Source organism: Parafrankia discariae, from assembly GCF_000373365.1.
Classification (GTDB): domain Bacteria; phylum Actinomycetota; class Actinomycetes; order Frankiales; family Frankiaceae; genus Parafrankia; species Parafrankia discariae.
The window spans coordinates 170,868-212,092 of record NZ_KB891263.1; the positions used below are offsets into that span (position 1 = coordinate 170,868).

33 protein-coding genes are annotated in these 41,225 nt (G+C 74.3%); 13 read left to right on the forward strand and 20 right to left on the reverse strand.

Annotation, left to right across the window (positions count from 1 at the left end; all coding sequences use genetic code 11):
* Positions 1-186: 186 nt before the first annotated feature.
* The 3 genes from B056_RS45020 to B056_RS0130790 all read right to left on the reverse strand — a co-directional run bounded on the left by B056_RS45020 (position 187) and on the right by B056_RS0130790 (position 2,308).
* A complete protein-coding gene (locus B056_RS45020) occupies positions 187-462 on the reverse strand; it encodes a TolB family protein (protein ID WP_018505694.1) in 276 nt (91 codons plus the stop codon).
* 195 nt (positions 463-657) lie between these two features.
* The gene (locus B056_RS0130785; RefSeq protein ID WP_230203275.1) at positions 658-1,551 is read right to left on the reverse strand and encodes a type 1 glutamine amidotransferase; all 894 of its coding nucleotides are present in this window, start codon (positions 1,549-1,551) and stop codon (positions 658-660) included.
* Positions 1,552-1,579: 28 nt separating this feature from the next.
* A complete protein-coding gene (locus B056_RS0130790) occupies positions 1,580-2,308 on the reverse strand; it encodes a DUF429 domain-containing protein (RefSeq protein WP_154677321.1) in 729 nt (242 codons plus the stop codon).
* Positions 2,309-2,518: 210 nt separating this feature from the next.
* On the opposite strand from B056_RS0130790, the gene B056_RS0130795 reads away from it, so the two are divergent.
* The gene (locus B056_RS0130795; RefSeq protein WP_018505698.1) at positions 2,519-3,007 is read left to right on the forward strand and encodes a flavin reductase family protein; all 489 of its coding nucleotides are present in this window, start codon (positions 2,519-2,521) and stop codon (positions 3,005-3,007) included.
* A gap of 108 nt (positions 3,008-3,115) precedes the next feature.
* Here the strand turns inward: B056_RS0130795 and B056_RS0130800 are convergent, their stop codons facing one another.
* Positions 3,116-3,991: a PAS domain-containing protein gene (locus B056_RS0130800; RefSeq protein ID WP_035753322.1), complete on the reverse strand. Its 876-nt coding sequence runs from the start codon at positions 3,989-3,991 to the stop codon at positions 3,116-3,118.
* 380 nt (positions 3,992-4,371) lie between these two features.
* Here B056_RS0130800 and B056_RS43770 point away from each other — a divergent pair, with 380 nt between their 5' ends.
* Complete coding sequence (locus B056_RS43770; RefSeq protein ID WP_018505700.1) at positions 4,372-4,536, forward strand: hypothetical protein; 165 nt, start codon at positions 4,372-4,374, stop codon at positions 4,534-4,536.
* Positions 4,537-4,706: 170 nt separating this feature from the next.
* Here B056_RS43770 and B056_RS0130810 read toward each other — a convergent pair whose 3' ends face one another.
* Together B056_RS0130810 and B056_RS0130815 are read right to left on the reverse strand one after the other, a co-directional pair.
* Complete coding sequence (locus B056_RS0130810; RefSeq protein ID WP_018505701.1) at positions 4,707-4,976, reverse strand: hypothetical protein; 270 nt, start codon at positions 4,974-4,976, stop codon at positions 4,707-4,709.
* Positions 4,977-5,305: 329 nt separating this feature from the next.
* Complete coding sequence (locus tag B056_RS0130815; protein WP_018505702.1) at positions 5,306-6,178, reverse strand: AraC family transcriptional regulator; 873 nt, start codon at positions 6,176-6,178, stop codon at positions 5,306-5,308.
* Positions 6,179-6,460: 282 nt separating this feature from the next.
* On the opposite strand from B056_RS0130815, the gene B056_RS45025 reads away from it, so the two are divergent.
* Genes B056_RS45025 through B056_RS0130825 form a run of 3 tightly spaced genes read left to right on the forward strand, consistent with a single transcriptional unit; the run spans position 6,461 to position 10,238 of the window.
* Positions 6,461-6,637 carry a hypothetical protein gene (locus tag B056_RS45025; RefSeq protein ID WP_230203276.1) on the forward strand — a complete coding sequence of 59 codons (177 nt, stop codon included), beginning with the start codon at positions 6,461-6,463 and terminating at the stop codon, positions 6,635-6,637.
* A complete protein-coding gene (locus tag B056_RS0130820; protein ID WP_018505703.1) occupies positions 6,634-8,391 on the forward strand; it encodes an ABC transporter ATP-binding protein in 1,758 nt (585 codons plus the stop codon). Before B056_RS45025 ends, B056_RS0130820 begins: the two co-directional genes overlap by 4 nt.
* The gene (locus B056_RS0130825; protein ID WP_018505704.1) at positions 8,388-10,238 is read left to right on the forward strand and encodes an ABC transporter ATP-binding protein; all 1,851 of its coding nucleotides are present in this window, start codon (positions 8,388-8,390) and stop codon (positions 10,236-10,238) included. The genes B056_RS0130820 and B056_RS0130825 overlap by 4 nt, the downstream gene beginning before the upstream one ends.
* Positions 10,239-10,259: 21 nt before the next feature.
* Here B056_RS0130825 and B056_RS0130830 read toward each other — a convergent pair whose 3' ends face one another.
* Both B056_RS0130830 and B056_RS0130835 read right to left on the reverse strand, forming a co-directional pair.
* Positions 10,260-11,501: a cytochrome P450 gene (locus tag B056_RS0130830; protein WP_018505705.1), complete on the reverse strand. Its 1,242-nt coding sequence runs from the start codon at positions 11,499-11,501 to the stop codon at positions 10,260-10,262.
* 388 nt (positions 11,502-11,889) lie between these two features.
* The gene (locus B056_RS0130835; protein ID WP_018505706.1) at positions 11,890-13,398 is read right to left on the reverse strand and encodes an amidohydrolase family protein; all 1,509 of its coding nucleotides are present in this window, start codon (positions 13,396-13,398) and stop codon (positions 11,890-11,892) included.
* Positions 13,399-13,493: 95 nt separating this feature from the next.
* Between B056_RS0130835 and B056_RS38640 the strand changes: the two genes are divergently transcribed.
* Together B056_RS38640 and B056_RS0130845 are read left to right on the forward strand one after the other, a co-directional pair.
* Positions 13,494-14,666, forward strand: coding sequence for an enoyl-CoA hydratase/isomerase family protein (locus B056_RS38640; protein WP_018505707.1), 1,173 nt, complete (start codon positions 13,494-13,496; stop codon positions 14,664-14,666).
* Between the two features lie 117 nt (positions 14,667-14,783).
* Positions 14,784-15,194 carry a hypothetical protein gene (locus tag B056_RS0130845; RefSeq protein ID WP_026240343.1) on the forward strand — a complete coding sequence of 137 codons (411 nt, stop codon included), beginning with the start codon at positions 14,784-14,786 and terminating at the stop codon, positions 15,192-15,194.
* 29 nt (positions 15,195-15,223) lie between these two features.
* Here the strand turns inward: B056_RS0130845 and B056_RS0130850 are convergent, their stop codons facing one another.
* The 9 genes from B056_RS0130850 to B056_RS0130890 form a co-directional block, all read right to left on the reverse strand.
* Positions 15,224-17,464: an AfsR/SARP family transcriptional regulator gene (locus B056_RS0130850; RefSeq protein ID WP_018505708.1), complete on the reverse strand. Its 2,241-nt coding sequence runs from the start codon at positions 17,462-17,464 to the stop codon at positions 15,224-15,226.
* Positions 17,465-17,532: 68 nt separating this feature from the next.
* The gene (locus B056_RS0130855) at positions 17,533-18,690 is read right to left on the reverse strand and encodes a hypothetical protein (RefSeq protein WP_230203277.1); all 1,158 of its coding nucleotides are present in this window, start codon (positions 18,688-18,690) and stop codon (positions 17,533-17,535) included.
* Positions 18,691-19,298: 608 nt separating this feature from the next.
* On the reverse strand, positions 19,299-20,255 hold the full coding sequence (locus B056_RS0130860) for an NAD(P)-dependent oxidoreductase (protein WP_018505710.1): 957 nt from the start codon (positions 20,253-20,255) through the stop codon (positions 19,299-19,301).
* Positions 20,256-20,299: 44 nt separating this feature from the next.
* Positions 20,300-20,995, reverse strand: coding sequence for a carboxymuconolactone decarboxylase family protein (locus B056_RS0130865; RefSeq protein ID WP_018505711.1), 696 nt, complete (start codon positions 20,993-20,995; stop codon positions 20,300-20,302).
* Between the two features lie 52 nt (positions 20,996-21,047).
* Positions 21,048-22,910 carry a class I adenylate-forming enzyme family protein gene (locus B056_RS0130870; RefSeq protein WP_026240344.1) on the reverse strand — a complete coding sequence of 621 codons (1,863 nt, stop codon included), beginning with the start codon at positions 22,908-22,910 and terminating at the stop codon, positions 21,048-21,050.
* A 130-nt stretch (positions 22,911-23,040) separates the two neighbouring features.
* On the reverse strand, positions 23,041-23,844 hold the full coding sequence (locus tag B056_RS0130875; protein ID WP_026240345.1) for a DUF3050 domain-containing protein: 804 nt from the start codon (positions 23,842-23,844) through the stop codon (positions 23,041-23,043).
* 269 nt (positions 23,845-24,113) lie between these two features.
* On the reverse strand, positions 24,114-24,332 hold the full coding sequence (locus B056_RS0130880) for a hypothetical protein (protein WP_018505714.1): 219 nt from the start codon (positions 24,330-24,332) through the stop codon (positions 24,114-24,116).
* Positions 24,333-24,552: 220 nt separating this feature from the next.
* Entirely contained in the window at positions 24,553-25,017 is a 465-nt protein-coding gene (locus tag B056_RS0130885) for a hypothetical protein (RefSeq protein ID WP_018505715.1), read from the reverse strand.
* 100 nt (positions 25,018-25,117) lie between these two features.
* Positions 25,118-30,289: an AAA domain-containing protein gene (locus tag B056_RS0130890; protein WP_018505716.1), complete on the reverse strand. Its 5,172-nt coding sequence runs from the start codon at positions 30,287-30,289 to the stop codon at positions 25,118-25,120.
* Between the two features lie 209 nt (positions 30,290-30,498).
* Here B056_RS0130890 and B056_RS0130895 point away from each other — a divergent pair, with 209 nt between their 5' ends.
* On the forward strand, positions 30,499-31,125 hold the full coding sequence (locus B056_RS0130895; RefSeq protein ID WP_018505717.1) for a precorrin-8X methylmutase: 627 nt from the start codon (positions 30,499-30,501) through the stop codon (positions 31,123-31,125).
* Between the two features lie 8 nt (positions 31,126-31,133).
* Positions 31,134-32,360: a cobalt-precorrin-5B (C(1))-methyltransferase gene (locus B056_RS0130900; protein ID WP_018505718.1), complete on the forward strand. Its 1,227-nt coding sequence runs from the start codon at positions 31,134-31,136 to the stop codon at positions 32,358-32,360.
* Between the two features lie 170 nt (positions 32,361-32,530).
* Here B056_RS0130900 and B056_RS0130905 read toward each other — a convergent pair whose 3' ends face one another.
* Positions 32,531-32,896 carry a DUF6011 domain-containing protein gene (locus tag B056_RS0130905; RefSeq protein ID WP_018505719.1) on the reverse strand — a complete coding sequence of 122 codons (366 nt, stop codon included), beginning with the start codon at positions 32,894-32,896 and terminating at the stop codon, positions 32,531-32,533.
* A 431-nt stretch (positions 32,897-33,327) separates the two neighbouring features.
* Here B056_RS0130905 and B056_RS0130910 point away from each other — a divergent pair, with 431 nt between their 5' ends.
* Together B056_RS0130910 and B056_RS0130915 are read left to right on the forward strand one after the other, a co-directional pair.
* Positions 33,328-34,395, forward strand: a complete 1,068-nt coding sequence (locus B056_RS0130910; RefSeq protein ID WP_020572806.1) for a phosphotransferase enzyme family protein — start codon at positions 33,328-33,330, stop codon at positions 34,393-34,395.
* A 428-nt stretch (positions 34,396-34,823) separates the two neighbouring features.
* The gene (locus B056_RS0130915; protein ID WP_018505721.1) at positions 34,824-36,161 is read left to right on the forward strand and encodes an ATP-dependent 6-phosphofructokinase; all 1,338 of its coding nucleotides are present in this window, start codon (positions 34,824-34,826) and stop codon (positions 36,159-36,161) included.
* 60 nt (positions 36,162-36,221) lie between these two features.
* Here the strand turns inward: B056_RS0130915 and B056_RS0130920 are convergent, their stop codons facing one another.
* On the reverse strand, positions 36,222-38,237 hold the full coding sequence (locus tag B056_RS0130920) for a DUF7800 domain-containing protein (protein ID WP_018505722.1): 2,016 nt from the start codon (positions 38,235-38,237) through the stop codon (positions 36,222-36,224).
* Between the two features lie 235 nt (positions 38,238-38,472).
* Here B056_RS0130920 and B056_RS38645 point away from each other — a divergent pair, with 235 nt between their 5' ends.
* Entirely contained in the window at positions 38,473-39,387 is a 915-nt protein-coding gene (locus tag B056_RS38645) for a proline dehydrogenase family protein (protein ID WP_018505723.1), read from the forward strand.
* Positions 39,388-39,432: 45 nt separating this feature from the next.
* Here the strand turns inward: B056_RS38645 and B056_RS0130930 are convergent, their stop codons facing one another.
* On the reverse strand, positions 39,433-39,789 hold the full coding sequence (locus B056_RS0130930) for a hypothetical protein (RefSeq protein WP_018505724.1): 357 nt from the start codon (positions 39,787-39,789) through the stop codon (positions 39,433-39,435).
* Positions 39,790-40,161: 372 nt separating this feature from the next.
* Here B056_RS0130930 and B056_RS0130935 point away from each other — a divergent pair, with 372 nt between their 5' ends.
* On the forward strand, positions 40,162-41,160 hold the full coding sequence (locus tag B056_RS0130935; RefSeq protein ID WP_018505725.1) for a TerB family tellurite resistance protein: 999 nt from the start codon (positions 40,162-40,164) through the stop codon (positions 41,158-41,160).
* Positions 41,161-41,225: the final 65 nt, after the last annotated feature.

The window sequence follows — 41,225 nt, forward strand, 5'->3', positions numbered from 1 at the left end:
TTTAATTTCCAAGACCTGTTCTCGGCGAGCCGCCTGAACTTCTACCGTGCTAGGTCACCTGTCAGTTACTGCTTCGACGGGGTAGCGATTTCCCGCCGTTGGGTGACCCGATGGCGTAGTCGCATACAAGGTGCTCGGTCTACTTTCGATTCGTGTTCGGATCATGTTGATCAAAGAGTGGCACGATCAAGCGGTCGGTGCCGCAGATGTTGGCTCGGCATCGGTCGTGTGCGGCCTGGACAGGTCAGTGGCCAGGGGAAGCCGCCCCTCGGACCACACCGCTGCCGTCCGTCCGCCCAGAGCCCGCTCGCCGGTCCCGTCCAGGGACAGGACGTGCAGCGACTGGTCGCCGCCGCCGCGGAACACGATCTGGGCGCCGTCCGGCGACCAGGACAGCTCGTACGCGTCGCGGGCGGTGCTGATCCGGCGGCGGCCGGAACCGTCGGCGTTGATTAGGAACATCCCGCCGATGTTGCGGGTGTACGCGACCGTGCGGCCGTCGGGGGAGAAGGCCGCGTGGTCCGACGAGCCGTCCGGTTCGTCGGTGATCTGGCGGGAGTCGCCGCCGTCCGTCCGGACGCTGAGGATCTCGCCGTCGGGCCCGGTGAAGGCGACCCGGCTTGCGTCCGGGGCCAGGACCGGACGAGGTCCGCACCGTCAGGCCTGACTCGCGCAGCTGCTTGATGACCACGACGGTGTCCAGGCCGCGGTAGTCGGCGAGCGTGATCGGCGTGCCGGGCCCGGCGCTGCCCGCGGCCGTCCGGCTCGACCCGCCCGGAGCGGCGGCGTGGAGCCGGCTGTGGCGCGGGCGCTCGCCCAGAAGGCGTCGAACAGGGCGTCCGAGCGGTGTCGCGCCTCGTCGGCCCTGGTGGCGATCTCCGCGCGCAGGGCGGCGGCGTCGACGCCGTGTCCGCGCAGCCAGGGCTCGAGCCCCTGCTCCCGCCACCCGCGGACCCATCCCTCGAAGCTGGCCGGCGTGATCTCGGGATGGAACTGGACGCCCAGGTGCGGGCCCGAGCGGAAGGCCTGCGGCGCGTCCGCCGTCCAGGCGATCTCCTCGGCGCCCGGCGGGACGTCGAAGGTGTCGAAGTGGAACTCCAGCCACAGGCCCGCGGGGACGAGATCCGGCACCGCGGAGGTCACCGAGCGCCAGCCGAGTTCGGGGCGCGGCGCCCGTCGCACGAGGGCGCCGAGGGCGCGGGCGAGTAGCTGCCCTCCGAAGCAGATGCCGAGGACCGGGGTCCCGGCCTCGATCGCCGCCCGCAGGTAGGACAGCTCGGACGGCAGCCACGGCACGGTGTCGTCGTAGGCGGACTTGTCCGACCCCATGACCACCACCAGGTCCAGTGTCCGCGGTGGGGGCGGCGGCGTGCCGGAGGTGACGAGGGCGACGTCGACGCCGTGGTGCCGCAGCCGGTCGCCGATGCTGCCGGTCTCGGTCACGGCGGCACCGTTCGCGACGTCATGCACGATCACCACTGCCCGTGGCGGCGTGCCGGTCCGGATCGTCCCGTCCCGACCCACCGTGCTCTCGGCATCCACAGTGTCCACGACGGTACGCCGGGTGCTCGCGGACGGCTCAGAACCAGATCCCGGTCGGGACGCCCCGGTCGTCGAGCTGGCCCGACCCGGGGGCCGGCAGGCAGCCGGCGGCGCCGGTCGCGATGCGGTGCGCCGTCCAGGCGGCGGCCGCGGCGTCGAGGACGTCCACCGGTGGCACCGCGTTGGCCGGGCCGAGATCGTCCGGCAGCGCGATGCCGGCTGCCGCGAGCAGGGCCCGCCGGTGGGCCGCTCCCGCCCAGGTCGTCTTCGCGAAGGGGAGCGGCGCGCCGGCCATCGCGCCGAACGCCAGCTCGGGATGCACCTCGCGCAGCGCGTCGGGGTGGTCGGCGCGCAGCGCGTCGGCCTCGAGGACCTTCGGTCGCAGTCCCCACGCCTGGCGGGTCAGGCCGCCGCCGGTCATCGCCCGGCACAGCGCGTTGGCGTCCGCGAACTGTTCGACCGCCCACACCGGCCGCGGGGGAACCAGGAAGACACTCGCCCGGCGTGGCCCGGCCGCGGCGCGCGCCGCCCGGTCGCACTCCCGCCAGCCGTCGGCAAGCAGCCCGAGGGGCATGTCGACGGCGATCATGTCGAAGGCCCGGCTCGCCGAAGCTGCTGTACTGCGGTCGGTGCGGTCGGTGAGGTCGCGCAGCGTGGCGGTGAAGCGGGCCCCGGCGAAGGCGCCGCCGCTCAGTTCGACGGCCACCCATCCGCCGGGGCAGGCGTCCACCCCCAGTACCCGCATCCGAGGACCCGTGACCGGCATGGACCCATCTCACCCTCCGGGCGGGCTGCCGGTGAGGGCGGGCCTGCGCCCGGCGGCCACCCGTGCCCGGCGGGGCGCGCCGTGCGACCGTCGGGACGGGTATGAGGCACTGATCTCTGGGAATGTCCCAGGCGCCCGCCGCCCCGCCGCCCGGGCGGGCGGCGGGGCGGCGGGGCGGCGTACCTGAGCGGGAGAGGAGCTGGGCGATCCATGGTCGAGTCAGGCGCGTTCCACGGGGCGGTGAGCGCCGTCAGCTATCCGATGGCGATCGTGACCACCACGGCGGGCGGTGAGCGCAGCGGCTGCCTCGTCGGCTTCCACACCCAGTGCAGCATCGATCCGCCGCGTTACCTCATCTGTGTCTCACACGGCAACCACACGTTCGCCGTGGCCCGGCAGGCGACGCATCTGGCCGTGCACCTCCTCGACGTCGCCGACCGGGAGCTCTCCGAGCTGTTCGGGGAGCTCACCGGTGACGAGGTCGACAAGTTCGCCCGCTGTCAGTGGTCGGCGGGACCGTTCGGGATGCCGGTGCTGGCGGGCCCGCGGGCCTGGTTCGCCGGTCCGGTGGTGAACGCCGTCGAGGTCGGCGACCACACGGCGTTCGTGATCGAACCGGCCGCCGGGGAGTTCCACGGCCCGCTGCGCCAGCTGGGATTCCAGGACGTGCGCGACATGGAACCGGGCCATCCCGCGTGACCGGGCCCAACTGACCGGGCCTGGCTGACCGGCCCCGCCTGATCGGTGCCACCTGCCACCGGGCCGGGGGCGCCCCGGCCCGTCCGGCTCACCCGCCGGCACCGGGTCTCAGGCGGGGTCGGCGGCCGATGCGATGTCGGGGGCGTCGGACGCGTCGGCGAAGAAGACGAAGCAGCGGGTGCCGACGAAGTCGTTGTCGCGCACGACCATGCTCGAGTAGACGGTCATCGGCAGGGTCGAGCGGTCGAGCCGGTGGATCGTGGTCGGGAAGTTGACGATCCCGCTCTGGCCGGTCATGGCCTCGCCCATCGCCACCAGGTCGGCCTCGACGGCGAAGATCGGGAGGAGGTTCTGGCCGACGAACCGCTCCGGCTCGTCCTCGCAGCCCAGGAACCGCAGGTGAACCTGGTTGGTCCGCCGCACCTCGGCGGTGCGGGCCATCGCGTGGACGGGGACGGGGAGCAGCTCGAAGAGGTCGTCGAGCTCCTTCGTCAGCGACTGGACGCCCGCCTCGTCCAGCCCCTCGACGAGCGGGGTGACGTCGGACTGGCTCCACCGGCGGTGCCACTCCCACGCGTCGGTGCCGTCGGGCCCCGGCAGGGACGCCACGAACGCCGGCCGGGTGACGATGCGGAGCAGGCCGCCGTCCGGCTCGCCGTTCACGTCAAGCAGGCAGTCCGCGGTCGAACCGTCGGGTCGCTTGATCGTGACCGGTTCGTTGTGGAGCGCGTGCCCGCGGGCCGCGGTCGCCGTCAGCCGCTCCCAGGTCGTGGCGTCCAGGAGGGCCCTGACCGACAGCTCGGGCGCGGACGAGCCCGCGTCAGGCCAGCCCACGATCCGGCGCTGGGCCCGGTTCGCCCGCCGCACGGTTCCGTCGAAGTCCGTGACCAGGATGCCGACGTTCGCGTTCTCGAACAGGTCGACGAGCTCGAGCAGGTAGTCGGTCGCGGAGAGGTCGGCGTGCTGCGACACATCGATGGGCATGAACTGGAGCCTTTCTCTGGCGCGGGCCGGGTGGGCCGCGGGCTCTCGAAGCTGGCTGCCCGGGGATCGCGGGATCACCGGGACGGTCGATCGCCGGGCCGGGTGATCCCGGATGAGCCCGGGTGCGACGAGGGTCCCCGCTGCCGGTAGCGCGCGGCCAGCGCGCCGGTAGCGGCAGGCCGTCTCGGCGCGCCGGCCCCGTGGGCGGGGAGGTGACCCGCCGCGCCGGAGTGGTTCCAGAGAGGCATTTAACACGGAAGGAGCCCGGAGCTTAACTTCCGGTGAATCGCCGCGTGTGACTCTTGGAGTGCGTGACATCCGGTCGTGTGGGTACCGGGTCGACCCATCCACGTCACGAAGGCGGGAGAGGTGGTATTCCCATGACTGACATCGTCAGGCTGGTCGAGTCGATCGATGATGTTCCCACTGTGGAGGAAACCGATGTGATCCTCGAGGAGCTGCGTCGGCTCCCGCGGACCCCGGAGAACATCAAACTGATGGACGACCTTCTTGAGTTTCGGTCACTACTCGGCGCGGCGGAATGAACGCACGCGCCGAGTAGCGATCGAAGTCCGGGCGGGTGCCGGCTTACGTCACGTTCCCCCGGGATGTGCCGAGGCCGGACCGGCCGGGCATTTCCTTACCATGGGGATTCGGACGGCTGGCGCTGCCGATCGCCCAGCTGCCCAGCGCCGAAATGCGCTGGGCAGTCCATTCAGACGAACAGGCCGCCCTGGTTCGCCGCGACACCGGACAGCTCACGCAGGCGGTTCTCGACGTACCGCTCGCTGTGGTTCGTCTTGTCCGCGATACGGGCGACGAGATCGTTGATGTTGGTGGCGGCGTCGAGGTCCGCCGTGCTGACCTGGCCGAACTGGTCGAGGATGCGGTAGCGCAGCTGCTGCCAGTTCTGGCGCAGCTGCTGCTCCACCTGGCGCCGCTGCTGCTCCACCTGACGCTGCTCCTGCTGCTGCTGCTGGATCATTTTCTTTGGATCCCCTTCTCGGTGGTCGTTTTCCTGACGCGCCTGAAGGCGCGCAGCGAACGCTACCCCAGCTGGTTCGGATGGCGTTGAAGCGCTGCCGGAATGGGAACTCAAGGCCGTGCTTGGGATGTCTGTCGCCGAATGGGCCGCGGAATCTGGAATGCGCCCCGATCGGGGATCGAAAAAGGTGTGCGAGGGAGTGAATAGCCGTCATCTCGGTCGCACCGGCGGCCGGGTGAAATGCGGGCGCCGCCGCCGGCCCTCCGGTTTCGCCCCGGCTGGCCGGAGCCGCCGGGCGTGCCGGAGCCGTCGCGCCTGTCGGAGCCGGGTCAGGCCTGCTGCGCGGCCGGGGTGCGGGAAACGGTCAACGGCTGCGGCGCGGCGCTTATCCGCCGTTGGTAGGACGACGGGGTCTCCCCGCAGTACTGGGAGAACGCGCGGGCGAACGCGCTGCCGTTGTCGAAGCCGACGGCCGTCGAGACCTCCAGCACCGACTGCCCGGGCACGGCGAACAGCGCCATCGCGCGCAGCAGGCGGGCGTGCAGCAGGTAGCTGCGCCAGGACAGGCCGAGTGTCGAGCGGAACTGGCGGCGCAGCGTCCGTTCGGACACGCCGACGGCCCGACTGACCTCGGCGACCGTCACCGAGTCGAGGTGGTTCTGGGTGTAGGCCATGGCCGCGGACACCAGCGGGTCGGTCGAGGTCGGCAGGCTGAGCGGCGCCTCGTGGTCGAGCGCCTCGGAGACGAGATGGCCGAGGGTGTGGAAGAAGCCGTCGGCCACCGGGTCGGGTTCAGTCCGGTCGATCGGCCACCGCAGGGCGTAGATCATCATCTCGCGGATGAGCGGGGCTACCGCGAGGATGCGGGCACGGTCCCCGGGATGCGGGACGAGCCGCGGGTCGAACATCACCGACACCGTCCGCACCGCGGTGTTCATGGTGGCCTGGTGTTCGAGGCCGGCCGGAATCCAGGCCGCCTGCTGCGGTGGCAGCAGGTAGTGGGCGGTGGCGGTCTCCACCTCGACCACACCCGCGACCGCGTACTCGATCTGGTGCAGGTCGTGGGAGTGCCAGCCGGTGACGAGCCGCTCGCCCTCGTACAGGTAGCTGCCGCCGAGGGCCTGACCCCCTCGGCGCACGTCGACCAGGCTGGCCGTGGCCGTTTCCGGTGGCCTCCTGGCGGAATGTGCGGGGGCGGTCATGGTCGAGAGTGTACAAACGGGGCCCGTTGTGGTCTACCGGTCATCGTCGCGCGCCGGAAAACGATCATCGCGGCCGACGGCCGCTCCGGAGGCGCAGGTCGGCCGCCTGCTTCCGGGCGCGATGTTGATGTTGGCCGTTTGGGTTGGTTATCTGGCCGTAGATGCAGAGACGGTCACGGCCGCAAAGCGTACAAGTATGGGGAAGTCGAAAGGCGCGATCACGGCTCCCGCTGATTCGACGCGCGCCGATGGCTTCCCGATTCGGCGGTCGAGGAGACAGATATGAACATCGACGACCCGGTCCTGGGGGCCGTTACCGGCCCGGTGGCCGAGGCACCAGACCTGTTACGGAGAAACCGGCAGGCCAAACAGGCCCGGCCGTATCCGCGGTGGCAGGAGGAAAGGGAACCCACACGCGGCGCACCGGTGATTCACACCGCCGGGCGGAATACGCCGTGAACGCGCCGGCGGTCTCCGATTCCACCGGTCAGACGCACACGGCCGCGTCGATCCTGCGGCGGGCGAGAAGGGGCCAGCTGCGCCATCTCGGCGGCTCGTCGTTCTTCCTGTCGTGCCACCAGGTCGCCGAGGCGCTCGTGCCGGTCTCGATCGGCCTCGCCGTCGACCGTGCCGTCGCGACCGGCGACGGCGCGTCCATGCTGCGCTGGCTGGCGGCGGTCCTCGGGCTCTTCGTGGTGTTGACCTGCGCGATGAGGTGGGGTTTCCGGGCGAACCTGCGGGCCACCCAGGGGGCCGGTCACGACCTGCGGATGCTGTTGGCGGAGCGGGTTCTCGACCCACGCGGCTCCGCCGGGGCGGAGCGGATGCCCGGTGAGCTCGTCTCCCTGGCGACCGGCGACGCGCTGAAGGCCGGCATGCTCAACTACGCCACCGCGATGGCCATCTCCGGTTTCGCCGGGGTCGGCGTGGCGGTGGTCGCCCTCGCCCGGTTCTCCCTTCCGCTCACCGCCCTCGTGACCGCGGGCTCGGTGCTGCTGCTGGTGATCACACACGTGCTCGGCCGGCCGCTGGAGCAGCGCAGCGCGGCGGAACGCGCGAAGATGGCGGCGGCGACCGGCCTGGCCGCGGATCTGATCGCCGGCCTGCGGGTCCTCAAGGGCTTCGGTGGCGAACGTCCCGCCGTCCGGCGCTACCGGGCGGCCAGCCGGGAGGCGCTGGGGGCTACCCTGCGCTCGGCGGCCGTGGAGTCGACCGTACGGGCGGTGGCCGTCGTGCTGGCCGGTGGTCTGCTCGCCGCCGTGACCCTCGTGGCCGGGCGGCTGGCCGCCGGCGGGTCGATCAGCATCGGCGCGCTGATCACCGCGGTCGGCCTGGCGCAGTTCCTGGTCGATCCCCTCAACCGGATCACCGGCTTCGGTTCGCAGCGCGCGCAGTCACTGGCCTCGGCCGGCCGCATCGCCGCGATCCTCAACGCCCCCCACGCGGTCGGCGGCACCCGGCAGGCCACAGAGGCCACAGAGGCCGCGCAGGCCACCGGGGCCGCGGCGGCCACAGGGGGCCGGCCCGGGCGCCTGCGCTTCGAGGGCTTCTCGGCCGGCACCATCCACGGCCTCGACTTGGAGGTGGCGGCGGGCGAGTTCGTCGGCATCGTCGCCGCCGACCCGAAAGAGGCGGCGGCCCTGCTGGCCGTCCTGGCCCGCGACGCCGACCCCGAGACCGGAACCGTCCTGCTCGACGGCGAGTCCGTCGCGCGGCTGCATCCCGACGAGACCCGCTCCGTCGTCCTGGTGGCCCCGCACGACGCAGAGCTGTTCGAGGGGACGGTGGTCACCAACATCCGTTCCGCGGCGCCCGGGGTGGAGCTCGGCCCGGTGGTCACGGCGGCGGCGCTCGACGACCTGGAGGAGGTGCTCAGCGACGGCCTGGAGACGCGGCTCCTGCACGGTGGGGTGTCGCTGTCCGGCGGTCAGCGCCAGCGGGTCGCCCTCGCCCGCGCCCTGGCGGCGGACGCCCCCGTGCTGGTGCTGCACGAGCCGACGACCGCGGTGGACTCGCTCACCGAGCTGAGGATCACGCAGGGCGTCCGGCAGCTGCGCGACGGCGCGAGCACGGTCTGTGTGACCTCGAGCCCCGGCGTGCTGTCGTTCTGCGACCGCGTCGTGGTGCTCGACGGCGGTGTGATCACGACCGAGGGGACCCATGAGGAACTCGTCGGATCGCACCCCCGCTACCGCGAGCTGGTCCTCGCATGAGGCGCCGGCCCGAGCGAAAGGACGGTAGGGCCATCAGCGCCACACCCGGGCCCGACGACGGCCTCCTCCCGAAGGCGGGGGCGGGGGAGACCTGGCGCTACGCGCTGCGCCTGCTCCGACCGCGCTGGTATCTCGCGGTGCTCACGGTCCTGGCGCTGTCGGTCGGCGCGGCCGTCCAGCTGGTCACCCCGCGTGCCCTCGGGTGGGTGATCGACGCGGCGATCGAGGGTGACCGGGGGGCGATGGTCTGGCCGGTCCAGGTCCTGGTGCTGGTCGCGGTCGCCACGGGCGTCTTCCAGGTGCTGACCAGGACGCTGATCGCGTTCGTCGCCGAGCCCGTGCTGGCGACGCTGCGGGAGGAGGTGGTCGAGCGGGCGCTGCACCTGCCCTCGGGCGCGGTGGAGCGCAGCGGTGCCGGTGACCTCGTGGCCCGGATCAGCGGCGACGTCGAGGTCGTGACGACGGCGATCCGCAACATCCTGCCGACGCTGGCCATGTCCGTGTTCCTGGTGTGGATGACGGCGGTCGGCCTGGCGGTCATCGACTGGCGCTTCGCCGTCGTCGCGCTGCTGGCCGTGCCGACGGACCTCTACGCGTTGCGGTGGTACCTGCGCAGATCGGGCCCGGTGTTCGCCGCCCAGCGGGTGGCCGAGGGCGCCCGCGCCCAGCAGCTGCTCGACTCGGTCGGCGGCGCGGACACCGTCCGGGCCTTCCGGCTCGGTCCCGACCACCTCCGGCTGATGGCCGGGCGCTCGGAGGAGGCGATGGACTGCGCCTTCCGGGCGATGCACTTCCGGACACGTTTCTGGGGCCGGATGCATCTGTCCGAGGCCATCGGCGTGGCGGCCGTCCTGGTCGCCGGCTTCTACCTGGTCCGGGGCGGATCGGTGACCGTCGGCGCGGCCACGGCCGCGGCGTTCTACTTCAGCCGCCTGTTCGAACCGGTCAACATGGTGCTGATGATGATCGACATGGTGCAGGAGGCGGGCGCGGCGCTGTCCCGTCTGGTCGGTGTCGCCGGTGTGCCGCTGCCGGAGCAGCGGGAGGAGACGGTCCTCACCGAGCCGTCGATCGACCTGCGCGACGTCCGGTTCGCCTACGGGGCCGGCCACGAGGTGCTGCACGGCGTCGACCTCGCCGTCCCGGCCGGGGAACGCCTCGCGGTGGTCGGTGCCAGTGGCGCCGGCAAGACCACGCTCGCCAAGCTCGTCGCCGGGCTCCACCCGCCGGCGTCCGGCGAGCTGCGGCTCGGCGGCCAGCCGGTCGACCGCTTCGGCCCGGACGAGCTGCGCCGGTCGGTGGGCCTGATCACCCAGGAGGTCCATGTGTTCGCCGGGCCGCTGGTCGAGGATCTCCGGCTGGCCCGGCCGGAGGCCACCGAGGCGGAGCTCGAGGGGGCACTGGAGCGGGCGGGCGCGCTGGAGTGGGTCACCGCGCTGCCGTCCGGGATCCGGACCGTCGTGGGCAAGGGCGGGCACCGGCTCACCCCGACGCAGGCGCAGGAGCTCGCCCTCGCGCGCATCCTGCTCGTCGACGCGCCGATCGTCATCCTCGACGAGGCCACCGCCGAGGCGGGCAGCGCCGGGGCCAGGCGGCTGGAGCTCGCCGCCGAGCGCTCGCTCAGCGGCCGCACCGTCCTGCTGGTCGCCCACCGGTTGACCCAGGCGGCGGCGGCCGACCGTGTCCTGGTCCTCGACCGGGGCCGGGTCGTGGAGAGCGGCTCGCACGACGACCTGGTGACCGCGGGTGGGCACTACGCGCGGATGTGGTCGGCCTGGTCGTCGAACGGCGGCCTGGCCGGTCGCGGCGCCCTCCCCGGCGTGGCCGGACAGGCCACGCCGGGGTGAGCCGGCGCGCCGGCGGGTGTGTCACCAGGCGACGGGCAGCGTCTCCGGCCGGCCGATCGGCGCGGCGAGCTCGTAGCGCAGCTCCGACACCGGCACCGCCAGGCGCAGCGTGGGCACGATGTCGATCAGCGCGGAGAGCACCTCGGCCAGCTCGACCCGGGCCAGGTGCGCGCCGATGCAGTGGTGGGCGCCGTGACCGAAGGCCAGGTTCGCCACCGGCTGCCGGGTGAGGTCGAGCCGGTCGGGGTCGTCGTAGAGGTCCGGGTCGCGGTTGGTGGCCGCGAACGGGGCGATCGCGACCTCGCCGGCCCGCACCGTGAACTCACCGAGATCGACGTCCTCGGTCGCCACCCGGGGGAAGGTCATCGACAGCGGGTGATAGCGCAGCAGCTCCTCGACGGCGTTCGGCAGCAGGGCCGGGTCCGCGACCAGCGACTCCCACTGCGACCGGTCGGTCAGCAGTGTGGTGACCGCGTTGGTGATCACACCCGCGGTGGTCTCGAAGCCGCCGATGAGCAGCGTCAGCGCCAGCGAACGCAGCTCGACCTCGTTCAGCCGGCCGTCGTCGGTGTCCTGGGTGGTGATCAGGATGTCGAACAGCTTCGTCGCGGGCTCGCCCGCGGCGAGCTGCGCCTGCCGTTCCCGCACCAGGCTGTCCATGTAGCCGTACAGGGCCTTCTGCCCGGCGGCGGCGGCCTCCCGGTTGGTGGCGAAGCGGAAGAGCGCCTCGCCCCACGTGCGGACGTTCTTCCGGTCGATCTCCGGAACGCCGAGGATCTGGCAGATGACGTCGACCGGAAGTGCGGCGGCCAGGTCGGCGCGCAGGTCGGTCGGCGCGTCCTTGGCGGTCATCGCGGTGACCTGCCGGCGGGCGGTCTCGGCGATCCACGGCCGGAGCTGTTCGATGCGGCGGTGGGCGAACCCGGTGGAGACCAGCCGTCGGATGCGGGTGTGGTCGGGCGGGTCGAGCCACAGCAGCGAGTTCGGGTCGGGAATCTGCGCCCCGGTCAGCGGGGGGCGGAATTCAAGCGTCTTCGTGCGGGAGAAGCGCGGGTCGCCAAGCATCGCCCGGGCCGGGGCATGCCGGACGATAAGCCAGATCGGGATCTGGCCGGGACCGAAGCGAACCCGGATGGCGGGCGCGCGCCGGGCGATCTCGGCCAGCGTTTTCGACGGGAGCGGGCTGAAAGTGTCCGGAAAAGGAAAAGACGGAAGGTCCTTGTCCTGATTCTGGTCCTGGGGCACGGCCTCGGTAATTGACATGGGGAAAACGGATCCTTTCGTGGTCAGAGTCAGGAGAAGACGCGTCGTGGGCGGCCTTCAGGTGATCGGCGCGGGTGCTGTGCATGCGGGGCGCCGGCCGGGCGGATGGGGCGGGGCAGGGGCGCCCGTGCGCCGTCGCGCGGGGCGTGACGTCGTGGTACCGGCGGGCCCTCAGATCGACCGGGATGTGCTCATCCACGGTGGGTGTCGACCGCCGACCCGGAGGCCGGGTCGGCCCGGGTCCCTCACCGCACAAACCCCCTCGAACATGGGCAGTTGCGTCTAAATAACCCTAGCGATGGGATCATTGCGGAGAAGCAAAACGGCTGTTTTGTCTCAGGTAAAAACCTGCCAGGGCCAGGGCCAGGGCCGGAGCGGCTGGCGGACCCTAGGGCGCCGTGTGGGCGAGCACTCCGTCGATGATCGTGGCCGCGACGTGGGCGGCGTCGGGGTCGGCCAGCGCGTCGTCCAGCGGCGTTCGCAGCAGGCACAGGTCCGCGGGCAGACCCGGGTGCAGCCGGCGGGGGCGGGCCGGAGCGTCGGGGCGGCCGAGGAACAGATCGAGCGCGGTCCGCCCGTCGACCCGTTCCGCCGGTCCGAGCACCCGCCCGGACGCCGTCCGCCGCTCGCGGGCGGCCCGGACGGCCCGCCACGGGTCCGGATGGCCGAAGGGCGCGTCGGTACCGCCCGCCACCGCGATCCCCGCGGCCAACAGCGACCGGCAGGGATAGAGCCAGTCGAGGTCGTCCGGATCGACCTCGGCGAGATAGGCGTCCCCGCGCTCGGCGACGAAGTTCGGCTGGGTGACCACGGTCAGTCCGGCGGCGCCGATCAGCGCGGCCAGCTCCGGCGGGACGACCGCGCCGTGCTCGATCCGGTCGGTGCCGCCCGGCGGCGGCGGGCCGGCGGCGGCGATCGCGGCGAGGGCCACCACGAGCTGGACTCGGGTCACGCAGTGCACGGCGACCGGGATGCCGGCCCGGCGGGCTCGCCGGACCCGCCGCGCGAGCTCGTCCGGCGATGGCAGGTTCATGTCATCCAGCATGATCTTCGCCGGGCCGGGTGAGATCCGGTCCGGGAACGCGGCCCCGCCGGCCCCGCCGGGTTCGCCCGGTCCACCGGGTTCACCTGACCCGCCCGGTCCGTCGTCGAGGGGAAGCATCAGCGTCAGACGCTGCGGCAGCGCGCCCGAGGCGACGGCGTCGCCGAGCGCGGCGGCGTCGGACGGCCGGCGTTGCGGCGTGGCGTCGGTGAAGCCGGTGACCCCGGTGGCGAGGGCGGCCCGGCCCACCGCGCCCAGATCGGCCGGCACCCGCGGGACCCGGCCGGCCAGCCAGCCGTCGAGCCGCCACAGCCGCCCCGTGGGAACCGCGTCGGGCGTGCGCTCGACGCCCGCGACATCGAGGAAGGACTCCGGGCCCAGGCCCAGCGCGCGCAGACCGGCCGAGTTGAGCACCCACAGCGCGCCGCCCCGGTGCTGCACCCTGGCCGGGACGTCGCCGGTCAGCGCGTCCAGCGCCACCCGGTCGAGGTCGCCGGCGACGGCCGGGTGGTAGCCGACCCCGCGCACCCAGCCGCCGGCCGTCCCGGTGCGCGCCGCGGCGGCCGCCGTCCGCAGCCGGCTCGCGAAATCCCGTGGGCCGCTGATCTCCGGCGGTCCCAGCACGACCGAGGCCGCGGCCGCGGCCAGCGACATCAGATGGATGTGGTGATCATGCAGGCCGGGGAGCAGGGCCCCGCCGGCGGCGTCGAGTTCGTCCTCGCCGCGCCGCCGGGCGAGGCGCCGCCCGGGCGGCCCGATCTCGGTGACGACCCCGCCGGTGATCCGGACGTCCACCAGCCCGCCCGCCGGCGGCCCGTCGCGGCACAGGGCGGCCTCGGCGCGTCTGACCAGCACGGGACCACCTCTGAGCGCGGGGGAGCGGCAGCCCGAGAGTACGGCGCGCGCCCGGGCCCGTCACGACGGCCCGGGTCGGGCCTAACGTGTGCTCCGTGGATGTTCGTCAGGCGCAGACCGTCCCGGATGTCGAGGTCCTGGAGCCGGAGGACGCGCTGCTCCTGCTGCGCACCGACCCGGAGATGTTCGCCGCGCACACCGGACGGCCGCTGCTGGCCGTGCGCGTGCGCGGCCCGCTGGCGGTCGAGGTCGGGGCGCTCGCCCGCTGGCTGCCGTGCGTGCTGGTGGGCGTCGCGCCGGACCTCTCCGACGTCCCCCCGGGCATCGGGTCGGCCGGTTACGACGTGCTGCTGACCGGCGAGGCCGCGCCGCCCGCCCCGTGGGTCGGCCCGCCGCGGCCGGGAGACGGGCCCGCGGCCGCCCTCGGCGCGATCGCCGCGATGACCCGCGCCGTCCCCGGCGCGTGCGTGGCCTTCACCCAGCTGGTGCGGTACTCGGCGGGGATCGACGTCCGCGACGCGGTGATCGCCGAGTCGTTCACCTACTCGACGTTGCAGGCCGGCCCCGAGTTCGCCGCCTGGCTCGCCGGGCACCGGGCCACCCGGGAGCGCCGCGCGGCCCGGACCGCCGCCGCGCCGCCCGTGCGCGCGGCGCGGGCTGAGCGGGCTGAGTCGACTCAGCCGGCCGACTCGGCCGAGCCGGCGGTTCTCGTCGAGCGGGACGGCGCCGAGCTGTGGGTCGTGCTGAACCGGCCGCGGGTGCACAACGCGGTGAGCCGCGACCTGCGGGACGGCCTCGCCGGCGCGTTCGCGCTGGCCGGGGCCGACCCGACCGTCGCCGAGGTGCGGCTGCGGGGGGCGGGCCGTTCGTTCTGCAGCGGGGGCGACCTCGGCGAGTTCGGCACGCTGCCCGACCCGGCCTGCGCCCACGCGGTGCGGACCACCCGCAGCATCCCGCTGTCGCTGCTGCGCTGCGCGCGCCCGGTCACCGCGTACGTGCACGGGACCTGTGTGGGGGCCGGAGTGGAGATCCCGGCCTTCGCCCGGCGGGTGGTCGCCGATCCGGCGACCACCTTCCGGCTGCCCGAGCTGGCGATGGGCCTGGTGCCCGGCGCTGGTGGGACGTCCAGTGTCGTGCGCAGGGTCGGTCGGGAGCGCACCGCCTTCCTGTCACTGACCGGCTGGCCGCTGGACGCCGCCACCGCGGCGGCCTGGGGCCTGGTCGACGAGGTCCGCCCGGTGCGCGGGGATGCCCGCCCTCCGGTCTGACGGTCCGACCGCTCGGGCCGCGGCGCGCGGCGACCTCCCGTCCCGATTAACTCCGCCCCCGCGGGGCAGAGGTGGAGGCAGGTCTGACCCCACCGAAGCGGACGAAGGGCCCGGTCCATGATCGTCGAACACCCCGTGGTGGACGTGGAGAACGCGAACGTCGAGATCTTCTACCGGTGCCGCCGGTGCGGCCGTGCGTGGGAGCGCTCGTTCGGTGTCACCCGTTGGTTCGACGACGACGGCGGCCTCGTGGAGGTCTACCGGCACAACGGGACGCCGGTGCCCGCGCCCCGCGGCGGTCCGCCGTGCGGCTTCTGCGGCAACCTCTCGGTCGCCTGGTCCGACACCCCGCTGCCGCCCGCGGTGGAGCCGCCGCCGGCCCCCGGCCGGCCACGGGCCGTGCACGCGGTGCCCTGGCCGTCCTGGCGGGCCTGGCCGGGCGACGAGTGGCCGCAGCGGCGCACCGCCTTCCCGTTCCTGCTGCCGCTGCGCCCCCAGCTGCACCCCCGCACCTTCCGCTTCCCCTGAGCCTCCGCCTCCGCCTCCCGAGAAGGACGTCAGGACGCCATCGCCACCGCCGCGTCGAGGTTCGCCATGCCCACCCGGACCTGCGTGGCGCGCGGGTCGGCGAGATCCTCGAAGATCCGCAGCGCTCTGCTCCACGCCTGGTGGGCGGCGGTCGCGTCGGGCAGCCGCAGGTAGATCTGCCCCAGCAGGGCCAGGACGCGCGCGCTGGTGTGGCGGTCGCCGATCTCGCAGCAGACGGCCAGCGATCGGCGGCATGAAGCGGCCGCGTCGTCGTGGCTGCCGCAGGCCAGGTAGTCCTCGGCCAGGCTGAGGTGCGCCAGCCCGACCCCCCACAGGTCACCGAGCTCGGCCAGGATGGCCGCGCTGTTGTGGTGGCAGGCGACCGCCCGCGCGGGGTGGCGCAGCCGGCGCAGCGCCCGCCCCAGCTCGATCTGGGCCAGGGCGTAGCCCCACAGGTTCCCGGCCTCGGTGAAGATCTTCTCTGCCCGGCGGTGGTGGACGATCATCAGCTCCGGCCGGTGCACCAGGCCCAGGCCGAGCAGGCTGCACGCCTCGCCCCACTGGTCCGCCGTCTCCCGCCGGATCGCCGTCGCCCGCTCGATCAGGTCGACGGAGCGGTCGAGCAGGCGCAGGTCACGGTAGGCGAGACCGGCACTGAGCAGCAGCGCGGCCTCGCCGGAGCGGTCGCCGAGGTGCCGGGCGGAGGCGAGGCCGATCTGGGTGGTCGTGATCCAGTCCGTCCAGCGCTTGCTGAGATGGAGATAGCCGGTCAGCCCGGCCGCCAGCTGCCAGGCGACCGTGTGCTCGGTCGCGCAGGCGGCGACCCGGACCGCGGTCACGAGGTTCGCGTGCTCGGCGGTGAACCAGGCCGACGCGTCCCGGAAGCCGCCGAACTCCTCCCGCGGCAGCTCGGCCGGGCCGGTACCGGGGACCTGGCGCCGGCCGTAGGGGTGCAGCACGTTCTCGGCCCGGACCGCGGTCTGCTGATACCACCCGAGGAGCCGGGCCAGTGCCTCCTGCCGCTCGGCGTCGGTGTGCCGGGCCGGGGCCACCGTGCGCCCGAACACCCGTACCGCGGCGGGCAGCCGGTACCGGCCGGGCGCGGGGTTCTCCAGGAGCCGCAGATCGGTCAGGACGCTCAGCTCGCGCCGCGTGATCTCGGCCGGACGGCCCAGCATCGCGCCGGCCGCTCCCAACGGCAGGTCGTCCCCCTCCCACCCGCTCAGCAGGCGCAGCGCCCGCGCCGGGTCCGGATCAGTGGGGTCCCGTGGTTCCGGCAGGCTCTCGTACCGGCCGGCGACGCCGTGCCGGGTCTCGGCCGACGGGACGACCACGGCGGACAGGACGGGCGCCGCAGGCCGGGCGGGCGCCGCGGGCGTGGCCGGCGGCGGCGGGGTGCCGACCGGCGGGGTTCCGGCCGTGCCCGGTGAGGTCCCGGAGGTGCCCGGCCGGGCCAGGCGCGCGTGGATGTCCGCCGTGGGCAGCGGATGCGGGTCGTCGGCCAGCATCAGGCCGTGCAGGCGCCGGAGGCCGTGGCCGGGGTCCACCCCGAGCTCGTCGCGCAGGATCCGGCCCACCTGCCGGTATGCCTCGAACGCCTCGGCCTTGCGCCCGCAGCGGTACAGGGCGCTGATCAGCAGCTCCCAGGGGTGCTCCCGGATCCTGGTCTCCTCGACGAGCCGCCGCAGACCGGGCAGGGCGATGTGATGATCGCCCAGCATCACCTGGGCGGTCAGGGCCAGCTCCCGCAGCCGCAGCCGGGCCTCGGCCAGGTGCGGCGTCTGCTCGCACCGCAGCCGCTCCACCGGCACGTCACAGAACGGTTCCCCGCGCCAGAGCGCCAGCGCCTCCCGGGCGTCGCGCCCGGCGTGGGCCCAGTCCGCCCGGTCGGCGGACTCCTGCGCCCGTCCGGCGAGATCGGCCAGTCTGACCAGGTCGACCTCCAGCCCGTCCCGGAGCTCGATCACGTAGCCGGGGGAGCGGGTGACGATGCGCCCGCCCACCGCCGGCCCCAGCAGCCGGCGCAGCCGGCTGAGATAGTTCTCCAGCGTCTTCTTGGCGGACGGCGGTGGTGCGCCGTCCCAGAGCAGGTCGGCTAATCGGTCCGTCGAGACGATGGTGCCCGCGTCGACCAGCAGCGCGGCCAGCACACCGCGTTGCTTCGCGGCGGAGACCGGGATCAGACGGTCGTGCCCGTCCCGGACCTCGAGCGGGCCGAGCAGCTGGAACCGGGGGATCCCGCCGACCTGGTTCGTTCCGGCTGTCTTCATCGGTCCTCCAGGACGATCGGATGATCTGACCGGGATGGATGCCCTCGGCGCGTCCCGGAGCGCCGCCCTCAGCACGGCAGGGTCTGCCAGGCTCCGGTTCCCCGGTCCGGCCGGCGGCGGACGCCGGCCGGGTGGGCGTCCGCGGGGCCCCGGGTGGCTCGGGCGTCCGCGGCGGCCCGGGTGGCTCGGGCGGCCCAGGTGGCGAGGTCCAGGGCGAACGGGGCGTCCCCGGTGCCGGCGACCTGCCTGCTGGCGGTCAGCAGCACTTCCGCCCAGGCCACGTCCTCCGGGCCCGCCCGCCCGGAGCGGGACTCCGCCGCGCCGGCGCGCAGTCGGTGCGCCTCCAGCGCCAGCCGCATCCCGGCCGCGGTGTCGACGGGCAGGACGGCCGCGGCGAGCCGCGTCAGCACCCCGCCGACATCGGCCGGTCCGGTACTCACCGTGACGCCTTCGTACCAGGTCAGGATGGTCCGGTCGGCCCGTGCGCGGACCAGTGCCGCGCGCAGCGGTTCGACGGGCCGGTCGGTGTCACCACAGCGGGGCACCGCGCGCAGCGCGTCCTCCAGGCCCGTGGTGAGATCCGGCGGGTTCGTCGAGGAGATCCGCCGCTCCAGGACGGTCGCGGGAACCGCGGCTCCGAGGTTGGCGGCCGCGGCCGCCAGGCGGGTGGCCCGGCCCTCCTCGCCGCCCCCGCGGGCCTGCCGGATGACGGCCGCCACCCGGAGGGCCCGGGCCAGATAGCCCAGGTGGGGGGAGGCATGGGGCAGCCCGGAGGCATGGGGCAGTCCGGGGTCGCCCGGGCCGGTCAGGTGGGCCAGGCGGGCCAGGCCGACCGGGCCGAGGCAGGTCAGATAGCCGCGCACGGCGCGGTCGGCGGCCGCGACCGCCAGGTCAGGGTCCCCGAACGCGCCGAGGACGTCGCTGCCGAGCGCGAGGACCCGGGCCCCGTCCGGGCCGTCGGCCCCGTCGAGCGGGGGGCGGGCGCGCAGCGCCGCCTGCACGTCCGCCAGCGCGGACGCGCCGTGGCCCCGCTGGGCGTGCAGGACGGCGCGCCGTACGCGTACGTCGGCGATCCACCCGCCGGCCGCCGGCACCTGCCCGGCCAGGGTCGCGTACGCCCGCTCGCTGTCCTCGAGCGCCCGGATGGCCGCGCCGTCGCTGCCGGCCCGATACAGCAGGGCCGCCAGGTCGTACAGGACGCCACCGAGCAGCTGGGCTCCACGCACGTCCCCGGGGGATTGTGTGTGGAGTACGCGGGCCAGCCGGCCGGCGCTGGACTGGAACGCGACCGCCAGGTGTATGTCACCGCCGTGCCGCGCGCGTCGGGCGTCCCGCAGGAGCGCCGTTATCTGCTTTTCCCGCGGCGCCCGTCTTCGTTGGTGGTTCCGGAACAACCTGGTCTGTCCTCACGTCGCCAGTCAGGGCGGGGCTCTGGAATCCCGTGCCCGTGCCGCGGTGAGCGCCGTCCGCCGAAAGCGCCCACCGGCGGACAGGGCCGCCGACCGATCCGCCGCCGGGGCACACCTTTTCCGCCGCCATTGCCGGCCGATTCATTGCTGTCGCGAAAGGGTTTCCTCGTCAACTCGATAGGATTCGTTTAGGAGTTTGTATTGTGCGTGGAGACTTGTCAACACACTACGTTTGGTTACATTCAGACCGAGATCTTCCGTGTTGCCTGTCGCCGTTCTTCGTCGAGATCGGCCTTGCTGTGTCCGGCTCGGCGGACGGGAACCGGGAAGAGCGGGTTTCTCACCTGCGCGAACGGGTTCTCGCGGGAACCGTCGGTCGCCGGGAACGAATCCGGTTGTTCCGGCGGGCCCAGGGGTCCGGCGAATCAGGCCGTCACGATCGGTCGCGGGCCCGGTCCCTGGGCGAGGCCGGCCGCGGCCGGAGCGAGGTCGGCCGGGTCGGGAGCCAGATCGGCCGCCGCCGGCGGGGGCAGCATCGTCGTCAGCGCGCGCCGCGCGGTGTCGACGAGATGCTCCGTTCCCGGGCGGCACCCGGCCAGCGACGTGTCCAGCAGGCCCAGATCCTTCAGCAGCAGCGCCTTGAGCGCCTCGAGGGGCGGGCCACCGGGCGCACCGATCGGGGGGCCGCCCGCGATCGGGAGCGATCCCGTGCCCGCGCTGCACTCCTGCAGCGCCAGGCGCACCCCGTCCGGATCGAGGCCCAGCGCGTCCGCCGCCCGCAGCGCCTCGACCGCGGCGCTGCGGTGCACGACGAACAGCGCGTTGTTCAGCAGCTTCACCAGCTGGGCGCTGCCGACACCCCCCGTGTACAGCACGGTCTTCGCGAAGAGGCCGAACACCGGCGCGCACCGGTCCACGTCCCGTCGGTCGCCGCCGGCCAGGACCACCAGCTGAAGGCCGGACCCGGTCCGCGCGCCGTTGCTGACCGGGGCGTCGAGGACGGAGATGCCCCGCGCGTCGGCCTGGGCGGCGAGATCGGTGCAGGTCTGCGGCGAGCAGGTGCTGTGGATGACGATGAGGCCCCCCGGTCGCATCGTCTCCAGCAGTCCGCCCGGCCCGGCCACGACCGCCCGGACATCCTCGTCGGCGAAGACGCACACACTCGCGACGGTGACGCGGCGGCCCAGCTCGGCCAGCGACCCCGCGACGCGCGCCCCGGCGGTGCGGAACAGTTCGGTCCGGTCCTGCCGTGTGTCGTAGACGACCAGGGGCCGGCCGCCACGGACACAGTGCTCGACTATCTGGGCACCCTGGTGTCCGAGGCCGACGAAGCCGTAGGTCTCTTTGTCGACGGGTGCGTCTCCCTGCTGGGCGGCCGGCATCGCGTGCGTTCTCCTCAGTGGTGGAAGGATTCGGTCGGCGGAGGTCAGCGGGACTCGGTGTGGGAGCCGGTGCCGGCCCCGGGGGCGGACCCGGCCTGGACGAGGACGTCCCGCAGCGCCTCGGTGGCCGGCCGGGGGAGGTGTCGGCCGACCTCGTCGAGGACGTCCCGCAGGTCCGCCGCCGAGAGGTCCGCGGAGTCGAGGGCCGAGCGGACATGGTGGCGCAGCGGGTGGACGGTCCCCATGACCGCGCAGGCGCCGATCGAGATCAGGCGCCGCTCCCGCACGGTCAGGTCGGGCCGCCGCCACACCTGCCCGAACACGAACCCGAGAATCCCGGCCTGGTTGAACGGGGTGTCCCGGGGCGGGGCCTCCCGCAGGTTCACCACGCCGAACATGTCCTCGCCCAGCCGCAGCCGGGTCTCCCAGCTCTCCGGGCCCAGCGCCGCGGTGTCGAGCCGCGGCCAGGGCTCTACCGGTTCGCCCCGCTCGGAACGCAGGCGCGCCCACTGGCGCCGGACGACGGCCTCGGTCTCCGAACCGCGCGGCCAGCCGGCGTACACGGCGCACTGCAGCACGAACTCCAGCAGCTCGGTCAGGGTGATCTCGTCCTGGTCGAGCACCTCGTACACCCGCTCGGCGAGGGTGTCGGTACGGCCGACCGCGGCGAGGCACACCAGCTCGACCCAGCGGCGGTCCTTCGTGCCGAGGCCGGCGCGGTCCGTTCCCGTGATGGTCATGTCCGTCCGTCCGCTTCTGTTCGACGACTCCGGGACGCCCGAGCCGGGCGGGCTAGGCGGACGCGGCGGTGACCAGCGGCGCCGGGCGGTCGGCGAGCTTCAGGGCGACGGGACGGTTCGCCTCCGGCACCGGAGCCGGCTCGGTCCGCTCCCGGAAAGCCCGCTTGAGTGTCTTGCCGGTGACCCCGATCGGGAACTCGCTCCACGCCACGACCTGCACCGTCACCAGCTGCTGGGCCGGGGTCAGCAGCGCGTTCAGCTCCTCGCGCAGCTGCGGACCGCCGGTCGTGAACCCGGGCCGCAGCGCCACCGCCGCGGCGGGCAGCTGGCTCCCGTCGGGCTGGCGGGCCGCGTACACGCAGGCGTCGAAGACAGCCGGGTGCCGGTGGACCCGCTCCTCGATGAGCAGGCTGTACACCTCGCCGGCCCGGGTGCGGATGACGTCGACCTCCCGGTCCAGCTGGACGACGTGACCACCGGACCAGCGGGCGACGTCACCGGTGAAGAACCAGCCGTCGCGGACGGCCTCGTAGGTGAGCGAGTGGTTGTTCCAGTAGGCCTCGAACAGGGTCCGGCCGCGGACCTCCAGCCGGCCCACCTCCCCTCGCGGCACGGGGCGGCCGTCCCGGGCGACCCGGACCGCGGGCCCGAAGGGCGTGGAGTGCCGCCGGCCGATCCGGCGCTCGTAACGGCGGGTGAACCGGGTGTAGTAGCGCAGCACCGACGGCGTGCCGACCTCGCTCGAACCCTGCGCGTCGAGATAGACCGAGCCGCCGATCGGCAGGCCGAGCCGGCGGAACGTGCCGCCCACCCGGACGCACGGCCTGATCATCTCCTCGTGCGCGGCGTCGGCGGTGCTGGCCCAGAAGCGCATGGCCCGCAGGTCGTGCGCCGCGAGCGGGACCTCCTTGAGCTGGGTGTAGGTGATCGGGAAGCCGAAGAAGCCGGTGTAACGCCCGTCGGCCAGCTCCTGGACGGCCCGCGGCGCGTCGAAGTCACGGCCGGTCGCCCGTGTCCAGTGGGTCCGCACCCCCAGCAGGAGCAGGCTGTGGAAGGTCATGATGACGGCCTGGTGGTTGTTCGGGACGGCGAAGTAGCCCTTGTCCCGCCGCGGTGAGACGTGGACGTAGCACAGCCAGCCGCGGACGGCCCGCGCCTGCGGCCCGTTGCGCAGGATCACCGCCTTGGGGAACCCGGTGGTGCCGGAGGTGTGCACCAGGTAGAGCGGCTCCCGCCGGCCACGGCGGACGGCGGGGGCGGGTCCGTCGACGCCGGCGAGCAGCTCCTCGATCCAGTGGACGGCGGGCACCCCGGCCCGGTCCAGGGCGGCGGACAGCTCCCGGACGTCGCTCTCGGGGGTGTCACCGACCCGCCCGACCAGGACGACCGTCGCCACCCCGTCCGGAGCGCCGCCCTCGCGCAGCACCCGCAGCAGCGTCGGGACGTCGGCCAGCAGGATCCGGGCGTCGACGTTGAGCAGGTAGGGCGCGACCTTGTCGGCGGCGAACGCGCCGTTCATCGGGCAGGCGACCCCGCCGGCGCGCACCACCGCGAGATGAAGGAGGTGAATGTCGAAGTGGTTCTGCTTGAGAACGGCGACCCGCTGCCCGTGGCGCAGGCCGAGGGCGCACAGCGCGGCGGCGAGCCGGCCGGCCGTGGCCTGGACGTCCCGCGCGGTCCAGCTGTCCGGGCGGGGCGCGGGCGTGCCACCGGGTCGGGGTATCGACCACGAGCACGGCTCGTCACTGGTGAACAGGACCCGGCCGCGGTGGCGGCGGGCCGCCCGGTCGGGTATCCGCTCCAGCGACATCGGCCCCAGCGCGAGCCACAGCCGTCGGGGCAGCGCCACCGACTGGCAGACGAACGCCGCGTAGGCGGCGGCTACTCCCAGGACCACGGCTAAGACGACGATCATCGGCGCTCCTGACGGCCGGAGGGTGAGATGACGAAGCGGTGCTTGCGGTATTCGTGATGTCTGTGGTTCTCGCGGTGTTGTCCGCGGTGTCACCGGGCCTGTGCGGCCTGTGCGGCCTGTGTGGCGGAGGTCAGGAGACCCGCTGGACGGGGCGCCGCTCCGGGAGGGAGTCGGCGATGCCGTCCCACAGCGCCGCGCGGGCCCGCAGGCAGTCCCGCACCACGGTGGCGCACTCCCGCCACCGCTCCCGGTCGTCGCCGGCCAGCGCCACCAGCATCTCCATCGCCATCGGGGTGTGCTGCTCCCCGTCGACGGCCACATGCCGGGACAGGTAGTCCCGGAACGTCGAGAAGCCGACGTTTCCGCCGAGGACCTGGGTGAACATCTCCGGGATCAGGTCCTCGCGCCCGAAGGCGAACGCCGCGGCCAGGGCGTGCGGCGGCGCGGAGCTCAGCAGGTCCCAGGTCAGACGCACGAACCCGGCGGCCGGGGCCGGCACCTGGGCGCGGGTGATCGCCTCCGGAACCGGGGTACCGGCGGCCAGTTCGGCGAGGAACCGCTCGATCGGCCCGGTGTCCGCCCCGGCCTCCGCCATCGCCTGGAGATACAACTCGAAATGGCTGATGTAGGAGTCGCCGTATTCGTCGCTCTCCTCGACGAGGACGATCTCGTTGATCAGACGGCGGCAGTCCCGGTGCGGGGTCGGCATCCACGGCACGTCGACACAGGTCAGCCTGCGCTGCAGGGTCTTCAGCAGGGACATGAAGTCCCAGACCGCGAACACGTGGCTGGTCATGAAGGTCGTGACGTCGTCCGGGGTCACCAGGCGGCCGTACACGACATGCGTGAGGACGTCGTCCCGGGCGGGGGTTATCTCCTCCTGGAGCCACCGGACCGACGGATGGGCGCCACCCCAGGAATAACGACTCGGCACGGGTCATCCACCTTTCGACGGCCTGAGGAACCGGCCATCCGCGGCTGTCCGGCGACCGGACGGCCCGTGCGGGACCGGGTGGGAGCAGGTTTCCCGTCTCCGGTAGCGCACCGGTAGCGCGCCGGCAGCTTCCTGCCGCTACTCGGCCTGGCCTGGCGGGACGGCCGGTGTGCCAGGCCAGGCCGGGCGGCTGGCGTGCTGGCCCGGCCGGGGTGGCCGGGGCGGCCGGCGCGGGCGCCGCGCCGACCGCCCCGGATCGGGCGGCACTGTCAGGGCCGCTGCCGCGGGTTCTCGCCGGACGGCGGGTAGCCCTCGCGGTAGCGGCGCCCGTCCGGTGTGTAGCGGATGGGCGCGGCGAGCGCCGCCTCGCCGTAGCGCCGCCGGTCGGCCAGGTGGTCCCGGACGACGAAGACCAGCGGCACGGCGAACATGACGGCGAGCAGGACGACCGCGATCAGCAGGCGGCCCCATTCGAACTCGGGATTCATACGGCTCCTGGAAGGTCCGGAGGAGCCGCTCCACGGTCCGGTGACACGGACGCGTAGCGGGACGCGTCGACCACGGCCTGCGCGCGGACCGGGGAGGGACCCGGATCCGGCGCCCGCGGCGCGGTGACCGACGGGTACGACGCGGCTGTTCGGTTCAGCGAGCCGCGACACGGATGTCAGCGGGGCGTGGAGTCCGCTCCCCTCGGGGCAGTCGGTCGGGTCACGCGCGGGCGGGCGACCGTGGTGGCGCGCGTGGCCCGGGGCCGCCGCGGCGCGCGGACCGGGCGCGCCCGGCGGAGCGCCGGCCCGGCGACAGCCAGGCGGCACCCACCGTGAGAACGCCCAGCGCGGTGCCCAGCGAGAGGAGCTGCTGATCGGAGCGCTGCTGCGGGCCGACCATCGGCGGCCTGCCGTCGAACCGGGCCCGCGCCAGATCCGTGGGGATCTGCGCGACCGCGGTCGAGGCGCTCGTCAGGGCGCCTGGGGAGGGCGGCCCGTCGAGAGCGGCCGGGGAGGCCGAGCCGTCAGTCGCCGCGGCCGCCGGTGCGACCGCGGCGACGCCGGTCGGCCAGCTCACCCCCGCCGCGGCCTGGCTCAGCGCGTTCGGCGTGGCGCCGACCAGCCCGAGCACCGCCAGCAACGCCGCCCAGAGCAGCGACGCGCGGACGGAACGGCGTGCCGGCATCACCCGAGGGTAGCCGCCGGCGTTCCCAACCAACCCCCGCTCCCAGCCAGCCCCCGCTCCCAGCCAGCCGCCGGCACCCCAGCCGACCCCGGTTCGGTGGTCATCCGTTCGCGGGCTCGGCGCGCAGCAGCCTGGTCACCGAGCCGTACCGCCGGGCGACCTCCGACTCCTCGGGGAAGTACTGCACGAGGCCCGTCCGGGTGCTCCCGCCGGGCCCGGCGGGAGCACCCGGACCGGTGCCGGTGCGGTCGGACACGTCGACCGGCTGGTCGCGGCGCCGGTCCGCGGCCCGCAGCACCGCCCGCGCCTCGCGTTCGGAGAGCCAGGTGATCCGGCGCCCGCCCGCGTTCGGACCTGGCCGCGGGCGCAGCAGCACGGCGGCCGCGGGCTGGGGCTCGACCTCACCACCACCGGACCCCGACGACGCCGCGAGCTCCGGATGGGCGAGCAGGAGGTCGCACGGGTCGAGCGCGACGATGCGGGCCCGCCCGCCGGTCGCGCCGACCGGAACGTCCCGCGCGAGGGCCAGCGCGTCGAGCACGGCCGCGGCCTCCTCCGGCCGAACCCACCCGGCATGGCGGTATCCGGCCGGGACGGCGCTCCCCGCCCCGACCGACCTGAGGCCGGTGTGCGACGTCGGTTCCGCGCGCACCGGTCCGGTGCCGGTGGTCTCCCCGGGCGGCTCGGGCCGCTGGTAGGGCACCCCGGGCGGGACGCCCGGACCCGTCGGGCCGACCGGGGTGCCGGCGGTCGGCGGGATGTTGGCGGCCGGCGGGATGTTGGCGGTTGGTGGGGTGCCGGCGGTCGGCTGGGTGTCCGGCGCGATCCGCGCCGTCGGGACCGTCGGGGCGATCGGCGCCCATGGCACCCGCGGTGCCGGGTCCGGCGGCGTGGGGCTCACCGGTGCCGGGCGGATGCCCAGCTGGTCGAGACGCCGCCACAGCCCGTCGAGAGTGCGGGCGGGATGCCGGTAGAACTCCGAGCCCCTGATCCGCCAGAAGGTCCAGCCGAGCCGCTCGAGGACGCGCTGGCGGCGCAGGTCGGCCTCCCACTGCTCCGGGCCGTGGTAGCGGTCCCCGTCGCACTCGACGGCGATCCGGGCGCTCTCGCCCTCGATCACCAGGTCGATGCGGAAGCGCCCCACCGGATGCTGTGGGCGCACCCGGAATCCCCGGGCGAGGATCTCGCGCAGCACCGCCCGTTCGAACTCGCTCTCGCACAGGTCCTGCAGCCGGGCCACCTCGCCGGGGGCCCGGGCGGCGTACATGTACTCGATGAGCTGGCGGCGCACATCGTCGTCGCGCAGCGTCTCCGGGGCCACGGTGTGGAAGACCCAGAGCTGGTCCCGGGCCCGGCTCGCGGCGACGTTGACCCGCTGCATGTCACGGCGCCGGGTGGCCGCCGAGCGGTTGTCGTCGGCGACCACGGAGACGAAGATGACGTCCCGTTCGTCCCCCTGGAACTGGTACGGGTCGCCCACCCGGATCCGGCGGCGGACGTACTCCTCCTCCCCGAGCTTCTCGACCAGGCTGTGCTCGATCAGCCGGGGCTGGCCGGCGCCGAGCAGGGTCACCACGCCGAACGTCATCCCGTCGTAGGCCGGGTCGGCACAGCAGTCGACGACCTGGTCGACGACGGCGGCCGCCTCCACCGCGTTGGCGTCGCCGAACCTGCCCGGTGCCCGCCCGCCGCCGGCCACCCGGACCGGGCGCAGCGGCGGACCGACCGTGACCTCGGGTGTCTCCCGCAGCGGCAGGATCTGGTGGTCGTAGAACCGGTTGGAGAAGCCGATGATCTCCGGCAGGCAGCGGAAGTGCTCCTTGAGCACCACGGTGCGCGGGAACACCCGTGTCGCGGTGTCGTAGAGGCTCGCCTCGACGTCGAGCAGCGAGCGGTGCGCGACGTCGGGCAGGTGATCCTCGATCAGCGCGAAGACCCGGTCGCGGGGGATACCGACGGCCGACGGGCTGGTCTGCTGGTCGTCACCCACGACGACCGCCTTGCGGCCCAGGCTGAGCACGCCGAGCGAGAGCACGTCGCACTGGCTGGACTCGTCGACGATCACGACGTCGAACGGGTCGTTCACCCGGGGGTCGAAGCTCTCCATCACCCGGTGGATCGGCATGATCCAGATCGGGACGGCGCCCATCGCCGCCGTCATGTGCCCGCGCGCCTCGGCCCGCCAGCGGCCCGCGAACCGGCCCGTCCCCTTGCCGATGCGGCTCAGCGCCTGCACCCACCCGGTGAGGGCCTGCCGCTGCTCCGGCCCGAGATTGTTCGCCAGCGCGAGCCGGGCGGAACGGCGGGCGACCTCGAGGACGAGCCGGTGGACGCTCTCGGTGGCATCGTCGAGACGCCGCTGCAACGCCGGGACGTCGGCACCGGAGTGAAGGTCGTCGAGCCAGCTCTCGGCCTGCCGCCACCGCCACAGGCCGGTGAGCTGCCCGGGATCGCCGCAGGTGGAGGCATCGCCGAGATCGGCGAGGATCAGCCCGGCCCAGCGCGGGGCCACCGCGGCGAGTCGGTCCGCCAGCTCGGCGCGCCGGCGGACCGCCGGACGCAGCGCACACAGCCGCGCCGACTCCTCCAACACCCGGGCCCAGGCGTCGGGATCCCGGCTCCGCAGCGCCTCGGCCAGCTCCGACCACAGCACGCTCGCCTCAGGCGCGTGCCGGCCGATCCGCAGCAGCTCGGCCAGGCCGGCGAGCTCGGCCTCGGCGGCCCGCTGCGCGATCCGGGCCCCGGCGAGCTCGAGCAGCTCGGCGTGACCGAGCAGGTCCGCGGCGGTGGGGCGGTCGGGCAGCGCCGGGAAGACCGCGCGCAGCCGGCCGGCCAGCGCCGGGCCGGGGCCGCGATCCCAGTCGAGCGCGGCGGCCATCGCGGCGCTCACCGCGTCGAGGGCGGGCAGCGTGACGAACACCCCCGCCTCGCCGCCGCCGGGCCCCTCGGCCAGGGGCGGCGCGCCGAGCTGGACGGCGATGTCGGCCTGACGGGTGAGCGCCGCCGCGGACCGCACCCGCGCCTCGATCATCGCGGCCGCGATGTCGAGGTCGGCGACCGTCCTCGCCGGATAGCCGTCGACGATCAGCCGCTCGGCGAACTCCCGCAGCTCCCGACCACCGAACCGGGGCAGGCCGCGCCCGCCGGCGAGGCGTTCGCGCAGCTCGCCGAGCAGCCGGAGCTGGTCCCGGGGGTCGCCGCCCGGGACCTGGGCGGTATGCCCGAACACCCGGCCGTGCAGGGCGTGCAGCGCGGTGACAGCCGCCGCGAGCTCCGCCGCCTGGCCGCGCCAGAAGTCGGCCAGGCGCGGCGAGGAGCCGCACTGGTCGCGCAGGGTCACCAGCCACGGCTCCTCGACCGCGCGCAGCGCCGCCGCGCCGGCCAGGGCCTCGGCGCGCAGCTGGGCGAGCCCGGCCTCGCCCAGCCGATCGACCGCGGTGGCGGTCAGCCCGGCGCGCTCCGCCTCGGCCACACCGGAGCCCAGCTCGGCCAACCGGTGGAACAGCGCGGACAGCGCGGTGGCGCCGGGCAGCGCGGTCGGATCCGGCAGCGACCGGCCCGCGGCCGCCGCCTCGTCGGGGGGGATCCGCCGGGCCAGCGTGACCAGGTCGGCCAGCTCGTCCGGCCGCAGGGGCACCGGCGCCGCCGGGTCGAGCCGGTCGGGGATGCGCCCGAGCTCGCGCTCGTTGCGCGCGAGCCACTCGGAGACGTCCGCGGCCCGCGCCCGGCCGTGCGGCAGCTCGAACTCGCGTTCCTCGCCGCGCAGCAGCTCCACCAGCTCGAGCTCCAGCGCGCGGGTGCGGGAACGCGCCGCGTCCAGCTCGGCGGCGAGCCCGGCCACCTGACGGGTCTCGGTACGCAGGTCGACATCGGCGACGGCGGCCTGGATCTCCACCACCGAGGCACGCAGCTCCTCGATGTCGGCCTGGCTGGAACCGAGAACGGCGACGGAGAGATGCCGCAGCTCGGCGGGGATCTTCTCCCGCAGGACCACCAGCGCCTGCTCGTCCTGCGCGGTCACGAGCACCCGGCGCCCGTGCGCCACCAGGTGACACACCAGGTTGGCGATGGTGTGGCTCTTGCCCGTGCCCGGCGGGCCCTGCACGGTGACGCCGCGGGACGTCGCCAGCTGGGTCGCCACCCGCTCCTGGTCGTCGTTGGTGGGCAGTGGCATGAGCAGCCGGGCCCCGGTCGCCGCCCAGCCGTCGTCGGCGCCGCGGCCGATCGGATCCGGGTCCCCGGCGCCGGCAGGCCCGTGGCGGGCCTCGGCGAGCGCCTCGGTGACCAGCGCGTCCGGTGCGACGACGGCGGCGACCGCCTCGGGCAGGAAGTCGAGCTCGGCCATCGCCTCGCGCAGCTCGCTGTAGAAACGCGCGCCGGTGGCGGGCCGCGGCCGCAGGAACAACGCCCATGTGTCGACGACGCGGGCGTCCCGCCCCGGGGACGGCAGGTCAGGCCCGGGCAGGACGGCGGCGTCCAGCCCGAGCGGCGCGACCAGCTGGTCGTGGAGCTCGGCGAGCTCGGCCGGATCCCATACGTCCGGCGGGTCCGTGCGCAGCCGGTCGCGCAGGCCGGGCAGCGACCGGAGCTCCGGTGCCTCCAGGCCCCGCACCGGATCGGTCTCCAGTGTGGTCGAACCGTCCGGCGACACCCGGATGAGGCCGGTGTCCTGATCGACCTCGACCCGCACGGGAGTCAGCAGGAGGGGGTGCTCGACGATCACCTGCTCGGCACCGGCCGCCGCGGCCGGCTGCCAGCTCAGCACCGAGTGGCCCCAGACGAGCTGCAGCCCGGCGGTGTCGGCGGCGTGCCGCAACCGGAGGTCGAACAGCCGCTCGTAGAGGTGCCGGGCGGCGTGTGCCGCCCGGGCCGGCGCCGCCCAGGGCTGCCAGGAATCATGAACCCACCGGGCATGGGCGCGGGTGACGGCGGCGGGATCCTCACCGCGCCCGGCCGCCCGCTCGGGCAGATCGACCGGCAGCGCCGGCGGTGCCGCCGGCAGCACCGCCACCCCGCCGATGTAGGGATAAAGCTCCCGGGGGACCCGCGGTGGCTCCGGCACGGCGACCTTGCCGACCTCCAGCCAGCTGGCCCGCGTCTCGCCGGGCCCGAGCCGTACGGCCGCGTGCACCGGCACGTCACGCGGCAGCACCGGCACCGGCGAGTACTCGGCCAGGCGGCGGCGCGGCGCACCGCGCAGGTCGGTGGCGAGCGCGGCCAGATAGTCGAGCAGGCGGAGCGAACGGCTCTTGACCAGGTCGAGGGCGGACATCGGACTCCTCCGGCGGGTGGGTCAGGTGGCGCGGAGCGCCCCGGCCGCCCGCACGGGCCGGGCTGGCGGGACACCGCGACGATACGGCGCCGCGCCGACAGAACCCTCGCGCAGCCCGCCGCCGGGTCGGGTGCGCACGGCGACCTGCCCACATATGCTCCGCGGGTGCTCGCCCGCCTGATCGGCCTGATCGGCCCGGTCGCCGCCCGATGACCGGCTACCTGCGCGACGCCGACGAGATCTACCGCCTGTCGTTCGCGACGATCCGCGCCGAGGCGGACCTGACCGGCCTGCCCGCCGACCTCGCCCACGTCGTCGTACGAATGATCCACTCCTGCGGGATGGTCGACCTCGTGCGTGACGTCGAGTTCTCTCCCGGGGTGGCCGCCGCGGCGCGGTCGGCGCTCGCCGCCGGCGCGCCGGTGCTCTGCGACACGGCGATGGTCGCCGCCGGGGTGATCCGCCGCCGGCTGCCCGCGGACAATCCCGTCGTCTGCACGCTCGCGGACCCCGGGGTGCCGGAGCTCGCGCGGCGCTCGGGAACCACCCGCACCGCCGCCGCGGTGGAGCTGTGGCGCGACCGTCTCGACGGGGCGGTGGTGGTCGTCGGCAACGCCCCGACCGCGCTGTTCCGCCTGCTCGAGCTGGTCGAGGACGGCGCCGGTCGCCCGGCCGCCGTCGTCGGGGCGCCGGTCGGCTTCGTCGGGGCGGCGGAGTCCAAGCAGGCCCTGGTCGCCCACCCGAGCGGGCTCGAGCACCTTGTGGTCCGGGGCCGGCGTGGCGGGAGCGCGATGGCCGCGGCGGCCGTGAACGCCCTCGCCCGCGACGAGGACTGACCGGACCGGTGGGGACGGAACCGGCCGCCGACCCGGCTCCCGTGGCTTCCACGGCTTCCGACCGGGAGCCCGTCGGCGGGCGGTCGGGCCGGCGGTCCGGTGCCGACCGCGGCACGCTCCGGTACGGCTGGACCACCGGCGCCTGTGCGACGGCGGCGGCGACGGCCGCGTACACCGCCCTGCTGACCGGCGAGTTCCCCGATCCGGTGACCATCACCCTGCCCGGCGGGGCCCGGCCGGCGTTCGCGCTGGCCCGGGAGTCGCTCGGGCCGTACTCGGCCACCGTGGCCGTGATCAAGGATGCCGGGGACGACCCCGACGTCACCCACGGCGCCGTCGTGACGGCGTCGGTCCGTCGCGGGTCGCCGGGAACCGGAGTGGTGTTCCGGGCCGGCGCGGGAGTGGGCACGGTGACCAGGCCGGGCCTTCCGCTGGGGGTGGGGGAGCCTGCGATCAACCCGGTGCCCCGCCGGATGATGCGCGCCGCCGTCGCCGAGGTCGCCGCGGCCCACGGCATCGGTCTGGAGGCGGGTCCGGGGCCGGACGCCGTCGACATCGAGATCGAGATCGGTGTGGACGGCGGAGCGGAGCTCGCGACCCGCACCTGGAATCCGCGGCTGGGGATCCTCGGGGGGCTGTCGATCCTCGGCACCACCGGAATAGTCGTCCCCTATTCATGTTCCGCGTGGATAGACAGCATTCGCCGTGGCATCGACGTGGCCCGTGCGGCGGGGCACCGGCATGTGGCCGCGTGCACCGGCAGCACCTCGGAACAGGTCGCCCGCGAGCGGTACGGCCTTCCCGACGACGCCCTGCTCGACATGGGTGACTTCGCCGGAGCCGTGCTGAAGTACCTGCGGCGGCACCCGATCCCGCGGCTGACGGTCGTCGGCGGGGTCGGCAAGCTGGCGAAACTCGCTGCCGGGCACCTCGACCTGCACTCGGGCCGCTCGCACGTCGACCTCGCCGGTCTCGCCGCGCTCGCCGGCTCCGCCGGAGCGGGCGCGGATCTTCAGGCCGCGGTCCTCGGGGCCAACACCGCCCTCGGAGCGCTGCGGGTCTGCGCCACCGCGGGGATAGCTCTCGGTGATCTCGTCGCCGCCGACGCCCACGGGACCGCCCGCGAGGTTCTGCGCGAGGCGCCGGTGACGGTCGACGTCCTCGTCATCGACCGGGCCGGAACGGTGGTGGGGTATTCGGACGGGACCCGCGGACCGGGGTCGAAACCGGATTGACCGGCGTCGAAACCAGACCGCGGCCCGCGGCGAATTCCGCGGAATTCGCCGCGGGCCGGTGGTGGGACCGTTGACCACGCGACCAGCCGACTACCGGGTGACCCGACCGCACGGCGACCCGGCCGAGTGATGATGCGGCCGCGTGATGATGCGGCTAAACGGTGATGCGGCTACGCGGCGACGAGGTGAACGGCGGCCGCGTGATGGCAGGGCTTTCCGTGCAGCCCCGCGAGGCAGGTGCAGTGCCCGGTGACGGCGGTTCGATAGGTGGCGCCGCGATGGCCGATGGTGAGCCACACCCGGCGGCCGCGCAGCGGGGTGAGGCCGCCGAGTTCGAGCAGTTCGAGAGCATCCTCGAGCTGCCGGTCGGAGTAGCCGGTGAGGGTCGGCGCGGTGTGGCGGATGTGGCGCGTGCACCCGGGCCCGAGCCCCACGGCGACGCTGAGCGGGCTGGTGAGCGCGCGGCCGCAACGCAGGCACAGGGTGGGCGTGGCTGAGATGGTGGGGGTGGAAGCGGTGGCGCTGGGGACGGTCATGTCGGCTCCCCTCGGAGTGCGTATCCCAATGATATCTTCCGGCCCGCCCTCCGGTGGGAATTCCCGGAACCGTCGACCATGATTTCCCAGCCCGTGCCGGCCGGCCGTCCGGCACGCCGGAAGAAGGTCGGACGGCGCGTCGGAAGAAGGGAAAGGAAGCGTGGTCGGGAGAAATTCCGCGGGCGCCACGCGAGTGATTGTCGGGCACCTCCAGCCCACCCGGTAATCCCGGCCCCGCACCGACCCGACAACCCTCCTCCACACCGCGAGCGGACCGGACGGGGTGGTGCGGCGATGCGAGTTGGCTCAGCCACTCCATACGCTGCTGCGACAACTCGCATCGGCTGAGGTGCCTGGGAACCGAGCGGCCGGGTGGGCGGGTGGGCGGGTGGGGTGCTGGCGGACTCCTGAGCGGTGAGGGGGCGGACACGGTGGGGACCGGTGAACCGGGGGGCGGGGCCGGCGTGGTCACCGGCGGGCTGCTCGAGCTCGCCGGGGCGCTGGCCGACGTCCTGGCCGTGTACGACCTGGGGCCGGCCCCGTCGCCGACGCTGGTCAACGTCTCCGAGAACATGACGTACCGGATCGACGATGCGGCCGGCGGCCGCCGCTGGGCGCTGCGGCTGCACCGGCCGGGCTATCACGATGCCGCCGAGATCGCCGCCGAGCTGGCCTGGGTGGCGGCGCTTCGGGCCGAGGAGGTGGTGGCCACGCCCCCGGTGGTGGCGAACCGGTTCGGCTCGGTGGTGACCACCGTCCGGTCGGGGGACGCGCTCCGGCACGCGGTGCTGTTCGAATGGGTCGACGGGGACTCGCCCGAGCTCGGCGACACCGCCGGGCTGATCTCCTCGTTCGGCCTCCTCGGGGACATCGCCGGCCGGATGCACGACCATGCCGCCCGCTGGTCCAGGCCCACCGGCTTCCGACGGTTCGCCTGGTCCTGGCATGCGACGCTCGGACCGGGGGCGCGGTGGGGGAACTGGCGCGCCGGGGTGGCGGCGGCGCTGCCCGGCGAGGCCGGGCGCCTGATCGCGATGCTCGAGCCGGCCGCGGCGGAGGTGGAACGCGGCCTCGCCGCCTATGGCCGCGGGCCGGGCCGCTTCGGGTTGATCCACGCGGACATGCGCCTGGCCAACCTGCTCGTGGCCCACCCGGCCGCCGGGCGGTCCGATCCGGTGATCAACGTGATCGACTTCGATGACTGCGGCTTCGGCTGGTACCTCTACGACCTCGCCGCGGCGTTGTCGTTCATCGAGCACAGTCCCGCCCTGCCGGCGCTGGCCGCGGCCTGGCTGGAGGCCTACCGGGCCCACCGCCCGCTCGGGCCGGAGGACCTCGCCGTCGTGCCGACGCTGGTCCTGCTGCGCCGGCTGCTGCTCGTCGCCTGGCTGGGCACCCATCCGCACTCCGACGCCGTCCCGGACGCCGCCGCGTACGCCCGGGACACCGCCGAGCTCGCGCACCGCTACCTGACCGGCACCCTGCTCCCGGATACCTGACCGGGGCCCTGCCCCGGGCCTCCCAAAGATCCCGGGCCTTCCACACCCTCCCGCACCCTCCCGCCCGTAGTCCGGTCTGGTCCCCTCCGTTCCCGCCCCGGTGCAGCCCTGCTCTGGTCCGCCCGTCCCACGGTGGTTATCGGGGCGTCGCGTCCTGGGTGGCGGGAATGGGTTGGGTGGGGACGGCGGGCCGGTCCGGAGGCCGCCTCGGGGACGTCCGCGAGATGTCGGTTGCGCACCATCCACCTTGCGTGGTGGTGATCGGACGGTGTCCGCCGCACGATGACCGGGTTGCCCGGCGGACGGCGACGGTGGGCGAGTCGTCCGGACCGGTACGCTCGGTCCGAGAACCGGAAGGGAGCTGGGGCGATCGTGGTCCGATCCAGTCGGGCGTCGGGGGACCGCAGCGGTGTCGGAATCGGGGGGCCGTGGACGAGCCGCTGACTGTCGACGGCGCCGAGCTGGATGTTCGCAGCCTCGGCCCGTGCCGGATCGACTCACCGCTGCTCCCGCTGCTCGGTGCGCGGCCGACGACCCAGCACTACATCGACGAGGGCGACAAGGTCCTCTTCGACGACACCGTTTCGATGATCTCCGCGCGGAAGGTGCCGCTGGACGAGCTGCCGGGCTTCGAGCCCGCCGGCCCACGCCGCAAGATCTACTTCGACCCGTCCAAGACCCGGGTCGGAATCGTGACCTGCGGGGGGCTCTGCCCCGGCCTGAACAACGTCATCCGTGGGCTGGTGCTCGAGCTGACCAACCACTACGGCGTCAACCGGATCTTCGGCTTCCGGCACGGCTACCAGGGTTTCGTCGCCAAGTACGGGCACAGCGTCGTCGACCTCACCCCGGAGCGGGTGGCGAACATCGACGAGGACGGCGGCACGATCCTCGGCACCTCCCGCGGTCAGCAGGACCCGGCCGAGATCGTCGACTGCCTGTCCCGGATGAACATCAACATCCTGTTCGTGATCGGTGGTGACGGCACCCTGCGCGGCGCGCGGGCGATCTCCCGCATCGTCACCGAGCGCGGCGAGAAGATCGCGGTCGTCGGCATCCCGAAGACGATCGACAACGACATCCCCTACATCGACCAGAGTTTCGGGTTCCAGACCGCGTTCGCGAAGGCCGCCGAGTCGATCCGCGCGGCGTACGCGGAGGCGACCTCGGCTCCCGGCGGGGTCGGCATAGTCCGGCTGATGGGTCGGCACTCCGGCTTCATCGCCTGTTACGCGGTGCTGGCCAAGAGCGACGCGGACGTCGTGCTCATCCCGGAGCTGCCCTTCACCCTGGAGGGGGAGCGGGGCCTGTTGGCCTACATCCGCCGGCGGGTCGAGAAGCGGGGCCACGCCGTGGTCGTCGTGGCGGAGGGTGCCGGGCAGGATCTCGTGGCCGGCCTGCCCGAATCGTCCGACGCCTCGGGGAACCGCAAGCTCTACGACATCGGCCCGGAGCTCTCCCGGCGGATCACCGAGGACTTCGCCGCCCGCGGCGCCGAGCTCAACCTGAAGTACATCGATCCGAGCTACCACATCCGCAGCGTGGCGGCGAACCCGTACGACAACGTCTACACGATCCGGCTGGCGCACGCGGCGGTGCACGCCGCGATGTCCGGGCGGACGGAGATGGTCGTCGGGCGCTGGCGCCGCCGGTTCATCCACATCCCGATCGCGCTCGCCGTCAGCCAGCGCAACCAGGTCGACCCGGCCGGTGACCTGTGGATGTCGGTCCTGGAGGCCACCGGCCAGCCCTACCGCTTCGGCTGACCGGCGTCGACCCCGCGCACCGCGACAGCGATATGGCGGCGCGGCGCGGCGCGGGGAGGCTCAGCTCAGCGTCGCGCGCATGACCTCGTCCAGGCCGCCCGGATCGCCGTCCGGCTCGGTCTTCTCCAGGAGCATGGTCGCGCCGCGGCCGTCCAGCACGAGGGTGGCGAGCTGGCTGTCGAACCACGGCCCGTGGGTCGTCTTCCAGCGCACGGGCTGTCCCCGTGTGCCCAGCAGGCGGGCGATCCGGCCGGCGGTGGTGGCGAGTGGGCGGCGGCGGGAGAGCGCGTCGATCCGGCGGATGCCGGGCCCGAGCGGGTTGCGGAAGGGCGAGCACACCGCCTGCCACACCGCCGACTCACCGTCCGTGCCGCCCGACTGGGCTGTGTCGTCGCCGCCGCTTCCGCTCCTGTCGCCGCCGGTTCCGGTGCGGTGGGTGCCGGTGTCGCCGGTCGTGGTGAGGTGGGTGCCGGCACCGAGGTCGGCGGGCAGCCGAGTCGCCGCGACCGGGTCGCGGGCCGGTTCGGCCCTGGCCAGATAGGCGTGGTGGACGTCCCCGGACAGCACCACGACACTCGCGGGAGCCGGGCCGTGCTCGCCGGTCGACACCTGGTGGAGCAACTGGGTCATCCGGACGAACGAGTCGCTGAACGCGGCCCAGTGCTCGAGGTCGAGCGCCTGGCGCAGCCGTTCCGCCCCGGCGGACGCGATCCGTCCGAAGCGGCCGGAGGCCAGTCGTTCGCTCACCGCCTCGACGTTGTGGATCGTCGGGGTGAGTAGGTACGGCACGGACGTCCCGAGCAGCAGGTGATCGACCTCGCCGGTGTGCCGGGTCTGGTCCCGGACCCAGGACCAGTCGGCGTCGTGCACCATGGCGCGGGTCCCGTCGGGGGCCACGACCCGGGCGAAGCGGGAGTCGATGACGATCAGCCGGGTACGGCCGAGGTCCCAGCGGTAGCTCCAGCGCGGCGGGGTCGGCGGGCGCTCGCCGGCCAGCGTTCCGGTGCCCTGGCCGGTCCCGGTCCCGGCGCCGCCGTCGTCCTCGTCGTGGTCGGACGCGAGCGCTCCGAGATCCGGCATCCGGTCGACGCGCCGGGCGAAGGCGCGCAGCAGGTTCTCGCCGTCCTCGCCGCCGGCGGCCGTCGCGGTGACCGCGGTGAACACCGGATCTGCGGCGAGCGTGCCCGGATCCAGGTTGCCCAGGTGCTGGTACAGCCAGTACGCCATGATCCCGCTGGTGATCCGGGTGTCCCACCACGGCTGCGACCGGATCTCGGCGCGCCAGGCGGCGGAGATGTTCCAGTCGTCGCGGATGTCGTGGTCGTCGGCGATCATCGCGGTCGGGACGGTCGAGAGCAGCCAGCGGATCTCCCGCTGTGACCAGGCCTCCTGGTAAAGCCAGGCGTACTCGGTGAAATCCGCGATCTCCTCGCCGGGCGGCACAGTGATGTCGCGCCGGGTCCGGATCCGGGCCGCGGTCGTCGGCGAGACGTGGTCCGCGTAGACCTGGTCGCCGAGCAGCAGCAGCGCGTCGGGCCAGGTGTGCGGCGGTGTCTCGGTCAGGCGCAGCGCCAGGGCGTGCAAAGCGTCGGTGCCCAGGCCGCGTGGGTCCTCGCCGGGGGACAGCGTGTACGGCCTCTCCTGCGGCGCGGTCACCCGGCACGAGCCGAACACCAGCCGGACGGGACGGCCGCCGCCCACCGGCCGCAGCAGGCTGGGCGGGCTGCCCGGCTCGGGCCAGACGCACACCGCCGGGTCGGCCGATGGCTCACCCGTCGGGTCGGTCGATGGCCCACTCGCCGGGGTGAGCCAGACCTCGTACGGGTAGACGGTGCCCGGTTCGAGGCCGTCGACCACGACCAGCGCGTAGTGGTGCCCGGCGACGGCGAAGGTCGGCGCCGCCGCGCGCGGCCCGGGCGGTGGGCCGGCCTCGGCCTCGGGCCCGGAGCCGAGGCCGGCGTTGAAGCCGGGGCTGGACCGGACCTCGACGGTGCAGGGCTCGTCGGTCTCCACCCACACGGACACGTGGCGGTCGTCGGCATACCGGTGCATGGGTCCGAGGAGGAGGCTGGCCATGCGTCCTACTCTCTCCGTGCCCAGGGGGAGGCGCCCATCGGGGGTGGCCCGGGCGGCGGGTGGGTGACCAGCCGTGGCGGACCGGATCACCGGGGCGGAATCCCGGTCGCCCGCCGCGGCGATCCGGAGGGCCGTTCGGTTGGACAGCGCCCGGCGGTTACGTGAGGCTTTCATCTGTGTCCATACAGTCACGATCGTGGGTGGTTGCCGGTGCTCGTCCGCAGCGGAGCCGACGGTGATCCGCCCTGGGACGGAGCGGCGGACCGAGCGGCGGGCAGCGCGACCGCCGGCCGCCGAGCGGGCCCGTGAGCTGGCCGGGCGGGTTCCCGCGGCCAGGGCGCTCGTCGACCGCCTCGACCGGGCGGGGGCCGGTCCGGTGGACGCGCTCACCCGCGCCGCGCAGGTCGCGGACGCCCGGGTGCTGGCGAGCATCGACCGGATTGGGGCCGTCGCGGCCGACGCCGAGACGGCGGCCGCCGCGACCGCCTCCTACCTGACCCTGCTCGACCTCGCCGACCGCGCCGGGATCGCCGACGACCTCGACATCAGCCTGCGGCTCGCGGCTGTCGGCCAGGCCGTACCCCGGGACGGCGCGAAAATCGCCCACGGGAACGCCGCCGAGGTCTGTGCCCGCGCCCATGAGGTCGGCGCCACCGTCACGCTGGACACCGTCATGCTGGACAGCGCCGAACCGGCCGCGGTCGACGCGATGCTGGCGACCCTGGAGGAGCTGCGCCGGGACGTCCCGACGGCCGGTGCCCTGCTGCGGACCAGCCTGGCCCGCACCCTGGGGGACTGCCGGGACCTCGCCCGTCCGGGCTGCCGGGTCCGGTTGTGCCCGGGACCCGTCCGGGCCAGGCCGACGGCGACCGGCATACGCCGGTCGAGGCTCGACCGGCACGGCGCGTTCGCCGGCTGCCTGGGTGTCCTCATGGCCGGACCGGGCTATCCCATGGTCGCCACGGACGATCCGGGGCTGATCGCGCTCACCGCCCGGCTGGCCCTGCACGTCGGCCGCCGCCGGGACAGCTTCGAGTTCCAGGCGCTGACGGGCACGCTCGGCCGTGAGCATCGACGGCTCGCCGCCGAGGGCTATCGGACCAGGGCGTACGTCGGGTACGGCTCGCCGCGGCCGGTTCGCCCGCGGTAGTCCGCGACCGAACCTGGCCGCAGCCGGCCGGGTGACGGAAGGGCGTCAGTGCCCGACGGGGACGGTCTCCCCGTCGGTCCGGGTGCCCGGGTGCAGCAGTGCCTCGGGGATCCGCAGGTCGGCGGGGGCCGAGCCGGAGCCGCGGCACGCCCGGCAACGGCGACGGTAGGTCGTGCGGCCGCTGCCGTAGAAGGCCCGGCCCTCACCCCGGCACTCCGGGCAGGTGCCGTCGCCCAGTCCCAACCGGCTGCCGGGCGCGTGCCGGCCGGCGAACCACGCGGCGCCGACGGAGATCAGTACGACGAGGGCGTAGCCCCACGTGGCGCCGCCCGCGCCGCCGACGAGGGCGGAGCCCACCCCCGCCGTGATGACGAAGACCGCCGCAGCGACAACCGTGCGCATGTCGCACCGTCCTTCCAAGGACGTGAAAGGTGGATTACCGGACGGCGGCTCGGCTACTGCCGCTCTCGGGTCGAGAACGGGGCCGGGAAGCAGATTTCGTCCGTGTTGTAGGTATGCCCGACATGCGCCGGACTACACCAGCGGCGATGAATCGATGCGCCGAGGCGCGACCGGCCACTCATGCCACCGGCGGGCCACCGCTCCGGGCCGCCGGACGGCTTCGGTCCGTTTCGGTGACGGCCGGACCACATCCGTGACCGGGCGGCCGCGGCGGCCCGTGCCGGCGGACCACCCGTCTGGGGGATGATGTCCTGCGCGGCCTGTCCACGCGGGCACCGCGCTCCTCGTCCTGGCCCCGGGAGGTTCACCGCGATGTCCTCGCCCGCCTCGATACGGCTCGAGACCCGCCTGCTCGTCCGGATGGGTGGCGCTGTGCTGCTCGCCCGCCCGCCCGACGACACCTGGCACATGCTGCCGGGCGGCCCGGTGGAACCCGGGGAGAACACCGAGCAGGCGCTGGCCCGCCACGTGGCCGGTCTCGGCGGCCTCGGGGTCCTCGGCGCCGCCCCCGCCCACCGGCCGGCCGGGCGTCCCGGTGGGCCGGCCGCGGTGCGGCCGCCCGGCTGGCGTTTCGTCGGCGCGGCCGAGCACGCGGGCGGCGAGCTGGGCAACGCGGCCGACCTCGCGCGGGGCCACGCCCTGACGATCCTGTTCGCCGCCGAATGGCCCGCCGCGGTACCGGTCCCGTCCGGTTGGCAGGGGTACGACCTGGTTCCCGTCGAGTCCGATCTGCTCATCACCACCCGGATCCGGCCGCTGCCGGTCGCCACGGCGGTGCGCAGATGGGCCATCGAGGAATGGCCCGTCTGGCGGGGCATCGCGCCGGGCGCCGGTGAGGTCGGGCGGCTCGGGCGTCGGCTTTCCGTCGCGTCCCTGCGGGCGCAGCTCGCCGCGCGGCGGGAGGAACTTCGCGGCCACGCCTTCCGCGACGCCGCGGTGGCGATGTGCGCGCTGGTGACAGCCGCGGACGGCCGGGTGGACCCGGCGGAACGTGAGGGGCTGCGCGCGTTCGTGGCCAGCGACCCGGTCATGTCGCACTTCCCGCCGGACGATCTCGAGGCCCTCTTCGACGAGCACCTGCGACGTCTCGTCACCGATCCGCAGGCCGGGCGGGCGGCCGCGTTCGCCGAGATCGCCAAGGTCCGCAACCGGCCCGCGGAGGCGGCGGCGGTGATCCATCTGGGCGAGGTCATCGGGCGGGTGGACGGCGAGTACGTCGCCAGCGAGCAGGCGGTCGTCCTTGAGGCCGTGCACGTGCTCAGGCTGGACGCCGCCGAGTTCGCGACGCACGCCGCCCGTCGCATCGCCTGACCCGCCCCCGCCCCCGCCCCCGCCCCCGCCGCCTGACCTGCCAGCCGCCCGGCCCGCCAGCCCGC

Excerpts from the sequence above, each read along its gene's own strand:
- B056_RS45020 (WP_018505694.1), bottom strand. The coding sequence starts at position 462 with ATGTTCCTAATCAACGCCGACGGTTCCGGCCGCCGCCGGATCAGCACC.
- B056_RS0130790 (WP_154677321.1), bottom strand. The coding sequence starts at position 2,308 with ATGCCGGTCACGGGTCCTCGGATGCGGGTACTGGGGGTGGACGCCTGC.
- B056_RS0130795 (WP_018505698.1), top strand. The coding sequence starts at position 2,519 with ATGGTCGAGTCAGGCGCGTTCCACGGGGCGGTGAGCGCCGTCAGCTAT.
- B056_RS0130800 (WP_035753322.1), bottom strand. The coding sequence starts at position 3,991 with ATGCCCATCGATGTGTCGCAGCACGCCGACCTCTCCGCGACCGACTAC.
- B056_RS43770 (WP_018505700.1), top strand. The coding sequence starts at position 4,372 with ATGACTGACATCGTCAGGCTGGTCGAGTCGATCGATGATGTTCCCACT.
- B056_RS0130810 (WP_018505701.1), bottom strand. The coding sequence starts at position 4,976 with ATGATCCAGCAGCAGCAGCAGGAGCAGCGTCAGGTGGAGCAGCAGCGG.
- B056_RS0130815 (WP_018505702.1), bottom strand. The coding sequence starts at position 6,178 with ATGACCGCCCCCGCACATTCCGCCAGGAGGCCACCGGAAACGGCCACG.
- B056_RS45025 (WP_230203276.1), top strand. The coding sequence starts at position 6,461 with ATGAACATCGACGACCCGGTCCTGGGGGCCGTTACCGGCCCGGTGGCC.
- B056_RS0130825 (WP_018505704.1), top strand. The coding sequence starts at position 8,388 with ATGAGGCGCCGGCCCGAGCGAAAGGACGGTAGGGCCATCAGCGCCACA.
- B056_RS0130830 (WP_018505705.1), bottom strand. The coding sequence starts at position 11,501 with ATGTCAATTACCGAGGCCGTGCCCCAGGACCAGAATCAGGACAAGGAC.
- B056_RS0130845 (WP_026240343.1), top strand. The coding sequence starts at position 14,784 with ATGATCGTCGAACACCCCGTGGTGGACGTGGAGAACGCGAACGTCGAG.
- B056_RS0130850 (WP_018505708.1), bottom strand. The coding sequence starts at position 17,464 with ATGAAGACAGCCGGAACGAACCAGGTCGGCGGGATCCCCCGGTTCCAG.
- B056_RS0130860 (WP_018505710.1), bottom strand. The coding sequence starts at position 20,255 with ATGCCGGCCGCCCAGCAGGGAGACGCACCCGTCGACAAAGAGACCTAC.
- B056_RS0130865 (WP_018505711.1), bottom strand. The coding sequence starts at position 20,995 with ATGACCATCACGGGAACGGACCGCGCCGGCCTCGGCACGAAGGACCGC.
- B056_RS0130870 (WP_026240344.1), bottom strand. The coding sequence starts at position 22,910 with ATGATCGTCGTCTTAGCCGTGGTCCTGGGAGTAGCCGCCGCCTACGCG.
- B056_RS0130880 (WP_018505714.1), bottom strand. The coding sequence starts at position 24,332 with ATGAATCCCGAGTTCGAATGGGGCCGCCTGCTGATCGCGGTCGTCCTG.
- B056_RS0130885 (WP_018505715.1), bottom strand. The coding sequence starts at position 25,017 with ATGCCGGCACGCCGTTCCGTCCGCGCGTCGCTGCTCTGGGCGGCGTTG.
- B056_RS0130890 (WP_018505716.1), bottom strand. The coding sequence starts at position 30,289 with ATGTCCGCCCTCGACCTGGTCAAGAGCCGTTCGCTCCGCCTGCTCGAC.
- B056_RS0130895 (WP_018505717.1), top strand. The coding sequence starts at position 30,499 with ATGACCGGCTACCTGCGCGACGCCGACGAGATCTACCGCCTGTCGTTC.
- B056_RS0130905 (WP_018505719.1), bottom strand. The coding sequence starts at position 32,896 with ATGACCGTCCCCAGCGCCACCGCTTCCACCCCCACCATCTCAGCCACG.
- B056_RS0130920 (WP_018505722.1), bottom strand. The coding sequence starts at position 38,237 with ATGGCCAGCCTCCTCCTCGGACCCATGCACCGGTATGCCGACGACCGC.
- B056_RS0130930 (WP_018505724.1), bottom strand. The coding sequence starts at position 39,789 with ATGCGCACGGTTGTCGCTGCGGCGGTCTTCGTCATCACGGCGGGGGTG.
- B056_RS0130935 (WP_018505725.1), top strand. The coding sequence starts at position 40,162 with ATGTCCTCGCCCGCCTCGATACGGCTCGAGACCCGCCTGCTCGTCCGG.